This is a genomic window from Zoogloea sp. (assembly GCF_041904905.1).
In the GTDB taxonomy this organism is placed as follows: Bacteria; Pseudomonadota; Gammaproteobacteria; order Burkholderiales; family Rhodocyclaceae; genus Zoogloea.
This window is the reverse complement of record NZ_JAYRMI010000022.1, coordinates 1-55,022: the sequence shown is the minus strand read 5'-3', so window position 1 is coordinate 55,022 and position 55,022 is coordinate 1. Positions and strand designations below refer to the sequence as shown.

At 68.0% G+C, this 55,022-nt stretch carries 50 protein-coding genes and 1 tRNA gene; 17 read left to right on the top strand and 34 right to left on the bottom strand.

Annotation, left to right across the window (positions count from 1 at the left end):
* The 7 genes from dmpG to ACE3N6_RS08520 all read right to left on the bottom strand — a co-directional run.
* On the bottom strand, positions 1–878 hold an 878-nt coding region (gene dmpG, locus ACE3N6_RS08550; RefSeq protein ID WP_374244765.1), incomplete at its 3' end, for a 4-hydroxy-2-oxovalerate aldolase.
* Positions 879–1,011: 133 nt separating this feature from the next.
* Positions 1,012–1,926 (bottom strand): acetaldehyde dehydrogenase (acetylating), encoded by a 915-nt coding sequence (locus ACE3N6_RS08545; RefSeq protein ID WP_374244763.1) that lies wholly within the window; start codon positions 1,924–1,926, stop codon positions 1,012–1,014.
* Positions 1,927–1,954: 28 nt separating this feature from the next.
* Positions 1,955–2,746, bottom strand: a complete 792-nt coding sequence (mhpD, locus tag ACE3N6_RS08540; RefSeq protein ID WP_374244762.1) for a 2-keto-4-pentenoate hydratase — start codon at positions 2,744–2,746, stop codon at positions 1,955–1,957.
* A complete protein-coding gene (locus ACE3N6_RS08535) occupies positions 2,743–3,873 on the bottom strand; it encodes an ABC transporter substrate-binding protein (protein WP_374244761.1) in 1,131 nt (376 codons plus the stop codon). Before ACE3N6_RS08535 ends, mhpD begins: the two co-directional genes overlap by 4 nt.
* A gap of 41 nt (positions 3,874–3,914) precedes the next feature.
* On the bottom strand, positions 3,915–4,466 hold the full coding sequence (locus ACE3N6_RS08530) for a flavin reductase family protein (RefSeq protein WP_374244760.1): 552 nt from the start codon (positions 4,464–4,466) through the stop codon (positions 3,915–3,917).
* 10 nt (positions 4,467–4,476) lie between these two features.
* Positions 4,477–5,700: an acyl-CoA dehydrogenase gene (locus tag ACE3N6_RS08525; protein ID WP_374244759.1), complete on the bottom strand. Its 1,224-nt coding sequence runs from the start codon at positions 5,698–5,700 to the stop codon at positions 4,477–4,479.
* Between the two features lie 32 nt (positions 5,701–5,732).
* Positions 5,733–6,671 carry a 3-carboxyethylcatechol 2,3-dioxygenase gene (locus ACE3N6_RS08520; protein ID WP_374244758.1) on the bottom strand — a complete coding sequence of 313 codons (939 nt, stop codon included), beginning with the start codon at positions 6,669–6,671 and terminating at the stop codon, positions 5,733–5,735.
* Positions 6,672–6,922: 251 nt separating this feature from the next.
* Here ACE3N6_RS08520 and ACE3N6_RS08515 point away from each other — a divergent pair, with 251 nt between their 5' ends.
* The gene (locus tag ACE3N6_RS08515; RefSeq protein ID WP_374244757.1) at positions 6,923–7,744 is read left to right on the top strand and encodes a DNA-binding transcriptional regulator; all 822 of its coding nucleotides are present in this window, start codon (positions 6,923–6,925) and stop codon (positions 7,742–7,744) included.
* 102 nt (positions 7,745–7,846) lie between these two features.
* Here ACE3N6_RS08515 and ACE3N6_RS08510 read toward each other — a convergent pair whose 3' ends face one another.
* Positions 7,847–9,703: a phosphoenolpyruvate carboxykinase (GTP) gene (locus tag ACE3N6_RS08510; RefSeq protein ID WP_374244756.1), complete on the bottom strand. Its 1,857-nt coding sequence runs from the start codon at positions 9,701–9,703 to the stop codon at positions 7,847–7,849.
* Positions 9,704–10,014: 311 nt separating this feature from the next.
* Here ACE3N6_RS08510 and ACE3N6_RS08505 point away from each other — a divergent pair, with 311 nt between their 5' ends.
* From ACE3N6_RS08505 to pbpG, 3 genes are all read left to right on the top strand, one after another.
* On the top strand, positions 10,015–12,282 hold the full coding sequence (locus ACE3N6_RS08505; protein WP_374244755.1) for an NADP-dependent malic enzyme: 2,268 nt from the start codon (positions 10,015–10,017) through the stop codon (positions 12,280–12,282).
* A 72-nt stretch (positions 12,283–12,354) separates the two neighbouring features.
* On the top strand, positions 12,355–13,494 hold the full coding sequence (locus ACE3N6_RS08500; protein ID WP_374244754.1) for a patatin-like phospholipase family protein: 1,140 nt from the start codon (positions 12,355–12,357) through the stop codon (positions 13,492–13,494).
* 256 nt (positions 13,495–13,750) lie between these two features.
* Complete coding sequence (gene pbpG / locus ACE3N6_RS08495; RefSeq protein ID WP_374244753.1) at positions 13,751–14,851, top strand: D-alanyl-D-alanine endopeptidase; 1,101 nt, start codon at positions 13,751–13,753, stop codon at positions 14,849–14,851.
* A gap of 69 nt (positions 14,852–14,920) precedes the next feature.
* On the opposite strand, the gene ACE3N6_RS08490 is transcribed toward pbpG, so the two are convergent.
* The 7 genes from ACE3N6_RS08490 to pmbA all read right to left on the bottom strand — a co-directional run bounded on the left by ACE3N6_RS08490 (position 14,921) and on the right by pmbA (position 21,761).
* Positions 14,921–15,649, bottom strand: a complete 729-nt coding sequence (locus tag ACE3N6_RS08490) for an IclR family transcriptional regulator (RefSeq protein ID WP_374244764.1) — start codon at positions 15,647–15,649, stop codon at positions 14,921–14,923.
* 161 nt (positions 15,650–15,810) lie between these two features.
* Complete coding sequence (locus ACE3N6_RS08485) at positions 15,811–16,752, bottom strand: nucleoside recognition domain-containing protein (protein WP_374244752.1); 942 nt, start codon at positions 16,750–16,752, stop codon at positions 15,811–15,813.
* A gap of 88 nt (positions 16,753–16,840) precedes the next feature.
* Positions 16,841–17,578 carry an LrgB family protein gene (locus ACE3N6_RS08480; protein WP_374244751.1) on the bottom strand — a complete coding sequence of 246 codons (738 nt, stop codon included), beginning with the start codon at positions 17,576–17,578 and terminating at the stop codon, positions 16,841–16,843.
* Complete coding sequence (locus ACE3N6_RS08475) at positions 17,575–17,931, bottom strand: CidA/LrgA family protein (protein ID WP_374244750.1); 357 nt, start codon at positions 17,929–17,931, stop codon at positions 17,575–17,577. The genes ACE3N6_RS08480 and ACE3N6_RS08475 overlap by 4 nt, the downstream gene beginning before the upstream one ends.
* Before the next feature lie 87 nt (positions 17,932–18,018).
* Positions 18,019–19,125: a TRAP transporter substrate-binding protein gene (locus tag ACE3N6_RS08470; RefSeq protein WP_374244749.1), complete on the bottom strand. Its 1,107-nt coding sequence runs from the start codon at positions 19,123–19,125 to the stop codon at positions 18,019–18,021.
* A 138-nt stretch (positions 19,126–19,263) separates the two neighbouring features.
* Entirely contained in the window at positions 19,264–20,367 is a 1,104-nt protein-coding gene (locus ACE3N6_RS08465) for a TRAP transporter substrate-binding protein (protein WP_374244748.1), read from the bottom strand.
* Between the two features lie 53 nt (positions 20,368–20,420).
* A complete protein-coding gene (gene pmbA / locus ACE3N6_RS08460) occupies positions 20,421–21,761 on the bottom strand; it encodes a metalloprotease PmbA (RefSeq protein ID WP_374244747.1) in 1,341 nt (446 codons plus the stop codon).
* A gap of 68 nt (positions 21,762–21,829) precedes the next feature.
* Here pmbA and yjgA point away from each other — a divergent pair, with 68 nt between their 5' ends.
* Positions 21,830–22,384 (top strand): ribosome biogenesis factor YjgA, encoded by a 555-nt coding sequence (gene yjgA / locus ACE3N6_RS08455; RefSeq protein ID WP_374244746.1) that lies wholly within the window; start codon positions 21,830–21,832, stop codon positions 22,382–22,384.
* On the top strand, positions 22,381–22,968 hold the full coding sequence (mog, locus tag ACE3N6_RS08450) for a molybdopterin adenylyltransferase (protein WP_374244745.1): 588 nt from the start codon (positions 22,381–22,383) through the stop codon (positions 22,966–22,968). The genes yjgA and mog overlap by 4 nt, the downstream gene beginning before the upstream one ends.
* Positions 22,969–22,990: 22 nt before the next feature.
* Here mog and ACE3N6_RS08445 read toward each other — a convergent pair whose 3' ends face one another.
* Genes ACE3N6_RS08445 through msrP form a run of 3 tightly spaced genes read right to left on the bottom strand, consistent with a single transcriptional unit; the run spans position 22,991 to position 25,234 of the window.
* Positions 22,991–23,602: a DUF1294 domain-containing protein gene (locus ACE3N6_RS08445; protein ID WP_374244744.1), complete on the bottom strand. Its 612-nt coding sequence runs from the start codon at positions 23,600–23,602 to the stop codon at positions 22,991–22,993.
* A 24-nt stretch (positions 23,603–23,626) separates the two neighbouring features.
* On the bottom strand, positions 23,627–24,298 hold the full coding sequence (locus ACE3N6_RS08440; RefSeq protein WP_374244743.1) for a sulfite oxidase heme-binding subunit YedZ: 672 nt from the start codon (positions 24,296–24,298) through the stop codon (positions 23,627–23,629).
* A 12-nt stretch (positions 24,299–24,310) separates the two neighbouring features.
* On the bottom strand, positions 24,311–25,234 hold the full coding sequence (gene msrP / locus ACE3N6_RS08435; RefSeq protein ID WP_374244742.1) for a protein-methionine-sulfoxide reductase catalytic subunit MsrP: 924 nt from the start codon (positions 25,232–25,234) through the stop codon (positions 24,311–24,313).
* 303 nt (positions 25,235–25,537) lie between these two features.
* Here msrP and surE point away from each other — a divergent pair, with 303 nt between their 5' ends.
* From surE to arsC, 5 genes are all read left to right on the top strand, one after another.
* Positions 25,538–26,281: a 5'/3'-nucleotidase SurE gene (surE, locus tag ACE3N6_RS08430; RefSeq protein WP_374244741.1), complete on the top strand. Its 744-nt coding sequence runs from the start codon at positions 25,538–25,540 to the stop codon at positions 26,279–26,281.
* The gene (locus tag ACE3N6_RS08425; RefSeq protein WP_374244740.1) at positions 26,278–26,937 is read left to right on the top strand and encodes a protein-L-isoaspartate(D-aspartate) O-methyltransferase; all 660 of its coding nucleotides are present in this window, start codon (positions 26,278–26,280) and stop codon (positions 26,935–26,937) included. The genes surE and ACE3N6_RS08425 overlap by 4 nt, the downstream gene beginning before the upstream one ends.
* The gene (locus tag ACE3N6_RS08420) at positions 26,934–27,935 is read left to right on the top strand and encodes a peptidoglycan DD-metalloendopeptidase family protein (RefSeq protein ID WP_374244739.1); all 1,002 of its coding nucleotides are present in this window, start codon (positions 26,934–26,936) and stop codon (positions 27,933–27,935) included. Before ACE3N6_RS08425 ends, ACE3N6_RS08420 begins: the two co-directional genes overlap by 4 nt.
* A gap of 156 nt (positions 27,936–28,091) precedes the next feature.
* Positions 28,092–29,030 (top strand): RNA polymerase sigma factor RpoS, encoded by a 939-nt coding sequence (gene rpoS, locus ACE3N6_RS08415; RefSeq protein ID WP_374244738.1) that lies wholly within the window; start codon positions 28,092–28,094, stop codon positions 29,028–29,030.
* A gap of 31 nt (positions 29,031–29,061) precedes the next feature.
* Positions 29,062–29,415, top strand: a complete 354-nt coding sequence (gene arsC / locus ACE3N6_RS08410) for an arsenate reductase (glutaredoxin) (protein ID WP_374244737.1) — start codon at positions 29,062–29,064, stop codon at positions 29,413–29,415.
* A gap of 21 nt (positions 29,416–29,436) precedes the next feature.
* On the opposite strand, the gene mltB is transcribed toward arsC, so the two are convergent.
* Genes mltB through ACE3N6_RS08390 form a run of 4 tightly spaced genes read right to left on the bottom strand, consistent with a single transcriptional unit; the run spans position 29,437 to position 34,311 of the window.
* On the bottom strand, positions 29,437–30,471 hold the full coding sequence (mltB, locus tag ACE3N6_RS08405) for a lytic murein transglycosylase B (RefSeq protein ID WP_374244736.1): 1,035 nt from the start codon (positions 30,469–30,471) through the stop codon (positions 29,437–29,439).
* Positions 30,468–32,405: a DUF3488 and DUF4129 domain-containing transglutaminase family protein gene (locus tag ACE3N6_RS08400; RefSeq protein WP_374244735.1), complete on the bottom strand. Its 1,938-nt coding sequence runs from the start codon at positions 32,403–32,405 to the stop codon at positions 30,468–30,470. Before ACE3N6_RS08400 ends, mltB begins: the two co-directional genes overlap by 4 nt.
* Entirely contained in the window at positions 32,402–33,394 is a 993-nt protein-coding gene (locus ACE3N6_RS08395) for a DUF58 domain-containing protein (protein ID WP_374244734.1), read from the bottom strand. Before ACE3N6_RS08395 ends, ACE3N6_RS08400 begins: the two co-directional genes overlap by 4 nt.
* A complete protein-coding gene (locus tag ACE3N6_RS08390; RefSeq protein WP_374244733.1) occupies positions 33,394–34,311 on the bottom strand; it encodes an AAA family ATPase in 918 nt (305 codons plus the stop codon). Before ACE3N6_RS08390 ends, ACE3N6_RS08395 begins: the two co-directional genes overlap by 1 nt.
* A 134-nt stretch (positions 34,312–34,445) precedes the next feature.
* Between ACE3N6_RS08390 and ACE3N6_RS08385 the strand changes: the two genes are divergently transcribed.
* The 3 genes from ACE3N6_RS08385 to bamC all read left to right on the top strand — a co-directional run bounded on the left by ACE3N6_RS08385 (position 34,446) and on the right by bamC (position 37,622).
* On the top strand, positions 34,446–35,372 hold the full coding sequence (locus ACE3N6_RS08385; RefSeq protein ID WP_374244732.1) for a histone deacetylase family protein: 927 nt from the start codon (positions 34,446–34,448) through the stop codon (positions 35,370–35,372).
* 142 nt (positions 35,373–35,514) lie between these two features.
* Positions 35,515–36,393: a 4-hydroxy-tetrahydrodipicolinate synthase gene (gene dapA, locus ACE3N6_RS08380; protein ID WP_374244731.1), complete on the top strand. Its 879-nt coding sequence runs from the start codon at positions 35,515–35,517 to the stop codon at positions 36,391–36,393.
* 59 nt (positions 36,394–36,452) lie between these two features.
* The gene (gene bamC, locus ACE3N6_RS08375) at positions 36,453–37,622 is read left to right on the top strand and encodes an outer membrane protein assembly factor BamC (RefSeq protein ID WP_374244730.1); all 1,170 of its coding nucleotides are present in this window, start codon (positions 36,453–36,455) and stop codon (positions 37,620–37,622) included.
* Positions 37,623–38,239: 617 nt separating this feature from the next.
* Here the strand turns inward: bamC and ACE3N6_RS08370 are convergent.
* Positions 38,240–39,370: a JmjC domain-containing protein gene (locus ACE3N6_RS08370; protein ID WP_374244729.1), complete on the bottom strand. Its 1,131-nt coding sequence runs from the start codon at positions 39,368–39,370 to the stop codon at positions 38,240–38,242.
* 79 nt (positions 39,371–39,449) lie between these two features.
* On the opposite strand from ACE3N6_RS08370, the gene rlmD reads away from it, so the two are divergent.
* Entirely contained in the window at positions 39,450–40,763 is a 1,314-nt protein-coding gene (gene rlmD / locus ACE3N6_RS08365) for a 23S rRNA (uracil(1939)-C(5))-methyltransferase RlmD (RefSeq protein ID WP_374244728.1), read from the top strand.
* Between the two features lie 68 nt (positions 40,764–40,831).
* Here the strand turns inward: rlmD and ACE3N6_RS08360 are convergent, their stop codons facing one another.
* Positions 40,832–41,518: a Bax inhibitor-1/YccA family protein gene (locus ACE3N6_RS08360; protein WP_374244727.1), complete on the bottom strand. Its 687-nt coding sequence runs from the start codon at positions 41,516–41,518 to the stop codon at positions 40,832–40,834.
* A gap of 106 nt (positions 41,519–41,624) precedes the next feature.
* On the opposite strand from ACE3N6_RS08360, the gene ACE3N6_RS08355 reads away from it, so the two are divergent.
* A tRNA-Ser gene (locus ACE3N6_RS08355) sits at positions 41,625–41,712 on the top strand.
* A gap of 390 nt (positions 41,713–42,102) precedes the next feature.
* Here ACE3N6_RS08355 and ACE3N6_RS08350 read toward each other — a convergent pair.
* The 7 genes from ACE3N6_RS08350 to ACE3N6_RS08320 all read right to left on the bottom strand — a co-directional run bounded on the left by ACE3N6_RS08350 (position 42,103) and on the right by ACE3N6_RS08320 (position 48,416).
* Positions 42,103–42,939, bottom strand: coding sequence for a thiazole synthase (locus tag ACE3N6_RS08350; RefSeq protein WP_374244726.1), 837 nt, complete (start codon positions 42,937–42,939; stop codon positions 42,103–42,105).
* Positions 42,940–42,941: 2 nt separating this feature from the next.
* Positions 42,942–43,148, bottom strand: a complete 207-nt coding sequence (thiS, locus tag ACE3N6_RS08345) for a sulfur carrier protein ThiS (protein ID WP_374244725.1) — start codon at positions 43,146–43,148, stop codon at positions 42,942–42,944.
* On the bottom strand, positions 43,145–44,098 hold the full coding sequence (gene lipA / locus ACE3N6_RS08340; RefSeq protein WP_374244724.1) for a lipoyl synthase: 954 nt from the start codon (positions 44,096–44,098) through the stop codon (positions 43,145–43,147). Before lipA ends, thiS begins: the two co-directional genes overlap by 4 nt.
* Positions 44,099–44,152: 54 nt before the next feature.
* Positions 44,153–45,265 (bottom strand): acetoin dehydrogenase dihydrolipoyllysine-residue acetyltransferase subunit, encoded by a 1,113-nt coding sequence (locus ACE3N6_RS08335; protein WP_374244723.1) that lies wholly within the window; start codon positions 45,263–45,265, stop codon positions 44,153–44,155.
* Positions 45,265–46,275 carry an alpha-ketoacid dehydrogenase subunit beta gene (locus ACE3N6_RS08330; protein WP_374244722.1) on the bottom strand — a complete coding sequence of 337 codons (1,011 nt, stop codon included), beginning with the start codon at positions 46,273–46,275 and terminating at the stop codon, positions 45,265–45,267. The genes ACE3N6_RS08335 and ACE3N6_RS08330 overlap by 1 nt, the downstream gene beginning before the upstream one ends.
* Before the next feature lie 38 nt (positions 46,276–46,313).
* Positions 46,314–47,288 (bottom strand): thiamine pyrophosphate-dependent dehydrogenase E1 component subunit alpha, encoded by a 975-nt coding sequence (locus ACE3N6_RS08325; protein WP_374244721.1) that lies wholly within the window; start codon positions 47,286–47,288, stop codon positions 46,314–46,316.
* A gap of 69 nt (positions 47,289–47,357) precedes the next feature.
* A complete protein-coding gene (locus ACE3N6_RS08320; RefSeq protein WP_374244720.1) occupies positions 47,358–48,416 on the bottom strand; it encodes an NAD(+)/NADH kinase in 1,059 nt (352 codons plus the stop codon).
* 373 nt (positions 48,417–48,789) lie between these two features.
* Between ACE3N6_RS08320 and ACE3N6_RS08315 the strand changes: the two genes are divergently transcribed.
* A complete protein-coding gene (locus tag ACE3N6_RS08315; RefSeq protein WP_374244719.1) occupies positions 48,790–50,805 on the top strand; it encodes a sigma-54-dependent Fis family transcriptional regulator in 2,016 nt (671 codons plus the stop codon).
* Positions 50,806–50,874: 69 nt separating this feature from the next.
* Here ACE3N6_RS08315 and ACE3N6_RS08310 read toward each other — a convergent pair whose 3' ends face one another.
* From ACE3N6_RS08310 to ACE3N6_RS08300, 3 genes are all read right to left on the bottom strand, one after another.
* A complete protein-coding gene (locus tag ACE3N6_RS08310) occupies positions 50,875–51,552 on the bottom strand; it encodes a c-type cytochrome (RefSeq protein WP_374244718.1) in 678 nt (225 codons plus the stop codon).
* Positions 51,553–51,658: 106 nt separating this feature from the next.
* A complete protein-coding gene (locus ACE3N6_RS08305; RefSeq protein WP_374244717.1) occupies positions 51,659–53,323 on the bottom strand; it encodes a pyrroloquinoline quinone-dependent dehydrogenase in 1,665 nt (554 codons plus the stop codon).
* A 94-nt stretch (positions 53,324–53,417) separates the two neighbouring features.
* Entirely contained in the window at positions 53,418–54,554 is a 1,137-nt protein-coding gene (locus ACE3N6_RS08300; RefSeq protein WP_374244716.1) for a porin, read from the bottom strand.
* Between the last annotated feature and the right edge of the window lie 468 nt (positions 54,555–55,022).

Genomic DNA, 55,022 nt, shown 5'->3' with positions numbered 1-55,022 from the left:
CCGTACTTGGCGCTGGCGCGCTTGGCGAACAGCAGGAAGGAGCCGTACACGCCGGCGTAGCCCAGGGTCAGCGCGTCGCGGTCGATGCGGATCGGGAAATCCATGATCGGGATGACCAGGTCTTCGGCCACGTCGGTGATCTTGGCCACATTCACGCCGGTGTCGATGCCCATCAGGTCGCACACCGTGACGAGCACCTCCATCGGGGTGTTGCCGGCGCCGGCGCCCAGGCCCGCGGCGGCCGCGTCGATGCGGGTGGCGCCCACTTCGATGGCGGCAATGGAGTTGGCCACGCCCATGGCGAGGTTGTGGTGACCGTGGAAGCCCAGCTCGGTTTCGGGCTTGAGGGCATCGCGCACGGCGCTGAGGCGCGCCTTCACGCCGTCGGGCAGCAGGTGGCCGGCGGAGTCGGTCACGTAGATGCAGTTGGCGCCGTAGCCTTCCATCAGCTTGGCCTGCTTGACCAGCCCTTCGGGGCTGTTCATGTGGCTCATCATCAGGAAGCCGACGGTGTCCATCTCCAGCTTGCGGGCCAGGGTGATGTGCTGCTCCGAGACGTCGGCCTCGGTGCAGTGGGTGGCCACGCGGATGGTGGCAACGCCCAGCTCGCGGGCCATCTTGAGGTGGTCGACGGTGCCGATGCCCGGCAGCAGCAGCGCCGAAACCTTGGCCTGCTTCATCAGCGGAATCACCGTGGAGAGGTATTCCTCGTCGGTATGGGCCGGGAAGCCGTAGTTCACCGAGCTGCCGCCCAGGCCGTCGCCGTGGGTGACTTCGATCAGCGGGATGCCCGCTTCGTCGAGGCCGGTGGCGATCGACTTCATCTGCTCGAGGGACATGAGGTGGCGCTTGGGGTGCATGCCGTCGCGCAGGGTCATGTCGTGCAAGGTGACGGCCCCGCGTCCGCCGCGGGCGGCGGCCGATCCCCCGAGGGGATCGCGGCTGGCTTCGGACGGCCGGGCGCCATCCGCGTGGGTAATCTTCTTTCCTTTGAGATCCATGTCCGGCTCCTTACGCGGCAACGGGTTTCAGGGTCAGACGGCCGGCGAGCATCTCTTCGGCAAACATCTCGGCGGTGCGCGCGGCGGCGGCGGTCATGATGTCCAGGTTGCCGGCGTACTTGGGCAGGTAGTCGCCCAGGCCTTCGACTTCCAGGAAGACCGACACGCGCTTGCCGTCGAACACCGGGCCATTGACCAGGCGGTAGCCGGGCACGTACTTCTGCACTTCCCGGATCATCGCGGCGATGGATTCGCGGATCGCGTCCTGCTGGGGTTCGCCTTCGACCAGGCAGTGCACGGTGTCGCGCATCATCAGCGGGGGTTCGGCCGGGTTGATGATGATGATCGCCTTGCCCTTTTCGGCGCCGCCCACGCGTTCGACGGCGCCCGCGGTGGTGCGGGTGAATTCGTCGATGTTCTTGCGCGTGCCGGGGCCGGCGGATTTGGACGAGACGGTGGCGACGATCTCGCCATACGCCACCTTCTGCACGCGCGACACGGCGGCGACCATCGGGATGGTGGCCTGGCCACCGCAGGTGACCATGTTCACGTTCATCTCGCCCTTGCCCACGTGCTCGAGCAGGTTGACCGGCGGCACGCAGTAGGGGCCGATGGCGGCCGGGGTGAGGTCGATCATGAGCACGCCCAGCGCGTTGAGCTTGCGGCTGTTCTCGGCGTGCACGTAGGCGCTGGTGGCGTCGAAGGCGATCTGCACGCCGTCGGCCAGCACGTGGGGGAGCAGGCCGTCCACGCCCTCGGCGGTGGTCTTGATGCCCATCTCGCGGGCCCGCTTGAGGCCGTCCGATTCGGGGTCGATGCCGACCATCCACACCGGCTCGAGGACAGGGCTGCGCTGCAGCTTGGCCAGCAGGTCGGTGCCGATGTTGCCCGGTCCGATCAGGGCGCATTTGATCTTGTTGGTCATGAGAGTGTTCTCTGAATGGAGGGGTGGGTCAGTCGAAGACGGCGCTTACGCCGCCCAGGCCCTCGATGCTCACGTCGAAGCGGTCGCCGCTCTGCACGGCCACCATCGGGCCGAGGGCGCCGGTGAGCACGATGTCGCCGGCCAGGAGCGGGCGGCCGCGGCGGGCCATCGTGTCGGCGAGCCACACGGCGGCGTTCAGCGGGCTGCCCAGGCAGGCGCGGCCGTTGCCGCGGGAGACGACCGCGTCGCCGCGGCACATCTGCATGGCGCAGGCGGTGAGGTCCACGTCGGCAAGCCGGACGGGCCGGCCGCCCAGCACGAACAGGCCACTGGAGGCGTTGTCGGCCACGGTGTCGGCGAAGCGGATGTTCCAGCCGGCGATGCGGCTGTCGACGATCTCGATGGCGGGCAGCGCGTATTCGGTGGCGCGGAGGAGGTCGGCGTAGGTGTGGCGCTCGTGGGTGAGGTCGCGGCCCAGCACGAGGGCGACCTCGGCCTCGACCTTGGGCTGGATGAGCCGGCCGGCAGGCACCGGCTCGCCGTCGCCCACCGCCATGTCGGCGAACAGCATGCCGAAGTCGGGCTGGTCGACGCCCAGCTGGGCCTGCACCGCCAGCGAGGTGAGGCCGATCTTGCGGCCGACGAGGCGGCGCCCTTCGGCGAGCCAGGCGCGGGTGTTGAGTTCCTGGATCGCGTAGGCGGCGTCGGCGTCGGTGGCGGCCAGACGGTCGCGCAGCGGCGCGATGGCTTCGCCGCTGGCGTGGGCCGCCTTGAGCAGGGCCGCGGCGGCGGCCGGCGCGAGGGGGCTCGTCCCCGTCACTTGATGAGCTTCCAGTGGTTGTTCTCGACCTTGATGAGCACGATGGCGCTGGCGTCGTAGCCGGCGTGGTCGGTGGCGGACATGGTGTAGACGCCGTTGGTGCCGACGAGCTTGCTGGTCTTCTCGATGCCCTCGCGCACGGCGGCGCGGAACTCCGGCGTGCCGGGCCTGGCCTTGCTCTTGAGCGCGGCCTGGAGGCCGTTCTGGGCGAGCTGCCAGGCGTCCCACGAGGCGCCGGCGAAGGTGGAGCGGGAGTCGGGGCCGTTCCTGGCTTCCAGCTCCTTCACGAAGGCTTCGGCGTTCTTCTTGGTGGGGTGGCTGTCGGGCAGCTGTTCGGCCACCAGCACCGGGCCGACCGGGATCAGCGCGCCCTCGACGGCCTTGCCGCCCACGCGCAGGAACTCCTTGCTGGTGACGCCGTGGGATTGGTAGATCTTGCCCTTGTAGCCACGCTCGCGCAGGGTGATCTGGGGCATGGCGGCGGGGGTGCCGGAGGCGCCGACGAACACCACGTCGGGCTTGGCGGCGATCACCTTGAGCACCTGGGCCTGCACGCTGGGGTCGGCGCGGCCGTAGCGCTCGCTGGCGACGATCTGCAGCTTGCCGTCGGCGGCCTTGGTGAGCGCCTTCAGGAGCAGCTCGCCCCAGGAGTCGGAGAAGCCGATGAAGCCGACGGTCTTGGCGCCGCCGGCCACCATGTCGGCGACCACCTTGTTCACCATGAGGTCGGCCGAGGGTTCGCTGCGGAACACGAAGCCGCGCTTGTCGCCGCTCACGTCGAGGGGGGCGACGGAAACCATCGGGGTCTTTTCGGCGTTGGCCACGTCGGCCATGGCGATGGCGGTGCTGATGAGGTTGGGGCCGAGGATCGCGTCGACCTTGTTCTCGGAGATCAGCTTGCGCACGTTCTTGACGGCGTTGGTGGGGTCGGTGCCGTCGTCGAGGACGATGAAATTGACCTTCTCGCCGCCCACCGTCGTCGGGAACAGGGCGACCGCCTTCTTGGTTTCGGCGCCAAGGGCGGCGGCCGGGCCGGTGAGGGAGGCGACGACGCCGACGTTGATGTCGGCCAGCGCCGGGGCGGCGAGGGTGGCGAAGGTCAGGGCAAGCAGGGTCTTGGATTTCATTATGGTCTCCTCGGTGGGTGGCTGTCGGTACGGCCTTGGGCTTATTGGGGGAGGCGGCGGAAGCCGCCGTTCAGGTAGATCAGGGCCTCGCCGTCGTTGCGCTCGCAGGTGGCGAGCACTTCGCACAGGAAGGCGTGGTGGGTGCTTTCGTCGAAGACCTTGATGACCCGGCAGTCGAAGTTGGCGAGGGCGCCGTCGAGCGTGGGCGCGCCCGACACCATCTCGCGCCAGCCGCCGAAGCGGAAGCGCTCGTCGCCGTGGACGTCCTTGACCATGCCGGCGAAGGCCTTGGCGACTTCCTCCTGGTCGCCCGCCAGCACGTTCACGCACAGGGCGCCGCTGTTGAGCACGATGTCGCTGGCGACGACGTTCTTGTTCACGAACACCACCAGCCGCGGTGGGTCGGCGGTGACCGAGCACACCGCCGTGGCGGTGAGCCCGGCGCGGGTGTCGCCGTGGCGGGCGGTGATGATGGTGACGCCCACCGCAAAGTGGCGCATGCCGTAGCGGTGGTCGTCGGCCGAGACGGTGGGCAGCGCCGCGAGGCGGGCGTTGGGCTGCCAGTCGAGTTTCTGGTTGATCTGCTGGCTCATGGCGGCACTCTCACTGGTATTGGGCGGTGGCGGCCGGCTTGGCGCCGAAGGGGTTGGGCTGGGGCAGCGGGTTGCCGAGCAGGTGGCCGCCGAGCAGGTCGCCGATGTTGTCCTGGTTCTGGGTGATGTGGTTGGCGCCCACCAGGATGTCGCGCATCTGGCGCTGCATCGGGCAGTTGAGCCACACGCCGCGGGTGGAGGTTTTCTTGAAGATCATGTGGGCGGCGTCGAAGCACTCGCCGCCGGTGAACTGGTTGGTGGCGAAGTGGCGGATGCGCACTTCAAGGGGCACCAGCTTGCCCTGGGCGGCGTAGGCCCAGGCTTCGTCGGTGTTCTGCAGCACCCGCGAGGCGGCGCCGACGATTTTGGCGTAGGCCTCGCCCAGGCGGCTCTTGATGAACGGATCGTTCACCGCGGCACCGACGGCCTGGTTGATGTTCTGGCGCGGCACCATGTGCTCGATGTACAGATCCACCATGCCGCGGGCCATGCCGACGATCACCGACGACACGGCGGCGTAGAAGACGTAGAAGAAGGGCATCTTGTAGAGGTTCTCCACGTGGCCGTGGGAGTGCTCGTCGTAGGCGCCGATCACGTGGCTGCGGTAGTCGGGGACGAAGGCTTCCTTGATGACGAGCTTCTTCGACCCGGTGCCGGCGAGGCCCACCACGAACCAGTCGTCGACGATCTCGAAGTCGCTGCGCTGGATCCAGAACGAGCGGAACACCAGTTCGCCGTTCTCCTGCACGCGGCCGCCCACGAAGGCGCCGCCGGCGGCGTGGTCGCAGCCGCTGGAGGTGAGCCACTCACCGTTGAGCTTGTAGCCGCCTTCCACCTTGGCCACGGTGCCGAAGGGCGCGTAGGACGAGGAGACGAGCCGGGATTCGTCGTCGCCCCACAGCTCGTCGCCCACCCGGGCCGACAGCAGGCCCACCTCGAAGGGGTGCACGCCCAGCACCATCACGTTCCAGGCGCTGGACGGGCAGCCGCGGGCCAGCTCCATCAGCACCCGGTTGAGGACGTTGGGGTGCATCTCGTAGCCGCCCCAGCGCCGGGGCTGGAGGATCTTGAAGAAGCCGGCGTCCTGGAAATCCTGGATGGTCTCGGGGGAGACCATGCGGTTCTTCTCGCAGGCTTCGGCGCGGGCGCGCAGCACCGGGATCAGGTCGTGGGCGCGCTGGACGATCTCGTCGGCGCTGGGGATCTGCACGTGGGCGGTTTCGTTCTTGCTCATGGGGTGTTCCTCGTGTTCGGGGTGGGGGCGGGTCAGCGGGTGGCGGCGCTCAGCACGCCGTAGCCGGCGATCCATTCGTTGATCGGGCGGTAGTAATCCTTGCGGGCGGTGTAGCTGCCGCAGGCGGCGAGGGCGGCGAAGGCGGCGATCCAGGTACGCACTTCGTGGGTGGAGCGGCCCGCGGCGCGGGAGATGGATTCGATGTCGAAGCTGTCCACCTTGTGCAGCTGGCCTTCGATCAGGAGCTGCATGAAGCCTTCGTCCCACTCGGGGTTGAGCGGGGTGAGGGGGCAGTCGGGGGTGCCGAACACCTGGCCGGTGGCGACGGTGCGGGCCTGGCGGGCGGCGCGGGCTTCCGGCGTGGGGTTGCGGCCGGCGATCAGGAAGTTGGCGATCTCGTCGGGGGCGTCGGCCAGCAGCGGCACCGGCGGCTCGTGGGAGAGGCCACCCGTGCCCAGGATCAGCACGCGCTTGCCGAGCCCGGCGATGAAGCGGCCCACTGCGTCGCCCAGCTTGCGCACCCGGCGGTAGGGGCCGAAGGGGGGCGCCACCGAGTTGATGATGATGGGGATCACCGGATAGCGGGTGAGGCTGCCGGTCAGCTCCTCGAGCGTCTGGGTGCAGCCGTGGTCCACCTGCAGCCGGTGGGACAGGGCGATGTCCACGTCGCTGTCGAGGATGTGGCGGGCGAGATCGAGGGCCAGCGCCTTGGGGATCGACAGGGGGCCGGGCAGGGTGCCGTAGTCGGCCACCGATTCGGCGGCGGTGGCGATGACGAAGGGCGGCATCAGGTCGTAGAAGAGACCGTTGTAGTGGTCCGGCGCGAAGATCACGATCAGCTCGGGGTCGAAGGCCTCGACTTCGGCGCGGGCCCGGGCGAGCACGCCGTCGACCTCGGCGACGACCGCCGGTCCGGGGTCGTTGAGGCCGCGCAGCGGGGTGTGGGACAGGCATTTGAGTTGCACGCTCATGCAGGCTCCTTGAACGGTGACGAAAAGCCGGCGGGTGGGAATCGCCGGGACCGATGAGTCGGGAAGGAGCTCGCCGCTGCGCGCACGGCAAATCCGACGGGGTGCCCGTCGGGGTGTCATCTCCACGCCTCGTTATCGTTTTGTGGAAACGATTCTAGGAAAGGGCGTGGCGGGGAAGAAATTTGTTTGAGAATTGTGCACAATGTGCACAACATTGATTGCAATCAAGAAAACTAAAAAGGGCAAACCCCATGCGGCCATCCACCGGCGCCAACTACCGCCATGTTCAGGGGCTGAGCCGGGGGCTGGCGATCCTGCGCGCGATCAACCGCTCGCCCAACGGCTGGATCACCATCGCCGAGCTGGCTGCGCTCACCGGCCTGCATCGCACCACGGTGCGGCGCATGCTTGAAACCCTGCAGGCGGAGGGCTACGTGCGGCGCAGCGAGTCGGACGACAGCTATCGCCTGGCGCACAAGATCCGCCAGTTGAGCGACGGCTTCACCGACGACGAGTGGATCTCGGAGGTGGCCAACCCGGTGCTGGGCGAGCTGCTCCAGCAGCTTGTGTGGCCGTCGGACCTGTGCACCATCGACGGCGACGCGATGCTGGTGCGCGAGACGACCCACCGGTTCAGCCCGCTGTCGTTTCACCGGGCCATGATCCGCCAGCGTCTGCCACTGCTGCTGACGGCGGCGGGGCGGGCCTATCTGGCTTTCTGCGGTGGGGAGGAGCGCGAGCAGCTCCTGCAGTTGCTCGCGGCCGGCAGCGATGAGCAGGCGGCCTTTGCCCGCAACCGCGCGCTGGTTGACCTGCTGTGCGAGCGCATCTGCGCCCAGGGCTACGCGACGAACGACGGCGAGTGGAGTCTGCAGACCAAGATCGGCGCTCTGGCGGTGCCCATCCACCACGGCGGGCAGGTGCTGGCGACGATCAATCTGGTCTTCCTGCGCAAGGCGGTGAGCGTGCCCGAGGCGGCGCGGCGTTATCTGCCGGCGCTGCAGGGGGCGGTGGAGAAGATCGAGGCGCGCCTGGCCCGGCCCGACGGGCCGCTGGCTGGCGGAGGGGGATGAGCGACGCGCCGGCCGGGCGTGGGGCGCCCAGAAAACAAAAAGCGCCGGAACCCGGCGCTTTTTGCTGATGCGGCAGAGGCGGCCTGGCGGCCGCCCGGTGCTTTAGACCGACATGGCCAGCTCGAACAGCTCGCGCTTGAGGGCGAACTGCTTGGGCAGGCGATCCTGCAGCTTGTCGAACCACTCCTTGTGGCCGGCCAGCTCGGACTTCCAGGCTTCGGCGTCAATCTTGGTGAGGGCTTCGAACTCTTCCTTGGTGACGTCGGAGCCGGTCCAGTCGATGTCTTCGTACTGGGGCATCCAGCCGAGGGCGTTTTCCTTGGCGGCGACGCGGCCGCGGACGCGGTCGACGATCCACTTCAGGACGCGCATGTTCTCGCCGAAGCCCGGCCACATGAACTCACCCTTCTCGTTCATGCGGAACCAGTTGACGCAGAAGATGCCCGGGGCCTGATCGACGGTGTGACCCATCTTCAGCCAGTGGTTGAAGTAGTCGCCCATGTGGTAGCCGCAGAAGGGCAGCATGGCGAACGGATCGCGACGGACCACGCCCTGGGCGCCGAAGGCGGCAGCGGTGGTTTCGGAGCCGAGGGTGGCCGCCATGTAGACGCCGTAGTTCCAGTTGAAGGCCTGGTACACCAGCGGCACGGTGGTGGCACGACGGCCGCCGAAGATGAAGGCGGAAATCGGCACGCCGGCGGGATCTTCCCAGGCCGGGTCGATGGACGGGCACTGGCTGGCCGGGGCGGTGAAGCGGGAGTTCGGGTGCGCAGCCTTGCGGCCGGTTTCCTTGGCGATCTCCGGGGTCCAGTCCTTGCCTTGCCAGTCGATCAGGTGAGCCGGGGCTTCCTTGGTCAGGCCTTCCCACCACACGTCGCCATCGTCGGTCAGCGCGACGTTGGTGAAGATGATGTTTTCCTTGAGGGTGGCCAGGGCGTTGTAGTTGGTCTTCTCGGAGGTGCCGGGGGCGACGCCGAAGAAGCCCGCTTCCGGATTGATCGCGTAGAAGCGGGTGGTGCCGTCGGCTTCGGTGCGCGGCTTGATCCAGGCGATGTCGTCGCCGACGGTGGAGATCTTCCAGCCATCGAAGGACTTCGGCGGGATCAGCATCGCGAAGTTGGTCTTGCCGCAGGCGGACGGGAAGGCGGCGGCGACGTAGGTCTTCTCGCCGGTGGGGCTTTCCACGCCGAGGATCAGCATGTGTTCGGCCAGCCAGCCTTCGTCACGGGCCATGTTGGAGGCGATGCGCAGGGCGAAGCACTTCTTGCCCAGCAGCGCGTTACCGCCGTAACCGGAACCGTAGGACCAGATCTCACGGGTTTCGGGGTAGTGAACGATGTACTTGGTGGTGGGGTTGCACGGCCAGGACGAATCCTTCTCGCCGTGGCCCAGCGGGGCGCCAACGGTGTGGACGCAGGGCACGAACTCGCCATCGGTGCCGAGGACGTCATAGACGGCCTTGCCCATGCGGGTCATGGTGCGCATGTTGGTGACCACGTAGGGGCTGTCGGAGATCTCCACGCCGATGTGGGCGATGGGGGAGCCGAGCGGACCCATGGAGAACGGGATCACGTACATGGTGCGACCGTGCATGCAGCCCGTGAACAGTTCGTTCAGGGTCTTGCGCATCTTGGCCGGATCTTCCCAGTTGTTGGTGGGGCCGGCGTCGTCCTTGTTGACCGAGCAGATGTAGGTGCGGTCTTCGACACGGGCCACATCGGAGGGGTCGGAACAGGCGAGGTAGGAATTCTTGCGCTTTTCCGGGTTGAGCTTGATGAGCATCCCGGCTTCGACCATTTCGGCGCACAGACGGTCGTATTCTTCTTCGGAGCCGTCACACCAGATGACGCGGTCGGGCTGGGTGAGGGTGGCGATTTCGGCGACCCACTGCTTGAGTTTCTGGTTTTTGACGTAGTCGGGCGCGGCAGCGATGGCGGCTTCGGCAATGCTTTGAGACATCTGACGATTCTCCAGGACGTTACGGATTGCGTTGTTTCTCATGTGCCGGCTAGGGAGTCCGCCGGCTGGGCGATCGCGTCTTTTGGCCACCAGGGCACGGCGCGTATTATTGGCTCGATCGGGCTTGGCCCGGGGTGTCCGATCGGGATTTACCCCAGGGAAGCTAGCCTATAATTATGCCACGGTTCGTCGGGTAACGTCATTTGCACGTCACGACCAAGTGCTGTGGATGTCACGAATTGCTTCAACGAAGTTGTGCTCCCATCATGGGCGCACCCACCCATAAACACACCATCTGGAGAGACAGCAGCATGGATGAACGGATTCGTCAGGCCGCCCTGGAATATCACCGCCTTCCCCGCCCCGGCAAGATCTCGATTGCCCCCACCAAGGCCTTGACCAACCAGCAGGATCTGTCGCTGGCCTACTCTCCGGGCGTGGCCGCCGCGTGCGATGCCATCGTCGAGGACTCGGCCGAGGCCGCCAGCCTCACCGCGCGCAGCAACCTGATCGGCGTGGTCACCAACGGCACCGCGGTGCTGGGCCTGGGCAACATCGGCCCGCTGGCCGCCAAGCCGGTGATGGAAGGCAAGGGCGTGCTGTTCAAGAAGTTTGCCGGCATCGACGTGTTCGACCTGGAGATCGACGAGCCGGACGCCGACAAGCTGATCGACATGATCGCCGCGCTGGAGCCCACCTTCGGCGGCATCAACCTCGAGGACATCAAGGCCCCGGAGTGCTTCTACATCGAGAGCAAGCTGCGCGAGCGGATGAGGATTCCGGTCTTCCACGACGACCAGCACGGCACCGCCATCGTGGTGGGCGCGGCGCTGCTCAACGGCCTGCACCTGCTGGGCAAGGACCTCTCCAAGGTCAAGCTGGTCACCTCCGGCGCGGGCGCCGCGGCGCTGGCCTGCCTGGATCTGCTGGTGATGCTGGGCGTGCCGGTGTCCAACATCTGGGTGACCGACATCGAAGGCGTGGTCTTCGAGGGCCGCACCAAGCTGATGGACCCGATCAAGGCGCGCTACGCCAAGGTGACCGACGCCCGCACCCTGGGCGAGGTGATCGAGGGCGCGGACGTGTTCCTGGGCCTGTCGGCCGGCGGCGTGCTCAAGCCCGAGATGGTCGCCAAGATGGCCGCCAACCCGCTCATCATGGCCCTCGCCAACCCCACGCCGGAGATCCTGCCCGAGGAAGTGAAGAGGGTGCGCGGCGACGCCCTGATGGCCACCGGCCGTTCGGACTACCCGAACCAGGTGAACAACGTGCTGTGCTTCCCGTTCATCTTCCGGGGCGCGCTGGACGTGGGCGCCACCACCATCACCGACCAGATGAAGCTCGCCGCCGTGAAGGCCATCGCCGAGCTGGCCCGGGCCGAGGCGTCCGACATCGTGGCGGCCGCCTACGGCGAGAACGTCTCGGGCTTCGGCCCCGAGTACATCATCCCGAAGCCCTTCGACCCGCGCCTGATCGTCAAGATCGCCCCCGAGGTGGCCCGCGCGGCGATGGAGTCCGGCGTGGCCACCCGCCCGATCGCCGACTTCGACGCCTACCGCCAGCAGCTCAACAACTTCGTGTGGCAGTCCGGCCTGGTGATGAAGCCGGTGTTCCAGGCCGCCAAGCGGGCTCCCAAGCGGATCATTTTCTCGGAAGGCGAATCCGAGCGGGTGATGCGCGCGGTGCAGACGGTGGTGGACGAAGGCCTGTGCCGGCCCATCCTGATTGGCCGGCCGGACATCGTGATCGAGAACATCGACCGCTTTGGCCTGCGCCTGCGCCCCGAGCTGGATTTCGAGCTGGTCAACCCCGAGACCGACCCGCGCTACGATCAGCTGTGGTCCCACTACCATTCGCTGATGGAGCGCAAGGGCGTGTCGGTGGATTACGCCAAGCGCGAGGTGCGCCGCCGTCCCACCTTGCTCGGTTCGCTGCTGCTCAAGTTCGGCTACGCCGACGGGATGATCTGCGGCACCTATGGCATGCACGGCCTGCACCTGAAGTTCATCGAGACGGTGCTGGGCCGCCAGAAGGGCGTGCGCAACTTCTACACCATGAACCTGCTGGCGCTGCCGGGCCGCACGGTGTTCCTGTGCGACACCTACGTCAATTACGACCCGACCCCCGAGCAGGTGGTCGAGATGACCCGCCTGGCCGCCGACGAGGTGCGCCGCTTCGGCATCCAGCCGCGCATTGCGCTGCTCTCCCACTCCAGCTTCGGCACCGAGAACTCGCCCACCGCCGAGAAGATGCGCAAGGCGCTGGTGATGCTCCACGCCGAGCACGGCGACCTGGAAGTCGAGGGCGAGATGCACGGCGACGCGGCGCTGGATGCGGGCATCCGCCAGCAGATCTTCCCCAACGCCAAGATGAAGGAAGACGCCAACCTGCTGATCTTCCCCACCCTGGACGCCGCCAATATTGCCTTCAACCTGCTCAAGACGGCGGCGGGCGAGGGCATGACCATCGGCCCGATCCTGCTCGGGTCGGCCAAGCCGGTGCACATCCTCACCCCCACCGCCACCGTGCGGCGGATCGTCAACATGACGGCGCTCACCGTCGTCGAAGCCGGCCGTTGATCGACACGGGCCGTTCAGGCCCGGCCGCCGCGTGCCGTTAAGCTTCACAGCAACCGGGTGGAGGATGACGGCATGACGGACGGCAGGGCGGCGCTGGTGCTCACCGGCGGAGGCGCGCGGGCGGCCTATCAGGTGGGGGCGCTCATCGCCATCCGCGACGTGTGGGGCAGGCGCGCCGAGAACCCCTTTCCGATCATCTGCGGCACCTCCGCCGGCGCGGTGAATGCCGTCGCGCTGGCGGTGTTTTCGGCCAACTTCAACGAGGCCGTCAAGAAGCTGGCCTTCATCTGGCGCAACTTCCACGTCCATCACGTCTATCGGGCCGACACCCTGGCCATCGCCGAATCCGTCACCCGCTGGGGGTCGGCGATGTTCCTGGGCTGGCTGTTCCGCCAGTCGCCGCGCTCGCTGCTCGACAACCAGCCGCTGCGGGCGCTCCTCGAAGCCCAGCTGGATTTCGGCGCCATCGACCGGGCCATCGCCGACGGCCACCTGCAGGCGGTCTCGGTGACCGCCTCGGGCTACACCTCGGGCGAGAGCCTGTCGTTCTTCCAGGGGCGGGACGATCTCCAGCCCTGGCGACGGGCCCAACGCGTCGGCGTGCGCAGCGACATCAAGGTCGAGCACCTGCTCGCCTCCAGCGCGATCCCCTTCGTGTTTCCGGCGGTGCGCATCAACCGCGAGTACTTCGGCGACGGCTCGATGCGCCAGACCGCACCGATCAGCCCGGTGATCCACCTCGGCGCCGACCGCATCCTGGTGATCGCCGGCGGCCGCCGCTCGGAAGAGGCTCGTCAGCGCACGGACACCTATCCCTCGCCGGCCCAGGTGGCGGGGCACACCTTGTCGAGCATCTTTCTAGACGGTCTGTCGATGGATCTGGAGCGCCTGGAGCGCATCAACGGCACCGTCGGCGCCCTGACCCCGGCCCAGCGCGAGGCGGCCGGGATCGCCCTGCGGCCCATCGAAACATTCGTGATTGCGCCGTCCCAGCGTCTGGATTATCTTGCGGCCCGCCATCGCAACGCGCTGCCCCGGGCCCTGAGGCTCGTTTTGAGCGGTATTGGTGCAACGCGAAAGAATGGCTCGGTGTTACTCTCCTACCTCCTGTTCGAGCGCGGGTATACCCGCGCGCTGATGGAGCTGGGTTACCAGGACACGATGAGCCGCCGCGACGAGCTTGCCCGCTTCCTGCGGGTGCCGGAGCGCTGAGGGGAGGGCCTCCCCGCTTCCCCCGGAGCGGCCGTCAGTTACAAAAAAAGATTCACAAAAAACTTCAAAAATTTAGAATAACCCATTATTTTGAATAGAAGTCTGCCGTTAACGGTTTGCCGCCCCGAATGCGGCGCCACCCGCGGCAGGCTTTCGTCATCGGTGGATGGCTTTGCGCGCATGCGAGCTACATCGCGTCGGTTTTATTTCCGGCGGAGCGCCGACTCCGCCGCTGTATGGATCTGGTTTGAGAACGATGAAAATCCGTAATTCCCTGATAGCCCTGCTGGGGGTCTTTGCGCTTGGCGCAGCGGCGCCGGCGGATGTTTTTGCTGCGGTGCAGCGTGCGTCGGCCAAGAAGCTTGCCGCGCCGGCCAAGTCCGCCGCCAAGGTGGAGAAGACCGCCAAGGCCGACAAGCCTGCAAAGGGGGGCAGGCTGGTCGCGGCCGCGCCGGCCCGCAGTGGCGGCAGGCTCGCTGCCCGACATGAGCGTGGTCAGGCGCGCTTCGTTGCCGCGGCGCCGGTCGTCCAGCGCGCGGCCTTCGCGCCGTCCGGCCAGGATATCGACCAGGAAGGCAACCCGCTGCTGCACTCGGCGGCCTTCATGATCGCCGATCAGGCCACAGGCAACGTGCTGCTTGAAAAGAACTCCGACGCCGTGCTGCCCATCGCCTCGATCACCAAGCTGATGACCGCGATGGTGGTGCTGGATGCGCGCCTCAATCTGGGCGAGATCCTCACCATCGGCCAGGAGGACGTGGACACCCTGCGCGGCAGCAGCTCCCACGTGCCCGTCGGCACCGATCTGACCCGCGAGGACATGCTGCGTCTGGCGCTGATGTCGTCGGAGAACCGCGCCGCGTCGGCCCTGGCCCGCCACTACCCGGGCGGCCTGCCGGCCTTCGTGGCGGCCATGAACCGCAAGGCGGCGTCGCTGGGCCTGCGCGAGACCCGCTTCTCCGACAGCACCGGTCTCAACTCCGCCAACGTGTCGAGTGCACGCGATCTGGTGAAGATGGTGTCCGCCGCGTCGCGCTATCCGCTGATCCGCGAGTTCTCCACCACCGCCAACTACGTGGTGTCGCTCAATGGCCGTCAGCGCCAGTTCAACAACACCAACGCGCTGGTGAGCAGCCCGGACTGGCAGATCGGCGTTTCCAAGACCGGCTTCATCAACGAATCCGGCAAGTGCCTGGTGATGCAGGCGTGGCTGCTCAACAAGCCGATGATCATCGTGCTGCTGGATTCCTTCGGCCGCTTTACCCGGGTGGCCGACGCCCAGCGGGTCAAGCGCTGGCTCGAGAGCGCTGCCGTGCAGCAGAAGGTGGCGGCCAACGGCCGCGGCCCGGCAACCTGATAGGGCGATCGCTTCAAGCAAAACGGGCGCCAGATAGCGCCCGTTTTGTTTTGATCGACTGACTACGAATCAGCGGTTCGGCGGCATGTAGCCCAGCGCGCGGCTGATTTCGTCGGCAGTTTCGCGGATCAGCGGGGCGCGATCCGGATCGAAGCGCTCGGACGGCGTGGACAGCGACAGGCCGGCGACGAGTTCGCCGCTGTCGTCCCGGATGCCGGCGGCGATGCAGCGCACGCCGGTCTCCACCTCGTCCAGGTCGAAGGCCACGCCGTGACGGCGCACCTTGTCCAGCTCTTTCTCGAGGCCCTGCAGGGTGGTGATGGAGGTGGCGGTGGATGAGGGCAGGCCGGTGCGCCTGGCGTATTCCTTGACCTTCTGGGCGCCGTCTTCCACCAGGAACAGCTTGCCGGTGGCGGTGGTGTGCAGTGGCGCGCGGGCGCCGACGATGTGCACCACCCGCACGGCCGATTTGCCGCTGGAGGTGCGCTCGATGTAGACGATCTCGTCGCCGGCGCGGATACCCAGGTTGACGCTCTCGCCGGTGGCGGCGTGGAGCTTGAGCATCGCCGACATCGCGGTTTCGCGCAGGGAGATGCGGGATTTGACGAGGCTGCCCAGTTCGAGCAGGCGGATGCCGAGCCGGTAGACGCCGGCATCGCTGCGTTCGACGAAGCCGCTGCTGGTCATGGCGCCGAGAATGCGGTGGGCCGTGGAGGAGTGCAGGCCGGTTTCGAGGGCGAGCTGCTTGAGCGGCACCGGATCGGGATGCTCGGCGAGGACGTCGAGCAGCTTCATCATGCGCTCGATGACCTGGATGGGATTCTTCGCGGTTTCTGGCGTGGACAAGACGGTTTGTGCAAGGGTCGTCGGGGATTGCGAATGGTAGCGCAGTCGCGTTGATTTCGCCTAGTGAAATGCTGCGCTGCGCAAGCCAGCGCGCAGGCAGCCTTGGCGGGCCGTCAGCCGATCATCAGATGGCCGACGGCGCGTGCCAGGATGCCGACCGCGGCGCCCAGGGCGGCCGGCTTCCAGACGTCCGCCACCCGCCGGCCGGCGGAGACGAGCACCGCCACGCCGGGGATGTCCAGCGGGTGGATGAGCAGCCCGGCGCTGGCGCCGTTGAGGGTGGCGGCGGTGGCCGTGCCGGCGCGGAGCATCTCGTCCATCACCCCCATCATGGCGGTGCCGCCGGCGAGGAACTTGGTGAGGGTGGGCAGGATCAGGGCCGGGTCGGCGCTGATCGCCAGGAGCGCCGGCGACAGCCACAGGGTGAGCGCATCCAGCGCCCCCAGCCGGCGCAGGGCAAGCACCGCGGTGAGCGACAGCACCAGCATCGGGATGGCGCCCACGGCGATCTTGAAGGCTTCGGCGCCGGCCCGGTTGATCACGTCGAGGATGCCCTTGGCGCTGTCGGCCACCGGGTGGTGGAGGGTCTCGTCGAGGGTGTGCTCGGTGGCGGGCAGGCGTCGGCCGAACACGTAGTAGGTGGCTGCCGCAGCAACCAACCCGCCGACCATCGACCAGCCCAGCACGACGCCGAAGTGCAGGCCCATCGCGGCCAGGGGCATCGACACGTTGGCCTGGGCCATGGCCATCACCATCGCCAGGGTAGCGGCCAGGTGGCGGCTGGAGGTGCCGCGCTGGTCCATCATCGCGAGGGTGGCCACCGGCGCGGCGAAGCTGACGAAGTTGATCTGCACCGCGGCGAACACGCCCAGTCCGGTGAGGCCGAAGGGGCGCAGTAGCGGTGCAAGGCGCGCCACGGCCCAGTCGAGCACGCCGCGGGCTTCGAGCAGGCGCATCAGCGACAGCATGACCACCATCACCGGCAGCAGCACGAAGAACGACAGCTCGACCGCGGAGCGGCCGGCGCGCAGGATGACATCGATCAGCAGGTCCATGGTTGCAGTGCAGCAAAAAGGCCGGGAGGCCGATTATCGAGGGCGTCCGGCATGGCCGACAAGTCGGGCAGGCCTTTGGCGGACGGCATCAGGGCTTGAGCAGCCCGGCCACCAGCGGCAGCAGCCAGGGCAGGGTGAGGGCGGTGAACAGGCCGTTGAGCCCCATCGCCAGGGCCGCAAAGGCGCCGGTCTGCTCGCTGATCTGGAAGGCCCGGGCGGTGCCGATGCCGTGGGACGCGAGGCCCAGCGCGAAGCCCACGCTGGCGTCGTCCTTCACGCCCAGCCGGCGCAGGAGGCCGCCGGCGAAGATGGCGCCGAAGATGCCGGTGAGGATCACGAACACCGCGGTGAGCGAGGCGAGCCCGCCCAGGCGTTCGGCGACGCCCATGGCGATCGGGGTGGTGACCGACTTGGGCGCCAGCGACACCACTGTCGGCGTGCTGGCACCCATCAGCGCGCCAATGCCGTAGGCCGACAGGCCCGCCACCAGTGAGCCGACCACCAGGGCGATCAGCAGCGGGCCGCTCATCGCCAGCAGCCGCCGGAGCTGGCCGTGGAGAGGCACCGCGAGGGCCACGGTGGTGGGGCCGAGCAGGAAGTGAACGAACTGGGCGCCGTCGAAGTAGCGCTGGTAGGGCGTGCCGGTGGCGAGCAACAGGCTGACCAGCACCGCCACCGAGATGAGCACCGGATTGACCGCCGGATGCCCGCCCGCCTTGCGGTGGAGGAGGATCGCCAGCATGTACACCGCGAGGGTGAGGGTGAGCCACAGGAGCGGCTGGGCCGACAGGTAAACCCAGATCTCGGTCATGCTTTCGCTGTTCATTCGGCACCTCCGCCGGCGCGCCTGCGGGTCAGGACATGCAGGGTCAGCCCGGTGGCGGCGAGCCCCAGGACGGTGCTGGCGACCAGGGCGACGGCGATCGGCCAGGCTTCGTCGGCCAGCCGGCTGGCGTGGAGCATCACCCCGGGGCCGGCCGGCCCCCCCAACAGCGAGAGGGTCGGCAGCAGCCCCCCGGCGGTGGGGCGCCGGGCGGCGTCGGGGCCGCGGCGGGCCACCAGGTAGATCAGCAGCAGGGTCATACCCAGCACCGGGCCGGGCACCGGCAGGTGGAGGGCGACCCGCAGGGTTTCTCCGGCGAGCTGGAAGGCGAGGAGGAGGGCGAAGGCGGCGATCATGGGTGTGCTCGTCTGAGGGCCGGCCGGGGGAACCGAATGAAAAAGGGCCGCGGAGCGCGGCCCTTCGGTGCTACCGGTGCGGCAGGGTTACTTCTTGGCGGCCTTGGCGGATGCGCTGCGGGCAGCCTGCATGAAGTTGTCGAAGCGGTTCTCGGCTACCGCGAACCACTGGATCTGGTCGTCGCGGAATTTCTTCCAGGCGTCGTAGATCTTCTTGAACTTGGGGTTCTTGGCGGCGGTTTCCTCGTAGAGTTCGTTGGCGGCCTTGTAGGCGGCGGCCATGACCTCGTTGGGGAAGGGGCGCAACTGGGTGCCGGAGCCGACCAGTTGCTTGAGCGCCGTGGGGTTCTTGGCGTCGTAGCGGGCCTGCATTTCGGCGTGGGCGTACAGGCAGGCGTCTTCCAGGATGGTCTGGTATTCCTTCGGCAGGGCGGCCCACTGCTTCTGGTTGACGTAAAGGGCGATCTGCGGGCCGCCTTCCCAGAAACCCGGGTAGTAGTAGTACTTGGCGACCTTGTTGAAGCCGAGCTTCTGGTCGTCGTAGGGGCCGATCCATTCGGCGGCGTCGATGGTGCCCTTTTCGAGGGCCGGGTAGATGTCGCCACCGGGAATCTGCTGGGGCACCACGCCGAGCCTGGCGAGCACCTGACCGGCGAAGCCGCCGCAGCGGAACTTCAGGCCGTTGAGGTCTTCGACGCTCTTGATCTCCTTGCGGAACCAGCCGCCCATCTGGGCGCCGGTGTTGCCGCAGGGGATGTTGTAGATGTTGTAATCCTTGAAGAATTCGCGGAAGAGTTCCAGGCCGCCGCCGTCCATCATCCAGGCGGTCTGCTGGCGGCTGTTGAGGCCGAAGGGGACCGCAGTCTCGAAGGCGAAGGTGGGGTCCTTGCCGATGAAGTAGTAGGAGCAGGTGTGGCCGCATTCGACCGTGCCATCCTTGACCGCGTCGAGCACGCCCGGGCCCGGAACGATCTCGCCGGCGGCGAACACCTGGATCTGGAACTTGCCGCCGGTGGCCGCGGCAACCCGCTTGGCGACGACATCGGCACCGCCGAAGATGGTGTCGAGGCTCTTGGGGAAGCTGGAGGCGAGGCGCCACTTGATGGTCGGCAGATCGGCCGAGAGCGCGGGCGCTGCGACGGCACCGGCGGCGACGCCGACGCTGGCCTTCTTCAGAAATGAACGACGTTCCACGTTGTCTCCTTTTTTTGATTCGCTACAAGGGTGCTTCAAGCGTGCTTCGATTATTCATGAGCCCCCAGGGGCAAGACAGTAAGGAAAACCCTATGCTGCCCTGCCGCAACGCTGCGGGCTCGGGGCGGGGGCGGCGGCTTACTTCTTGCCCTTGAAGTTGCCGTAGCGGGCGGCCTGCATGAAGTTGTCGAAGCGGTTCTCGGCCACGGCAAACCACTGGAGCTGGTCGTCGCGGAAGCGCTTCCAGTGGTCGTAGATCTTCTTGAACTTGGGGTTCTTGGCGGCGGTTTCCTCGTAGAGTTCGCTGGTCACCTTGTAGGCGGCGGCCATTACGTCGTTGGGGAAGGGGCGCAGCTGGGTGCCCGCGGCGATGAGCTGCTTGAGCGCGTGAGGGTTGCGCGCGTCGTAGCGGGCCTGCATCTCGGCGTTGGCGAAGGCGCAGGCGTTCTCGAGGATGGCCTGGTACTCCTTGGGCAGCTCGGCAAACTTCTTGGCGTTGACGTAGAGCGACAGCTGGGCGCCGCCCTCCCAGAAGCCGGGGTAGTAGTAGTACTTGGCGACCTTGGCGAAACCGAGCTTGAGGTCGTCGTAGGGGGCCACCCATTCGGCGGCGTCGATGGTGCCCTTTTCGAGGGACGGGTAGATGTCGGCCGGCGGGATCTGCTGGGGTACCACGCCGAGCTTGGCGAGCACCTGGCCGGCAAAGCCGCCGATGCGGAACTTGAGCCCCTGGAGGTCTTCGATCGACTTGATCTCCTTGCGGAACCAGCCGCCCATCTGGGTGCCGGTGTTGCCGCAGGGGATCGGGTAGATGTTGTAGTCCTTGAAGAACTCCCGCAGCAGTTCGAGCCCGCCGCCTTCCTGCAGCCAGGCGTTCTGCTGGCGGCTGTTGAGGCCGAAGGGGATGGCGGTGTCGAAGGCCAGCGCAGGATCTTTGCCGATGTACCAGTACGACGCGGCGTGGCCCATCTCGACGGTGCCGTCCTTGACCGCGTCCAGCACGCCGGGGGTGGGAACGATCTCGCCGGCGGCGAAGAGGGAAATCTGGAATTTGCCGCCGGTGGCTGCAGCTACGTGTTTCGATACCGTTTCGGCCGCGCCGAAAATGGCGTCGACGGTCTTCGGGAAACCGGAGGCGAGGCGCCATTTGATGGCGGGCAGGTCTGCGGCGAGGGCTGGCGCGGCGGCTGCGCCGGCGGCGAGGCCGGCACCGGCCTGTTTAAGGAAGGCACGTCTTTCCATGGTGTTCTCCTTTTTCTTGTTTGGCGATCGGGCGAAAGAGGCGAGGGCAGGCGTCAGGCGCCGGCGACGGTCATGCGGTCGACGAGGATGGAGCCGCAGTGCTTGGAGCCGCGTACCAGCACGTCGGAGCCGATCTCGCGGATGCCCATCAGCATCTGCTTGAGGTTGCCGGCGATGGTGATCTCGTGCACCGGGTACTGGATCTTGCCGTTCTCGACCCAGAAGCCGGCGGCGCCGCGGGAGTAGTCGCCGGTGACGTAATTGACGCCGTGGCCAAGCAGCTCGGTGACGAGCAGGCCGCGGTCCATCTGCCTGACGAGGCCGTCGAGGTCGTACTGGCCGGGTTTGACCAGCAGGTTGTGGCTGCCGCCGGCGTTGCCGGTGGACTGCAGGCCCAGCTTGCGGGCCGAGTAGGTGCTGAGGAAGTAGCCCTGCAGCACGCCGTCGACGATGACCTCGCGGTCGCGGGTGGCCACGCCGTCGTCGTCGAAGGGGCTGCTGGCGAAGGCCTTGGCCAGGTGCGGACGTTCGGAGATCTGGATGTGGCTGGGGAAGACCTGCTTGCCCAGGCTGTCGAGGAGGAAGCTCGACTTGCGGTACAGCGCGCCGCCGCTCACGGCGTGCACGAAGGCGCCGATCAGCCCGGCGGCCAGCGGCGCCTCGAACAGCACCGGCACCTCGCAGGTGGGGATCTGGCGGGCGCCCAGGCGGGCCAGGGCGCGGCGGGCGGCGAAGGTGCCGATCTCGTCGGCGTCGGCCAGCTCGGCCGGGTCGCGCTTGGTGGTGTACCAGTCGTCCCGCTGCATGTCGTCGCCCTCGCCGGCGATCACCGAGCAGGACAGGAAATGCCGCGAGCTGGCGTAGCCGCCCATGAAGCCCAGGCTGTTGGCCGAAATGAAGTGGGATTCCTGCATCGACACGCTGGCGCCGTCGGAGTTGCGGATCTCGGGGCTCACCGCGAAGGCGGCGCGCTCGCAGCGGCGGGCTAGCTCGATGGCGTCTTCGGTGGAGAGCTTCCAGGGGTGGTACAGGTCGAAATCGGGGAAGTCCTTCGCCAGCAGCGCTTCGTCGGGCAGGCCGGCGGCGGGGTCGGGGGCGGTGAAGCGGGCGATGGAGACCGCCGCATCCACGGTGGCCTTGAGGGCGTCCTTCGAGAAATCGGAGGTGCTGGCGTAGCCGCGCTTCTGGCCGTCGTAGATGGTGACGCCGACGCCCTTGTCGCGGTTGTACTCGATGGTGTCCACCTCGTCGCGGCGGACGGTGACGGACTGGCCGAACCCTTCCGAGACATCCACCTCGCAGGCGCTCGCGCCGCGCTTGCGGGCGAACCGGAGAATGTCGTCGGCGATGGTCTTGAGGTTGTCCTGACTGAAGCTGAAACGGTTGTCGGCCATGGCTTTGCGGGTGGGGCTGGGGCTAAAGGCTATAATCTTACCCTTCCCGCGCCTTTTTCACCCCCCAGATGGCCAAGCACAAATACAACCCAGACGAAGAATTCGACGGCCCCAGCAAGTCGCAGCTCAAGCGCGACAGCGCCGCCCTGCAGGATCTCGGCCGCGAGCTGGCCGAACTCGGCAAGGAGCGCCTGGCCAAGGTGCCCATCGACGAAGACCTGCGCGACGCGGTCAAGGATTACCAGCGCTTCACTGCCCACGAGGCCAAGCGCCGTCAGCTGCAGTACATCGGCAAGCTGATGCGCAACGTCGACCCGGAGCCGATCCGCGCCGCGCTGGATGCCTTCAAGGGCGTGTCGGCGGTCGAGACCGCCAAGATGCACCGCCTCGAAAACCTGCGTACCAAGCTGCTCGAAGATGAGAAGACCCTTCACAGCATCGCCGAAGCCCATCCGGGTGTCGATCTGCAGCAGCTGCGCGTGCTGCGCCGCAATGCGATCAAGGAGAAGGAGCAGAACAAGCCGCCGCGGGCCTACCGGGAGCTCTTCCGGGTGCTGCGCGAGCTGGAGGAGGGCGGTGCAGATACCGCCGATGGCGACGAACAAGCCGGAGACGAGGTATGAGCGACAAGGTGAAGATCGGCCTGGTGTCCATCAGCGACCGGGCCTCGGGCGGCATCTACGAAGACAAGGGCATCCCGGCCCTGCAGGGCTGGCTGGACAAGGCCCTCGTTACCCCGTGGGCGCCGGTGACGCGCCTGATCGCCGACGACCAGCCCACCATCGAGGCAACCCTGATCGAGCTTTGCGATGTGGCCGGCTGCCATCTGGTGCTCACCACCGGCGGCACCGGCCCGGCCCTGCGCGATGTGACGCCGGAGGCCACCCTGGCGGTGGCCCACAAGGTGATGCCGGGCTTTGGCGAGCAGATGCGTCAGGTGAGCCTGGCCTTCGTGCCCACCGCGATCCTCTCGCGGCAGGTGGCGGTGATCCGCGGCAGCAGCCTCATCGTCAACCTGCCGGGCCAGCCCAAGGCGATCGCCGAGACCCTGGAGGGGCTGAAGGACGCCGACGGCAATCCGAAGGTGCATGGCATCTTTGCGTCGGTGCCGTATTGCGTCGATCTCATCGGCGGGCCCTACATCGAGACCCACGACGCGGTGGTGAAGGCCTTCCGGCCCAAGTCGGCGATCCGCCCGCAGCCCTGAGGGGGCTCCGCTGGCGGCCCGGCTAATCCGGCAGCCCCAGGAAGGGCAGGGCCGAGAGGCGGACGAGGTGGTGCACGGCGGCCAGGTTGAGCGCCACCGTCACCCAGAACACCAGCTGGAACCGGGGCTTTGCCGACTTGTGGCGAAGCAGGCGCTGGGCCAGCAGCGCGCCCGGCCAGCCGCCGATCAGCGCCAGTAGGTGCAGCATGCTCTCGGGCGTCCGCCATTCGCCGCGCCGGGCGGCGGCCTTGTCGTGGGCGTAGATCGGAAAAGTAATCGCGCTCGACGCCAGGTAGATGCCGGGCACGGCCACCGGTAGCCGCCCGAGCATCGTCGCGACGGCCAAGGCGAGCGCGAAACCGGCCACCGCCAGCAGCGCCACGGGGCTGCCGCCGGCCTTGTGCGGCGGCTGTGCCGCCAGGCGTGTGGCGACATGGGCCACATCGGCCGCCGCGGGCCTGCCCTGGGGGTCGGGCCGCAGCGCGTAGGTGAGCAGCGCGCCCTCCGTCGGCCGGGGCTGGTCGGCCTGGAACGCCTTGACGTGGACGAACACCTGCCGACCACCGCCGTTGGGGGCGATGAACCCGAAACCCTGGGCGTCGTTCCAGGTGGCGAGCCTGCCTTGATGGCGCATGGGGGGCGGGCTTGGCGCCGCGGCTTACTTCGCGAAGATCCGGATCACCTTGCCGGTGAGCCGCGGCGGCTGGGGCAGATAGCCCCCGGCCAGCTGCTTGCGGCGCTCCTGCTCCCGCCACCAGGCGCGCACGCCGAGCAGCGCGACGGCAATCGCCGAGTACACCAGCGGCTCGGTGATGTCCTTCTTCACCAGCCACCAGAAATGCACGCAGCCGAGGATCGCGATGGCGTAGATCGCGCGGTGCAGCGCCTGCCAGCGGCGCCCGCCCAGCTGGCGGATGGCGAAGTTGCTGGAGGTGAGGGCCAGGGGCGTCATCAACACCAGCGCCGCGAAGCCGACGGTGATGAAGGGCCGCTTGAGGATGTCGCGGGCGATGGCGTGCCAGTCGAAGAACTGATCGAGCCACAGATAGGTGACCAGGTGAGCGACGCCATACGCGAAGGCGAGCAGCCCGAGCGTGCGGCGCAGGCGTACCACCCAGTGCCAGCCGGTGAGCTTGCGCAGCGGCGTGACGGCGAGGGTGACGAGGAGCAGGCGCAGCGTCCAGTCGCCGGTGCTGCGGGTGAGCGTCTCGATGGGGTTGGCGCCCAGGGTGTCGAGCTCGAAACCCCGCCACAGCAGCAGGGCCGGCAAAAGGCAGGCGGCGAAGAGGGCGGTCTTGAGGGCGGAGAGTTGGGTGTTGCTGGGTGTCATGGTCGGTAGGGGTCAGAAGTTGCGGCGCAGGTCCAGGCCGCCATACAGCGACGCGACCTGTTCGGCGTAGCCGTTGAACATCAGCGTCCGGCGTTTGGTGAATTCGCCGATCCGGCGTTCGGTGGCCTGGCTCCAGCGCGGGTGGTCCACCTCGGGGTTCACGTTGGCGTAGAAGCCGTATTCCGACGGGCCGGCCTTCATCCAGGTGGTGACGGGTTGCTTCTCGACCAGGCGAATCGCCACGATCGACTTGCCGCCCTTGAAGCCGTACTTCCAGGGCACTACCAGCCGGATCGGGGCGCCATTCTGCACCGGCAGCACCTCGCCGAACAGGCCCACCGCCAGCAGGGTGAGGGGGTGGCGGGCCTCGTCGAGGCGCAGGCCCTCCAGGTACGGCCAGTCGAGCACGCCTCGGGTCATGGTGGCCTTGTCGTAGTGGCTCACGAACTCCACGTACTTGGCGCTGCCCTGGGGGTCGACCTGCCGGAGCAGGCTGGCGAGCGGAAACCCCACCCACGGGATCACCATCGACCAGCCCTCCACGCAGCGCATCCGGTAGATCCGCTCCTCCAGGGGGGCGAGCTTGAGGAGTTCCTCGATGGTGAAGCTGCGGGGCTTGTTCACCAGCCCCTCGACCCGCACCGTCCAGGGGGCGGGCCGGAGTCGGAAGGCGTTCTCGGCCGGATCGGCCTTGTCGGTGCCCAGCTCGTAAAAATTGTTGTAGCCGGTGACGGCCCGGCGGGACGTGGCGGGTTCGGCGGTGCTCAAGGGGCTTGCGGTCAGCGGGCCCAGGCTCGCAGGCGCGGCCCTGGCGGCGGGCAGCGCGGTGGCGAGGGCCAGCCCGCCGGCTTGGGTCATGAAGCGGCGGCGGGCGCGGTACACCGCCGGATCGGCGATCTCGGACGGCGGGATGTCGTCGGGGCGACGGATCAACATGGGGGCTCCCAGTCTTGGTCTGCCGGGGTGGACGCGGCCCGGCGGAAAAAATTGCAGTCGGCGCCAACAATATTTTCAACCCCGCGGGCAGCTGGCAGGCCGGCCCGGCGGGGCGCCGACGGCATCGATCCGCCATGGCGCCAGGCCCGGGTTTGCGCCTAGCAGGTGCGGAGCCGACTCTGCTAAACTCGACGACTATTCAAGGTGCGTCGCGTGCTGCCGTCTACCCGGGCTTCTTCCTGTTCGGGAGGTGGGTCCTGGCGAGCCAGCACCCATCCTGTCAAGCCTGACTCCGGTTCCTTCATGCGCATTCTGCTCAGTAACGACGACGGTTATTTCGCCCCTGGCCTGCAGGCCCTTGCCGCGGCCCTTGCCGAGGTCGGCAAGATCGATGTGGTGGCCCCGGAGCGCGACCGCAGCGGCGCCAGCAACTCCCTCACCCTCGACCGTCCGCTGTCCCTGCGCAAGGCCGCCAGCGGCTTTCACTACGTGAATGGCACGCCCACCGACTGCGTGCACCTGGCCGTCACCGGCATGCTCGACACGCTGCCGGACATGGTCGTGTCGGGCATCAACCACGGCGCCAACATGGGCGACGACACCATCTACTCGGGCACCGTCGCTGCCGCCACCGAAGGCTTCCTGCTCGGCGTGCCGGCCATCGCCATCTCGCTGGTGGCCAAGGGCGCATCGGATTTCAGCGCGGCGGGGCGCATCGCCCGCGAACTGGTGGAGCGCTTCCAGCGCGACCCGGTGCGCCAGCCCACGCTGCTCAACGTCAACGTGCCCGACCTGCCCTACGACCAGATCAAGGGCATCCGGGTGACGCGTCTCGGCAAACGCCACAAGGCCGAGCCAACCATCAAGTCGCTCACCCCCCGCAACGAGACCGTCTACTGGGTGGGTGCCGCCGGCAGCGCCCAGGACGCGGGCGAGGGCACCGATTTCCACGCGGTGGCCAACGGCTACGTCTCGGTCACGCCGCTGCAGATCGATCTCACCCATTACGGGCAGATCGACAGCGTCCGCGACTGGCTGGGCAAATGACCAGCGAGGTCCTCCGGACGGCGCTCCAGACCGCCCAGCGCGCCCGCGCGCGGATGGTCGAACGTCTGCGCGAGCAGGGCGTGCGCGACGAGAAGGTGCTCGCCGCGATGATGGCCGTGCCCCGTCACCTGTTCGTCGAGGAAGCCCTGGCCACCCGCGCCTACGAAGATACCGCGCTGCCCCTGGGCCTGCAGCAGACCATCTCCCAGCCCTTCGTGGTGGCGCGGATGATCGAGCTGCTGCGCGCCGGCCGCGAACTCGGCAAGACGCTCGAGGTCGGAACCGGCTGCGGCTATCAGGCCGCGGTGCTCTCCCAGGTGGCGACCGAGGTGTATTCGGTGGAGCGGCTGCGTCTGCTCCTCGACCGGGCGCGCAACAATCTGCGCCACCTGCGCCTGCCCAACGTCCGCCTGAAACATGCCGACGGTAGCGTCGGCCTGAAGGAAGCCGCGCCCTTCGACACGATCATCGTTGCCGCCGCCGCACCCAAGGTGCCGCCGGCCCTCACCGAGCAGCTGGCCGAGGGCGGCCGGCTGATCCTGCCGGTGGGCGCGGCCGACCAGACCCTCGTGCTCATCGAGCGCACGTCCCGCGGCCTCCGAGAAACACGCCTGAGCGCGGTACGCTTCGTGCCGCTGTTGCCGGGCACAGAATGACTGACCCCAACCGAATGATGTTGTCCCGTTTCAAGTTTGCCCGTGTTCCCGCTGCGCTTGCCGTCATCCTGACGATGGCTGGCTGCGCCTCCAAGGCGCCTGCGCCCGTCGCCGACCGCACCCGTCCGGGGGCTACGGCTTCCGCGCCGGCCGAGCAGCCGGCGCCGCCGCCGCGGGTTGCCCGCCCCGGTTTCTACATCGTCAAGCCTGGCGACACCCTGATCCGCATCGCCCTCGACCACGGCCAGAACTACCGCGACATCGCCGCCTGGAGCGGCCTTGAGAACCCCAACCTGATCGAGGTGGGGCAGGAACTGCGTGTCCGTCCGCCTGAATCCGGCGCGGTGACACGGCCGGTGTCCACCAGCTCGGGCGTCGAGGTGCGACCGGTGACGCCGGCGCCCAGCACAACCGCCGACGGCGTGCGCCGCGAGCCGAAGGGCGGCAAGGTGCCGTACTCCGAGCAGGCCTGGGCCCAGGCCCAGAAGCCCGAGGCGCCGGTCACTGTGGCGAAGGTCGAGCCCCGGCCCGAGCCGAAGCCCGAGGCCCGGCCGGAAATCAAACCCGAAGCAAAGCCGGAGGCGAAGCCCGAGCCCAAACCCGAAGCCAGGCCAGAGCCGGTTGCCGGCGAAAAAATTGACTGGGCATGGCCGAGTTCCGGCAAAATCATCTCCGGTTTCAATGAAACGTCCAGCAAGGGCGTGGATATCGCCGGCAAGCATGGCGATCCTGTCCTCGCCGCGGCGGGTGGCCGGGTGGTGTACGCCGGCACCGGTTTGCGCGGATACGGCAAACTGGTTATCGTAAAGCACGACAACAGCTTCCTCAGCGCCTACGCCCACAACCAGACCTTGCTGGTCAAGGAGGGGCAGGCGGTGACGAAGGGTCAGAAGATCGCCGAACTTGGCGATACCGATAGCGATCGGCCCAAGCTTCACTTCGAAATCCGCCGGCAGGGCAAGCCGGTCGATCCGGGTAAATATCTACCTCCCCGCTGATTCCGGCGGGTCTGGGGGGTGAAGCGGGGCAGGGCAGGATAAGTAAGACTATAGACGCCGGATTTCACCCTTGCCGGCTTTTGGGTGGATACCGGACGGTCGGCAGGCGCGATGGGGCCTGCCGGTGTTGCTCCCCCAAGAGACAGCGAGGGCGTCATGTTCGATTCGGCAGTGCCGGAGGAGATGGATAACACCGAGCCGGATCTCCCTCCGGAGGTAGAGGTCTTTCTCGAAGCGCCAGTCGCCTCGTCGCTCGATTCCGATTTCCTCGGCGACGTCACCCAGCTCTACCTCAACGAGATCGGCGTCAACCCGCTGCTCACCGCCGACGAGGAGCTGTCCCTGTCGCGGCAGGTCCGCGAGGGCAACTTCCTCGCTCGCCAGACGATGATCGAGCGCAACCTGCGCCTCGTCGTCAATATCGCCAAGCACTACCTCAACCGCGGCATCCCGCTGCTCGATCTGGTCGAAGAGGGCAACCTCGGGCTCATCCACGCCCTCGAGAAGTTCGATCCCGAGCGCGGCTTCCGCTTCTCCACCTACGCCACCTGGTGGATCCGCCAGAACATCGAGCGGGCGATCATGAACCAGTCGCGCACCATCCGGCTGCCGGTGCATGTGGTGAAGGAGCTGAATCAGGTGCTGCGCTGCCAGCGCCAGCTCGAAGCGGCCAGCAACGGTGACGCCACCGTCGAGGATGTGGCCCGGGAGCTGGCCCGTCCGGTGGACGACGTGCGGGCCATCCTCGCCCTCAACGAGCACACCGCTTCGCTGGATGCCCCCCTCGACATCGACCCGACCCTCTCGATCGGCGAATCGCTGGCCGACGAGGAGGCCGACACCCCCGACGTGCAGATCCACGATCTGGAGGTGGGGAGCCTGGTGCGGGACTGGATCAACCAGTTGAGCGAGAAGCAGCGGCTGGTGATCCGCCACCGCTACGGCATCGACGAGTGCGAGGTGCAGACCCTCGAAGAGCTGGCCGACAGCCTGGAACTCACCCGCGAGCGGGTGCGCCAGATCCAGCTCGAGGCCCTTGGCCAGCTGCGGCGCATCATCAAGCGTCGGGGCGTGTCGAAGGACGTCCTGCTCTAATCCCCCGCGATTTTCCCGGAAGCCAGCCCGTATGACCGAAACCGTGCGCGTGTATCACAACGCCCGCTGCAGCAAGAGCCGCGGCGCCTGCCAGCTGCTCGAAGAGCAGGGCGTGCCGCTGGAGGTGGTGGAATACCTCAAGCACCCGCCCAGCCGGGACGAGCTGGCGGCGTTGCTCAGAAAGCTTGGCCTGCCTGCCGAGGCCATCGTCCGCAAGGGCGAGGAGATCTACAAGTCCGAATACGAGGGGCGCAGCCTGAGCGAGGACGAATGGCTCGACGCGTTGGTGGCGCACCCGATCCTCATCGAGCGGCCCATCGCCGTGCGCGGCGAGCGAGCCGTGGTGGGCCGCCCGCCCGAGAAGGTGCTGGAACTCCTCGCCTGACTGCCCCGCCGGGCGCCGGCATCAGCGCCGGCTGCCGATCTGAGTCGCCGTCCGCGCGGCCTTCACCGCCTCGCCCAGCTGGAACACCGACATGGCGTAGAAGCTGCTGCGGTTGTAGCGGGTGATGACATAGAAATTCTGGTAGCCCAGCCAGTATTCGCTGTCTTCGCCCGGGGTCACCAGTTCGACGAAGGCGGCCTTGCCGGACGGCGCGCTGCCGTCGGCGGCCTTCACGCCGTGGCTGGCCAGGGTGGCGGCGTCGAAGGCCGGGTTGATGTCGTTGGCGATCAGCGGCGGCAGGTTGGCGCCGGCTTCGAGGCTGGCGCGTACCGCCACCGGCGCGCCGCTCTCCCAGCCGTGCATCTGCATGTAGCGGGCCACGCTGCCGATGGCGTCGGCCGGGCTGTTGAGCAGATCGATCTGGCCGTCGCCGTCGAAATCCACCGCGTAGTTGCGCACGCTGCTGGGCAGGAACTGGGGCAGGCCCAGGGCGCCGGCGTAGGAGCCCTGGTAGTCCAGCGGGTCGCGGTGCTGCTCGCGGGCCATCAGCAGCAGGGCTTCGAGTTCGCCGCGGAACAGCTCGGCCCGGCGGGGGTAGTCGAAGGCGAGGGTCGACAGGGCCGACAGGGCCTGGTAGTTGCCGGTGTTGCGCCCGTAGATCGTCTCGACGCCGATGATGCCGACGATGATCTCCTCGGGCACCCCGTATTTGTCGCTGGCGGCCTTGATGGTGGCCTCGTGGCGATTCCAGAAGGCGAGGCCGGCCTTGATGCGCACCGGCTCGATGAAGCGGCCGCGATAGCGCTGCCAGGAGCGCACGCCGGGGTCTTTGGGCGGCGAGATGTACTTGATGACCGAGGGCAGGTATTCGGCGCGGCGGAAGAGGTAGGTCAGCGCGTCCTTGTCGAAGCCGTGTTTCTGGCTCATCTCGTCGATGAACTGCCGGGCCTCGGGCCGGTCGGCGTAGCGTTCGGCGCGGGCGCCGGTGACGAAGAGGGAAAGCAGGCCCGCGAGCAGGAGTGGCACAAGGCCGGGGCGGGGCGTCGGGGTGTTCATCGGGGGCGGAAGCTTTTGGTGGCGTGGTGGAAACGTTTCAGGCGCTCCGGGTCGGCGGGGCCGGAGCCGTAGCGCAGGCGGGCGTAGTCGGTGGCGATGGCGGATACCCGGTCGGCCAGCTCGGGGTGTTCGCGGGCAAGGCGGGCGGCGTAATCGACGGGGCCTTCCCAGCTGTGGCGCGGCAGGCCGGCGCCGGCAAGCTGGCGACAGAAGCGCTGCCAGCTGCGGTCGATGGCGTCGGCCGAGGTGCGCCGGCGCAGGGCCCACAGGGTCAGCCCGCCCATCACCGCGGCACAGCCGCCGGCGAGCAGGGCCGCGAGGGTCTGCCAATCGGGGTTGCCAAAGCCGAGGCCGGACAGCAGGTCCCGCTGGCGGGCCGGATTGTACCCGAGAACCCATTGGTTCCAGCGGTTGTTCAGGGCGTCCAGGCGGTCGCGCAGGCCGTGCAGCCAGGCCAGGTCGGCGCGCACCAACAGGGGCAGCCGGGCGCTGTCGGGCAGGGCGGCGGCGAGGCCGTTCTCGATGCGCTGGGGGGCGGCGGCGGCGGTGGGGTCGATCCGCACCCAGCCCTGGCCGGGCAGCCACACTTCGGCCCAAGCGTGGGCGTCGGACTGGCGGACGACCAGGGTGCCATCGACCGGATTGATCTCGCCGCCCTGGTAGCCGGTGACGACCCGCGCGGGCACGCCGGCAGCCCGCATCACCACCACGAAGGCGGCCGAGAAGTGCTCGCAGAAGCCCTGGCGGGTGTCGAACAGGAAGCTGTCCACGTCGTCCCGCCCGAGGGGCGGCGGGTCGAGGGTGTAGCGCAGGCCGCTGTCGCGGAAATGGCGGATGGCGAGGTCGGGGATGGCGGCCGGGGTGGCGGCCCGGGCGCGCAGCTGGCGACCGAGTTCGACGCTGCGCGGGTTGGCGCGCGGGGGGAGGTCGAGGGCCTGACGCAGCACCAGATCCGATTCGTCCAGCCCGACCGGGGTGTGGGGGTGGGAGACGATCTCGACCCGGCGCCGGGCCTGGACGGGCTCGCGGGCGAGGAGCTGGAAATCGTTGGAGATGCGGGTGCCCGCCGCCACCGCCGGAAAGTCGAGGGCCAGCAGCCAGAGCTGGTTGTGGGGTTCGAGGGTGATCGCGTAGGCGTAGGCGGTGCCCTGGGGCGAGTAGGGCGGGCGGTCGGCCAGCTGCAGGACGCCCGCCCGCCAGGTGCGGCCGTCGAAGCGGGTGAGCACCGGGCCGCGCCAGTAGCGTTCGGCGGCGGGGGGCGGGTCGCCCTGGAAGTCGACCCGGAAGGCGATTTCGGCCGATTCGCCGAGGCGGGCCAGATCGCCCGGGGTCATGCTCTCGGAGAGCCCGCCGATGCGGCTGAAGGCGTCGGCCGGCAGCCCCCACAGGGGGCCCTGCACCCGCGGAAAGAGGAGGAACAGGATCAGCATCAGGGGTGCGGCCTGGACGAGCAGCCGGCCGGCCTCCAGTGCGCGGGCGCGGGGCGAGGCGGGAGCCCGGCTCTGCAGCGCGAGCAGGCTGGCCACCGCGGCGTGGGCGCCGAGCAGGGCCAGCGCGGCCACCGCCATGTCCTGCTCGTAGAGGAACTGGGTGAGCTGCAGGAACAGGCTGAGCAGCACCACCGAGCGCCCGTCGCGGATCTCGCGGGTTTCGAGGAGCTTGAGCCCGAGCAGGCCGGCGAGGAGGGCCACGCCGGGGTCCTTGCCGAAGAAGTGGCGGTATTCGGCGAGCACCGCGGCGACGATGGCCACGGCCAGCGCCGCCAGCACATGACGGTGGGGCAGACGGCGCCCGCCGGCGGCGATCAGGGCCCGCCAGCCCACGAGCAGGGCGGCCGCGGCGGCGATGAGGGGCGGCAGGTGCCCGAAATGGGGGGCGAGGGTGACCGTTGCCAGGGCCAGCAGCCAGCCGATCTGCTCGGGGCGCAGGCTCATGGGGCCACCTCCGGCGCGCCGGGGGGCAGGCCGAACAGGGCCAGCGCGGCGAGGCAGGCGTGACGGTGGGCCGGGCCGCGGGCGGGCGCGAAGCGGGTGCCGGGCAGGCTCAGGCCGTAGTCGATGCCGGCCGCGTCGGCCTCCAGCACCCAGCGGGCGAGGCGGGACAGGCGGGCTTCGGTGCCCAGGGCCGGCGGCAGGTGCTGCCAGTCGAGCCATACGGCCTGGCTGCCGGCGCCTTCGAACTCCTTGGTGCGCCACGGGCCGCCGCGGGCCACGCTCTTCCAGGCCACATGGCGGGGCGAATCGGCCGGCTGGTGATGGCGCAGGCCGGAGAAGTCGTCCCGGCCCCGGCGGCGCCCACCCTGGCCGGGGCGCGGGTCTTCGCCGTAGGGCAGGGGCGGGGCGTCGGCTTCCGGGGCCGGGTAGACCAGGCATTGCCGGTCTGGCTGGAGGAGGCTCCAGGCGCGGATCAGGCCGAGGGGGTGACGGGTTTCGAGGGTGAGCCGTGGCAGTTGCTGCCAGCCGCGCTGGTGGGTGGGGACGGCGACCTCGTGGGCGGCGCTCGCTTCGGCGGGAACGTTGAAGGGGGCGTCGTCGTTGGGGACGCCGGTGGGCCAGATCTTCAGGCCGATCCGCTGGCGCAGGGTGGGGTTGTGCAGCACGACGCCGAAGCGGGCCGGCGTGCCGCAGAAGACGGCGTCGCAGCGCCCGGGGGTCACGGTGAGGTCCACCAGGTTGCGGAAGGCGTGGTGGATGCTGATCCAGGCCACGCTGCCCACCAGGAAGGTGAGCGCGAAGCCCAGGCTGAGGCCGTAGTTGATGGACCCGAGCAGCATCGCCAGCAGGGTGGTGCCAAGGGCGAGGCCGAAGCGGGTGGGCAGCACGAAGATGCGCCGCTGGCCCAGGTGGATCGGCGCGGGCTCGGGGCCGCCGACCCGGAACAGCCAGCGCCGGAGGCGCTCGCGCAAACGGGGCAGGGGGGGCATCAGGGCAGCGGCACCGCTTCGATCAGGCGCCGCACCAGCGCGTCGGGGGGCAGGGGAGCATCGTCGGCGGCGCGCAGGCGGTGGCCGGCGACGGCGGGCAGCACCGCCTGCACGTCTTCCGGCAGCACGTGGTCGCGGCCGGCCAGCAGCGCCCAGGCCCGGGCGGCGGCCAGCAGCCCCAGCCCGGCGCGGGGTGACATGCCGAGGGCGAAGCCGGCGCCGTCGCGGCTTTCGGCGAGCAGGGCCTGGACGTAGTCGAGCAGCCGCGGCCCGGCGTGGATGGCCCGGGCGGCGGCGAACAGGCTGTCTAGCTCGCCGGGGGCGAGTTCGGCCGGCAGGTGGGCGATCAGCTCCCGGCGGTCCTCGCCGGCCAGCAGGGCGCGCTCGGCGGCCCGATCGGGGTAGCCCAGCGACAGGCGCATCAGGAAGCGGTCGAGCTGGCTCTCGGGCAGCGGGAAGGTGCCGATCTGCTCGGCCGGGTTCTGGGTGGCGATCACGAAGAAGGGCAGGGGCAGCGGCCAGGTCTGGCCTTCGGCGCTGATCTGGCGTTCCTCCATGGCCTCGAGCAGCGCGCTCTGGGCCTTGGGGGTGGCGCGGTTGATCTCGTCGGCCAGCACCAGCTGGGCGAACACCGGCCCCGGGTGGAAGCGGAAGGCGGCGTCCCGCTGGTCGTAGATCGACACCCCGACGATGTCGGCCGGGAGCATGTCGCTGGTGAACTGGATGCGCTGAAACTGCAGGCCCAGCAGGCGCGCCAGCACGTGGGCGAGGGTCGTCTTGCCAACCCCGGGGATGTCCTCGATCAGCAGGTGGCCGCGGGCGAGCACGCAGGCCAGGGCGAGCCGCAGGGCATGATCCTTGCCGAGGATGATGCGGCTGGCGGATTCGAGGAGACGTCGGACGATGTGAATCGGCATGGCGGAGGCTTTTTTCGGGGACGGGTTAAGTGGATAATGATTCCACAACAGCGGGCAGGCTGTGCGGCCTTGCCAACGCGGTCTGCTACAACAATCAACGCGCTTCTGCGAGGTTTCGCGAGGGGAGGGTTTCAATGACGAGTACTGCATTCATCACACACCGCGACTGCTGGCTTCATAACATGGGTGAGCATCACCCGGAGTCGCCCGAGCGGCTGGCCGCCATCAACGACCGCCTGATCGCCGCGGGTCTCGACATGTACCTTTCCTTCCACGACGCGCCGATGGCGAGCGTGGACCAGATCTCCCGCGCCCACCCGCGCCCCCATGTCGAGGAACTCCTGGCCAGCGTGCCCGAGCACGGCATCCGCCACCTCGACCCGGACACCGCGGTGTGCCCCAACACCATGAAAGCCGCGCTGCGCTCCGCAGGTGCCGGCATCCTCGCCACCGATCTGGTGATCTCCGGCGAAGTCGAGAACGCCTTCTGCGCCATCCGCCCGCCCGGCCACCACGCCGAGGCCGACAAGGCGATGGGCTTCTGCTTCTTCAACAACGTGGCCGTGGCTGCCCGCCACGCCCTTGAAGAACACGGCCTGAAGCGCGTCGCCATCATCGACTTCGACGTGCACCACGGCAACGGCACCGAGAACATCTTCAAGGACGACCCCCGCGTGCTGATGGTCAGCATCTTCCAGCACCCGTTCTACCCCTACAGCGGCGCCGACAACCCGGCGCCCAACATGGTCAACGTGCCGGTCAAGGCTGGCTCTCGGGGCGATGTGTTCCGCGAGATCGTCTCCGACATCTGGGTGCCGGCCCTGCGCAACCACGCTCCCGAGATGATCTTCATCTCCGCCGGTTTCGATGCCCACTACGAGGACGACATGGGCTCCCTGGGGCTCGTCGAGGCGGATTACATCTGGGCCACCGAGCAGCTCAAGAAGGTCGCCGCCGAGACCGCCGGGCGTCGCATCGTGTCGATGCTCGAAGGTGGCTACTCCCTGTCGTCGCTGGCCCGCAGCGTCGTCGCCCACATCAAATCCCTCGCCGATCTCTGATCCGGCCGCGCGGCGAGGCGTCTGCTTCGCCGCGCTTTTCCCGGCTACCTCCCCCCTGTTTTGGTAACAGCAATTTGCGCCCGTCTATCCTTCCGGAAGTGATTGGGTACAATATTCAACTTTCCCTCTCTCCCGATAGCCCATGATTACCGGTTCGATTGTCGCCATCGTCACGCCGATGCTCGAGGATGGCAGCCTGGATCTGCCCCGTTTCCGCAGCCTGATCGACTTCCACATCAAGGAAGGCACCGATGCGATCGTCGTCGTCGGCACCACCGGCGAATCGCCGACGGTGAACGTCGAAGAACACTGCGAACTCATCCGCGTGGCCGTCGAACACTCCGCGGGCCGCATCCCGGTCATCGCCGGCACCGGCGCCAACTCCACCCGCGAAGCCATCGAACTCACCGAGTTCTCCCGCAAGGCGGGCGCGGTGGCCGGCCTGTCGGTCGTGCCCTACTACAACCGTCCGACCCAGGAAGGCATGTACCGGCACTTCCGCGCCATCGCCGAAGCCAGCCCGCTGCCGATGATCCTCTACAACGTGCCGGGCCGCACCGTTGCCGATCTCGCCAACGACACCACCCTGCGCCTGGCCGAGATCCCCAACATCATCGGCATCAAGGACGCCACCGGCAGCATCGACCGCGCCTGCGACCTCATCGCCCGCGCCCCCAAGGATTTCGCGCTGTACACCGGCGACGACATGACCGCGATGGCCTTCATCATGCTTGGCGGTCACGGCACCATCTCGGTCACCGCCAACGTGGCGCCGCGCCTGATGCACGAGATGTGCGCCGCGGCCATCGCCTGCGACGGCCCGCGCGCCCGCGATCTCAACGCCAGGCTGGTCAAGCTGCATCGCGACCTCTTCTGCGAAGCCAACCCGATCCCGGTGAAGTGGGCGGTGGCGCAGATGGGGCTGATCGGCGACGCCATCCGCCTCCCCCTGACCCCGCTGTCCGAGTCCTTCCATGGCCGCGTCCGCGAGGCCATGCGTCAGGCCGGCATCGAAGTCTGAAGCGCTCGCATCTGAGCGTGTCAAACCAGGACTGGTTTTCCCAACCCCGAGGGTTACGAATGCAAAGCCGAAAGTTGGCTTCCGGTGCGACGGTGATCGTCGCGTTCGCGCTTGCCGGATGCTCCGGTTCCTTGCTGGAATCGAAAAAGATCGACTACAAGAGCGCTGCGGCCACCGCCAAGCGTCCCACGCTCGAGGTGCCGCCCGATCTTACCGCCCCCACTGCGGACGATCGCTATGCCGTCCCCGACGTGAATCCGAAGGGTATCGCCACGTACTCCGCCTACAGCGCCGAGCGTTCGGGGCAGGCCGGGGCCACGGGCGCGACGGCTGCGGGCGCCGTCGCGGTGGCGCCCCAGTCCATCGACAAGATGCGGGTGGAGCGCTCCGGCTCCCAGCGCTGGCTGGTGGTTCCCGGTTCGGCCGACAAGCTGTGGCCGCAGGTGCGCGAGTTCTGGCAGGAGAACGGTTTCATCCTCAACGTCGACAGCCCCGAGATCGGTGTGATGGAGACCGACTGGGCCGAGAACCGGGCCAAGATCCAGGATGACATCATCCGCCGCACCCTTGGCAAGGTCATCGATGGCGTCTACTCCACCCCGGAGCGGGATAAATACCGCACCCGGCTGGAGGCCGGCAACGAGCCGGGTACCGTCGAGATCTACATCAGCCACCGGGGCATGATGGAAATCTACCCGAACGAGGCGAAGACCCAGACCATCTGGCAGCCTCGCCCGGCCGATCCCGAACTCGAAGCCGAGTTTCTGCAGCGGCTGATGGTCCGCCTCGGTGCGGACGAGACGCGCGCGAAGGCGCAGATCGCTGCCGTGCCCAAGGCCGAGAAGGCCAGCCTGCAGAACGTGGAAGGCGGCGCTGCGGTGCTGGAGGTGCAGGAAGGCTTCGATCGCGCGTGGCGTCGGGTCGGTCTGGCCCTTGACCGGGTCGGCTTTACCGTCGAAGACCGGGATCGTGCCCAGGGGCTGTATTACGTGCGCTATGTCGATCCGGAGATCGACGTCAAGTCGAAGAAGGATGAGGGCATCCTGTCCAAGCTCGCCTTCTGGCGTGGCGACAGCAAGCCGCAAGTCCAGTCTGGCAACCAGTACCGGATTTACGTGAAGGGTGGGGATGCCTCGTCGTCCATCAAGGTGCTGACCCGGGAGGGCGGCACGGATACGTCGGAATCGGCCCGGAAGATCCTGGCGCTGCTCCACGCACAGCTGAAGTAGGCATCGCGTTAGCGGCAAGACAAAGCGCCGGCAGTGTCCGGCGCTTTGCTTTTGTGCTGCCCGTTGCTCAAGCCAGCTTTGCGGCCGGACGCTGGGCGTAAAAAAAGCCAACCCGCAGGTTGGCTTTTTTCAACAGCGAAAAGATTACTTCTTCTCGGTGTTGGCAGCAGCGGCAGCGGCAGCGTTTTCGGCGGTGGAGCCAGCAGCAGCGGGAGCGGCGGCGGGAGCAGCAGCTTCAGCGGGCTTGGCGTCAGCAGCCGGGGCAGCGGCAGCCGGAGCGGCCTCAGCGGGCTTGGCGTCGGCGGCGGGGGCAGCAGCCGGAGCGGCCGGGGCAGCAGCGGCGGGAGCAGCAGCCGGAGCTTCAGCGGGCTTCGGCTCTTCCTTCTTGCCGCAAGCGGTAACAGCGAGTGCAACGAGAGCAGCAACCAGGAGAGATTGTTTCATTGTTGGTTTCCCTTATCGATAAATGAAGTACAACAAGCTTAAATCAGGAGCAATCAGGTGGGGGACCCGATCTGGCCCGTATGCTACCACGGAGGAAGTGCTTGAATAAAGGCATTGTTGCGTTGCCGCAACAGGCCTGCGGCGGTGTCGGGCAGGCCTGTCAAGCTGGGGGGCTATTCCATCAGATTTTTTGATGGGTGCGCGAAACCGCAGCAATACCAATCGTACAGCAGGGCGATGCCTTCTTCCGACAGGCCGACGATTGTGTCTACCCGCCGCTCGTCGGCCAGCTGCTGAAGAAGGGGCTGATCGGAGGTTTCGACCGGAACCGGTTCGCCGTTGAGGAAGAAGTGGCCGTCGGCGAAGAGCAGCAGGCTGCGGGCATCGAGGCGGTAGCCGGCGTCGGCGCAGGCGTCGACGAACTCGTCGTGCTCAAGCGGCTCGTCGGGCGAATCGAAGAAGATGTGGGCCTTGGGCTCGGTGAGGTAGGCGCCGAGAAAGCCGCGTACGTCGTCCCGGGTCCAGGTGATGCGCTGGAGGGTTTCGGCGACCCGGTCGATCATCTGGTCGCTGATCTCGGCCGAATGGGCCTGCCGCTTCAGATCGGGGTCGGCGTAGATGCCGTCGAGCTGGAGGGTGTCCTGGAGGTAGCTGAGGAACTGCTGGGCGAGTTCCTGGGCGGTGGGCGAGCGGAAGCCGATGGAGTAGGTGGTGCACTCGCCGATGGCGATGCCGTTGTGGGCCCAGTGGGGAGGCAGGTAAAGCATGTCGCCCGGCTCGAGCACCCAGTCGTAAACCGGGCGGAAATCCTGCAGGATCTTGAGGGGGGCGTCTTCGATGAGGGTGCGGTCGTCCTGGTCGCTGATGAGCCAGCGGCGCTTGCCGATGCCCTGGAGCAGGAAGACGTCGTAGTTGTCGAAGTGGGGGCCGACGCCGCCGTTATCGACGGCGTAGCTCACCATCAGGTCGTCGAGACGGGCCTGGGGGATGAAGTCGAAGCGGTGGAGGAGTTCGTCGCCATCGGGGCAGAAGAGGTTGAGCCCCTGGATGAGCACCGTCCAGGGTTGCTTCTTGCGCTTGAGATCCGACGCCTTCTGGGGGCCGTGAATGACTTCCCAGGTGCCGCCGCCGTGGGTGACGTAACGGGATTCCACGTCCGGGTCGCGGGCGAGTTCGAAGAGTTCGTCCTTCGTCACGACGCCGGTGAAGCCGGGAACCGCCTGGCGAACGAGGAGCGGTTTCTTTTGCCAGTATTCGGTGAGGAAGGTCTCGACCGACAGGCCGCCAAGAAGTGTGTTTGTCATCCCGTAATTATAGCGCGTCGGATTGCATCGGCCCGCCCCGCCGCTAAAATGGCGCCCTTCCTGTCCGGACCGTATCGCCATGCACGCTGCCACCCTTCGCGAAGCCGTTGTCGAATCCCTCGATCACGAGGGGCGCGGCGTCACCCACGTCGATGGCAAGACGATCTTCATCGAGGGGGCGCTGCCGGGCGAGCGGGTCCAGTTCACGCCTTACAAGATCAAGCCGAACTACGAGGTGGCGGACGTGGCGCGGGTGATCGTCCCGAGCGCCCAGCGGGTTGAGCCTCGCTGCCCCCATTTCGGGGTGTGCGGCGGTTGCAGCATGCAGCACCTGGAGGCGGGCGCCCAGGTGGCGGCCAAGCAGCGGGTGCTGGAGAACGCCTTGTGGCACATCGGCCGGGCGCGGCCGGATGTGCTTTATCCACCCATCGTCGGGCCAGCCTGGGGGTATCGCTACCGGGCGCGGCTGTCGGTGCGGATGGTGCCGAGCAAGGGCGGCGTGCTGATCGGCTTTCACGAGCGCCGCAGCAGCTACGTGGCGCCGATGGAAAGCTGCGCGATCCTGCCGCCTCATGTTTCGGCGATGGTGCCGCGGCTGCGGGAGCTGGTGGCGGGCCTGTCGGCGCCGGATCGCCTGCCGCAGATCGAGATCGCGGTGGGCGAGGGGATCACGGTGATGGTGTTCCGGCATCTGGTGCCCTTCAGCGCAGCCGATACGGCGCGGCTGACCGCGTTCGCCCACGCGGAGTCGGTCCAGGTGTGGGTGCAGCCGAGCGGCCCGGATTCGGCACGCCGGCTGGCGCCGGAGGCGGCGCCGGGGCTGGCGTACACGCTGCCCGAGTTCGGGGTGTCGATGGCCTTCCGGCCCACCGATTTCACTCAGGTGAACATGGGCATCAACCGTGTGCTGATGCGCCGGACGATGCAGCTCCTCGACCCGCAGCCCGGCGAGCGGATCGCCGACCTGTTCTGCGGCCTGGGCAACTTCAGCCTGCCGATTGCCCGCCTGGGTGCCTACGTGGTGGGGGTGGAGGGCAGCGACGCGCTGGTCCGCCGGGCGGGCCAGAACGCCGTCGACAACGGCCTGGGCGAGCGCTGCGAGTTCCACGCGGCCAATCTGTTCGAGGCCACCGAAGACAGCCTCGCGGCGCTCGGGCCCCTGGACAAGCTGCTGATCGACCCGCCCCGGGAGGGGGCGATTGCGGTGGTGAAGGCGCTGGGCGTGTGTTTGCCCCGGCGCATCGTCTATGTCTCGTGCAACCCGGCCACGTTGGCGCGGGATACGGCTGTGCTGACCAACGAGAAGGGCTATCGGCTGAAGGGGGCAGGTATCGCCAACATGTTCCCGCAGACCTCCCACGTGGAGTCGGTCGCGCTCTTCGAGCGGATTTGAGTTTGTGCTGCTCCTATGAAAAAGGCGACCCGAAGGTCGCCTTTTTTTGCTGACGAAGCGGGCGGATGTCAGTCGCGTTCGCCGCCAAAGGCCATGATGAGGTTGAGCAGGCTCACGAACACGTTATAGACGTCGAGGTAAACCGCCAGGGTGGCCGTCACGTAGTTGGTCTCTCCGCCCTGCACGATGTTGCTGATGTCGTACAGGATGTAGCCCGAGAACAGCAGCACCACCGCCGCCGAGATGGCCAGGTGCAGCACCGGCATCTGGAGGAAGATGTTGGCAACCATTGCTAGCAGCACCACCACCAGCCCAACGGTGAGGAACTTGCCCATGTTGGTGAAGTCGCGCTTCGAGACGCTGGCGATGCCTGCCAGGGTGACGAAGATTGCGCCGGTGCCACCCGCCGCCAGCGCGATCATCGAGCCGCCGTTGGAGAAGCCCAGGGCAACCTGAAGGATGCGCGACAGCATCAGGCCCATGAAGAAGGTGAAACCCAGCAGCAGGGCGACGCCCAGGCCGTTGTTCTTGTTCTTCTCGATGCCGTAGAAGAAGGCGAACGAGATGCCCAGGAACAGCGCGAAGGCGATGAACGGGCTGCCTGCCAGGAACGAGAACTGCATCTTCACGCCGAGTAGTGCGCCGGCAACGGTCGGCACCATCGAGAGCGCGAGCAGCATGTAGGTGTTGCGCAGAACGCGGTTCGCGCCTTGCGACAAAACCTGCGTTTGCTGACCGTAAGTGTCGAGTTGCATGGAATTCCTCCGAGTTGATGTAAAGCAGATGGCCTGCACGGGCTGAGAGTAGCGGACCCCCCTGAAAGTTTCAACCGCGTCCGGCGTGCTAGAATGCGCACCCCGCGGAGGTGTGGCAGAGTGGTCGATTGCACCGGTCTTGAAAACCGGCAACGGGAAACCGTTCGTGAGTTCGAATCTCACCGCCTCCGCCAAGTACCCTGCAAGAACGCTCCTTCCGGAGCGTTTTTCTTTGGGCGGTGCCCGGCCCGGGGCATGAGCCTTTCGGTGGTGGTCAGGTGCGTCTTGCCGCCGCCGAAGCGGCGTGTGTGGGCGTGAATCGGCTTGATGGTGCCACGCGAGACACTGCCGCCGACGTGAATCGTCGTCACTGCGCCGTGAAACTGACTTGCCCTCCGGTGAAACTGAGTTTCCGCGCCTGAAACTGCGTTGCGCGAGTGGGAAAGACGGTTTCAGCGCCCGAAACTGCGTTGCAGCGGGGCGGAATGACTGTTTCAGCGGCGGCAACTGTCTTTCCGGCTCGGTAAACTTCGATTCGTGGCGTGAATCGAGGTTTCGGGCGCTGAAACGGTTCTTGCCGCCGGTCAAGCCGGGTTGCGGCCGATCACGCCTTCGAGCGGCGAGCTGGGGCTGGCCTGGTATTCGCGGCGGGGCATGCGGCCGGCCAGAAACGCGTGGCGGCCGGCGCTCACCCCCTGCCGCATCGCCAGGGCCATGCGTACCGGGTCGCCGGCGGCGGCGATGGCGGTGTTCATCAGCACGCCGTCGCAGCCCAGCTCCATGGCGATGGCGGCATCCGACGCGGTGCCGACGCCGGCATCCACGATCACCGGCACGCGGGATTCGTCGATGACGATGCGCAGGTTCCACGGGTTGAGGATGCCCATGCCCGAGCCGATCAGGCTGGCCAGCGGCATGATTGCGATACAGCCGATGGCTTCGAGCATCCGCGCCTGTATCGGATCGTCCGAGCAATACACCATCACCCGAAAGCCGTCGCGCACCAGGGTTTCGGCGGCGCGCAGGGTTTCGGGCATGTTGGGGAAGAGGGTCTCGGGGCTGCCCAGCACTTCCAGCTTGACCAGGTCGTGGCCGTCGAGCAGTTCGCGGGCGAGGCGCAGGGTGCGCACGGCATCCTCGGCGGTGTAGCAGCCGGCGCTGTTGGGCAGCAGGGTGTGGCGCTCGGGGTCGAGGGCGTCGAGCAGGTTGGGGGCTGACGGGTCCTGGCCGATGTTCACCCGGCGGATGGCCACGGTAACGATCTCGGCGCCGCTGGCGTCGATGGCGTCGCGGGTCTGCACGAAATCCCGGTACTTGCCGGTGCCCACCAGCAGGCGCGAGCGGAAGACCTGCCCGCCAAGGGTGAAGGGGGTGTCGAGCGGCCCGGGGGCGGTGCCGACGTTCGGTTCGATGTTGCCCATGACTAGCCTCCTCCCACGGCCACGACGATCTCGACCCGGTCCTGGCCTGAGAGCCCGGTCTCGGCGTAGCGCCCCTTGGGGACGATCTGCCCGTTCACTTCCACGGCGATCCGCTTGCCGGCGTAGCCGAGCGAATCCACCAGATCGGTTACCTTCCAGCCGGGTGGCACTTCCGACGGTTGCCCATTCACGCAGATGTGCGTCGTCATGTTGCCTCCCGCGGGTGGGGGGCGAGCTGGTCGGCCCGGTAGGACGAGCGCACCAGCGGGCCGGCGGCGACTTCGGTAAAGCCCATGTCCAGCGCGATGCGGCGCCACGCGTCGAAGGATTCCGGCGTCACGTAGCGATCCACCGGCAGGTGGGCGGGCGATGGCCGCAGGTATTGGCCCAGGGTGAGGATGTCGCAGCCGTGGGCGCGCAGGTCGCGCAGGGTGGCGAGGATCTCGTCGTCCGTCTCGCCCAGGCCCAGCATCAGGCCGGACTTGGTGGGCAACGTCGGCAGCAGGCGCTTGACCCGCGCGATGAGGGCCAGCGAGCCGGGGTAGTCGGCGCCGGGGCGCACGGCGCGGTAGAGGCGCGCGACGGTTTCGATGTTGTGGTTGAAGACGTCCGGCGGGGTGGCGGCCAGATGGTCGAGGGCGAGCGCCTCGCGGCCGCGGAAGTCGGGGGTCAGCACTTCGACGCGGATGCCCGGCACGGCGCTGCGCACCGCGGCGATGCAGGCGGCGAAGTGGGCGCCGCCGCCGTCGCGCAGGTCGTCGCGATCGACCGAGGTGATGACTACGTAGCGCAGGCGCATCTCGCGCACGGCGTCGGCGAGGCGGCGGGGCTCGTCGGCATCGAGCGGGGCCGGGCGGCCGTGGGCCACGTCGCAGTAGGGGCAGCGCCGGGTGCAGATGCCGCCCATCACCATGAAGGTGGCGGTGCCGCGGGTGAAGCATTCGCCGATGTTGGGGCAGTCGGCCTCTTCGCAGACGGTGTGCAGGGTGTGGCTGCGCAGGCGCTGGCGCAGGGCGCTCACCACCGCGGTGCCGGGGTCGCGGGCGCGTAGCCAGGGCGGCTTGGGGGGCGAGGCGCGGGCGCTGTCCACCTTCACCGGGATGCGGGCGAGCTTGTCGGCGCCGCGCAGGCCGGCGGGCGTATCGATGACGTGGGGCATGGATGAAATCTCCGCTGGGCGCGGGGCCGTGAAGCCCCGCGCGGGTTGGGGCGATCAGCCGACGAAGCGGGCGATGGCCCGGTTGACCTCGTTGGCGGCCTCCATCTGCACCATGTGGCCGCGGTTGGGCAGCACCTCCACCGGGTAGCGGCCGGACAGCGCGTGGGCGTGGGCGACCGGGATGATCCGGTCTTCCTCGCCCCACACCAGCAGCACCGGCTTGGCGATCTCGGGCAGCGCGTCGGCCAGCACCACGGCCTGCTTGCCGCCGGCGAAGAGCTTGCCGGAGAGCGTGGTGAGCGCACTGCCGACGCCTTCGAGGCGCTTGTACTTGAGGAGATCGTCCACCAGCTGGCGGGTGACGAGGCCGCTGTCGGCGAAGAGGTCGGCCAGCACGGGCTTGAGGGCGTTGCGGCTGCCGGCGGCGACGAAGCCGTCGATGTAGCCGCTGTTGATCTCGCTGCCCAGGCCCGCCGAACACACCAGCGAGAGCGAACGAACCCGCTCCGGGTGGCGCCGGGCGACCATCAGCGACACCGCGCCGCCCATCGAGTGGCCGACCAGGTGGGCGGCATCCACACCCACCGCCTCCATGAAGGCCGCCACGGTGTCGGCGAGGCTTTCCAGGGTGCCTTCGCCCACGTCCTTGGTGGATTCGCCGTGGCCGGGCAGGTCGAGGGCGTATACCTCCCGGTCGGCGGCGAGGGCCTCATGGTTGAACAGCCAGTTGTTGAGATCGCCGCCAAAGCCGTGGATCAGCAGCATCGGCTCGCCGCCTTCGCCGCGCTTGAGGTAGCGCAGGCGGTGGCCATTCACGTCGATCTTCTGGGGCGTGGGGCCCTGATCCTCGGCGTCGCCGTCGGCGGGCTTGAAGTTGGACTGGTAGTCGGCCACGAAGGCGTCGATGTCGGCATCCGACACGCTCGCGTCGGCGATCACGCCCAGCAGGCCGCCCACCGGCAGCACGTCCTCGTCGGCGGCGAGGGTGCGGCGCAGCACGCCGCTCTCGGCCGCCTCGACGGCGCCGGCGATCTTCTCGCTCTCGACCTCGACGATCTCCTGGCCCTTCTCGATGGCATCACCCACCTGCTTGAGCCAGCCGTTGACCTTGCCCTCCTGCATGGAAAGGCCCCACTTGGGCATGGTGACGGGATGGATGGCGGACATCAGCGGTACTCCTTGAGGGCTTTGGCGGCGGCGACGATCTTGGCGGCGCTGGGGATGTAGAGTTCTTCGAGCGAATCGCTGAAGGGCACGGGGGCGTGGGGGCCGGTGATCTGGCGGATCGGCGCCTTGAGGCTGTCGAAGGCGTTCTCGGCCACCAGACCGGCGATGTCGGAGGCCATGCTGCAGCGGGGATGGGATTCATCCACCACGATCAGGCGGCCGGTCTTCTCGACGCTCTCGAGGATGGTGTCGGTGTCCAGCGGCGAGGTGGTGCGCGGGTCGATGATCTCGCAATGCACGCCGGCCTTCTGCAGCTCGGCGGCGGCCTCCTGGGCCTTGTGCACCATGCGGCCGATGGCGACGATGGTCACGTCGTGGCCTTCGCGCACCACCGCGGCTTCGCCGAAGGGCACGGTGTAGAGTTCCTCCGGCACCTCGCCTTCCATCGTGTAAAGCGCCTTGTGCTCGAGGAAGATCACCGGGTCGTTGTCGCGGATCGACTGGATCAGCAGGCCCTTGGCGTCGTAGGGGTTGGACGGCACCACCACCTTCAGGCCCGGGATGTGGGTGAAGATGTTGTAGAGGCACTGGGAGTGCTGGGCCGCGGCGCGGAAGCCGGCGCCGTACATGGCGCGGATGACCACCGGCGTCTCGGCCTTGCCGCCGAACATGTAGCGGAACTTGGCGGCCTGGTTGAAGATCTGGTCGAAGCACACGCCGAGGAAATCCACGAACATCAGCTCGGCCACCGGGCGCATGCCGCAGCAGGCCGCGCCCACCGCCGCGCCCACGTAGCCGGATTCGGAGATCGGGGTGTCGATCACCCGGCCCGGGTGCTTGTGGTAGAGGCCGCGGGTGACGCCCAGCACGCCGCCCCAGGCGTCCTGCTCGCCGGGGGAGCCGGCGCCGCCAGCCACGTCCTCGCCCATGACGATCACGTTCTGGTCGCGGCTCATTTCCTGGTCGAGGGCCTCGTTGATGGCCTGCTGGTAGGTGATTTTTCTTGCCATGATGGGTTTGTCTCCTTTGAATTCCTTGGGGTGGCGGCTCAGTAGCTCACGTACACGTCGGTGAGCAGGTCGGCTTCGCCGGGCTTGGGATCGGACTTGGCCTTGACCACCGAGTCGTCGATGAGGGCCTTCACTTCGGCATCGATGGCGTCGAGATCGGCCTGGGTGAGGGCGCCGCTCTGGGTGACGCGGCGGGCGAACTGCATCAGGCAGTCCTTGTTGTCGCGCAGGGCCTGCACCTCGCCCGGGGCGCGGTAGGTCTGCTGGTCGCCCTCGAAGTGGCCGTAGTAGCGCGAGAGCTTCACCTCCACCAGCGACGGGCCGCCGCCGTTCCGGGCGCGCTCGATGGCCTCGCCGGCGGCCTCGTACACCGCGAAGAAGTCGAAGCCATCCACGGTCACGCCGGGCATGCCGAAGGCGGAGGCGCGGTCGGCGATGTTCTCGCAGGCCACCGAGAACTTGGACGAGGTGGCTTCGGCGTAGCCGTTGTTCTCGGCCAGGAAGATCACCGGCAGGTTCCACACCGAGGCGAGGTTCATCGCCTCGAAGATCGTGCCCTGATTGGACGCGCCGTCGCCGAAGAAGCACACGCTCACGTAGGGCTGGCCGCGCAGCTTGGCGGCGAGCGCGGTGCCGCACACCAGCGGGCCGCCGCCGCCGACGATGCCGTTGGCGCCCAGCATGCCCACCGACAGGTCGGCGATGTGCATCGAGCCACCCTTGCCCTTGCAGGTGCCGGTGGTGCGGCCCCAGATCTCGGCCATCATCCCCACCGGGTCGACGCCCTTGGCGATGCAGTGGCCGTGGCCCCGGTGGGTGCTGGCGATGTGGTCTTCGGCGGTGAGGTTCATGCACACGCCGGTGGCCGACGCCTCCTCGCCGGCGTAAAGGTGCACGAAGCCCGGGATCTCGCCAGTGGCGAAATCGGTGTGCAGGCGCTCTTCGAACTCACGGATGGTGCGCATGGTGCGATAGGCCTTGAGCAGGTCTTCGCGTTCGAGTTTCTTGGTCACGGTTGTCTCCAGTTTGTTGGAAGTGTTGAGGGCACCCGGCGGCGGCCGTGGGTTGTCCGCCGCCCGGATTCAGGCCGGGGCGATCGTGCGATCGGCGCCCGTTGGCCCCGGTGCGGCGGGCGGGCCGTCGCGCGGGGCGGGTTCTTGGGGGGCGGTCACCGCGAGGGCGTCCGCCGCGTGGGCGGCGGCCAGGGTGGCCGCCACGTCGAGGGTGATCGGGCCGTCGAGGGCGAGCCGCACGCAGGCGGGGCCGCGGCCGTCCAGGACGATCTCGGGCTCGCCGTCGAGGGCCAGGATGGCGGGCCGGGTGCCAAGCGCGAAGGCTTCCCCCGGCTGCATCGGCCCGCTGGCGGCCACGGCCACGGCCTGCACCAGCCCCGGCGACGTCGCCGCGAGGCGGGCCGTGCCGGCGCCCAGCCGAACCCAGCGTCCGACGGGCGCGCTCCGGCTGACCGGGCCGCAGGCGGCGGCGATGGCGGACAGGCCGATGGCGTCGGGCTGGGCGAAGGCGGCGAAGACGGTCTCGACGGCATCGGCGGTGCACACGGCGCGGGCGCCGATGTGCTCGGCCGGCATCACGCCCACATCCACCAGGGCCATGGCCTCGCCGCTGGGGTGCGTCACGCGCAGGCACTTGTTGCGGACCAGCGCCGGCTGGATGCGGCCGGTTGCGGCGAGCCCGGCGGCCAGGCCGACGACGGTCGCCTCGCCGAGCGCCGGGAAGGCGTTGTTGGTGCCGGTGGAGAGGGTGGCCAGCGGAACGTCGCCCGACGCCAGCGCCACCGCCCGGTGGGTGCCGTCGCCCCCGAGCACGACGATCATCGCCACTCCGGCGGCGCGCATCTCGCACACCGCCCGGACGGTGTCGCGGGCGTCTTCGAGCACCGGCATGTCGATGAAATCCACCTGCGGCCAGCGCACGCCGGGCCGGCGGCGGTTGAGGTCGGCCGCCTTGCGGAGCCTGACGGCGATACCGGCCCGGTCGGGCATCGTCAGCACCCGCGGCACCCCGGTCGCCCCGAGGGCGCCGAGCAGGCGCTCGACACAATTGACCTTGTCGGCGGCGGAATAAACCGAGGCCCCGCTGGTCAATCGCCGGATATCGTGCCCGGAGGCCGGATTGGCCACGATGCCAATCAAGGGCGGGGCATTCGATACATTTCTCACAATCGCTCCGCAATTCAGTATCAGGTCCGGTTGAATTAGCAGGTCGCATGCCAGCAATTGATTTTTATTTTTTTATTGCAGTGCGGTTTCGGCTGACTTCAGGCGGTGCGCGGAATTGGATTTATCCGCGTTGTCTGGATGTTGCGGCGCGGCAATGAAACCCCGGTCGCCGGTTGATACAGGCGACCGGGAATAATCAGGAAAATGAGACACCTGTCTCAATTTCTCGGCCGGGTCGCGGCATTGATTTAACTGACGTAACGGAATACGCTTCGCGCTACCAAAGGAAGCAATACCTATAAATCCCTGCCTATTAATAAACAAAGGGGAAAAAATGATTCGGGGTCATGGAGAGATCGCCCGCCACGTGGCGCGGGTGGTCGATGTGGTGGAGCGCGGCTGCGTGGCGAGCCGCCAGCCGGTGCACGACAGGCTGGCGCGTTCGTGGGAGCGCTCCCTCAGCAACTATCGGGTCGATCCGGGGCAGGCGAGCCTGCCCCAGGTGGTCACGGCGCGGGAATTGCGCGAACACCGGGAGCGGCTCGACACGTTCATGCGCATCGCGCGGGAAGGCGTCGATCGCCTCTACGATTCGCTGCGGCCGGCCAACTACTGCGTGCTGCTCACCGATGCTGCCGGCGTCACCGTCGACCTGCGCACGGTGCCCGAACTGGAGCGGGAGTTCCGCGCCGAGGGCTTTCGCGACGGCACCCGCTGGTCCGAGATGGAGGAGGGCACCTGCGGCGTGGGCACCAGCCTCGTGGATCGCCAGCCGATCCTGGTGCATCGGGGCGAGCACTTCCGCTCCCACAACATCGCCTTCACCTGCAGTTCGGCGCCGATCTTCGGCATCGACGACGAGCCGCTGGCGGTGCTCGATGCGTCGGCCCTCAATTCACCGGAGCACCGCGAGAGCCAGGTGCTGGTCTTCCAGATGGTGGTGGAGAAGGCGCGCCTGATCGAGGACGCCTTCGCCTTTCACAGCCTGCGCGGCTACTGGGTGCTGCAGCTGGGGCGAAGCCCCGAGCTGATGCACGTGCACACCGATTATCTGGTGGCCTTCGACGACGGGGGGCGGATCGTCGGCGGCAACCGGCGCGCCCGGCAGGAGCTGCTGCAGCGCCGCGGTCCGGCGCCGGAGCAGATCGGCGATCTGTTCGAGTGCTCGGCGTCCGACCTGCTCGCGGCGGCGCACGCCCGGCCGGGCCAGGCGATTCCGCTGCGCATCCAGGGCAGCGGGACGCGCATCTTCGGCCTGCTGCGGGCGCCCGACGCGAGGCCGCGCAGCGGCATTGCGCAGGTGGGCGAAGCCGTCGGCAACGACGCGGCCGGCGTCGCCGAGACTCGGGGCTTCGGCCATCTGGCCACCGACGATCCGCGGGTGAGCAACAACGTGCAGCGGGCGTTGAAGGTGGCCAACCGCGACATCCCGGTGATGCTGCTGGGCGAGACGGGCACCGGCAAGGAAGCCTTCGCCAAGGCGCTCCACGACGCGAGCGACCGCTACAAGCAGCCCTTCGTGGCGCTCAGCTGTGCGGCCATCCCCGAAAGCCTGATCGAGAGCGAACTCTTCGGCTACCGGGACGGCGCCTTCACCGGCGCCCGCAGCAAGGGCGCGCGGGGCAAGATCATCCAGTCGGACGGCGGCACGCTGTTCCTCGACGAGATCGGCGACATGCCGCTGGTGCTGCAGAGCCGCCTGCTGCGGGTGCTGGCCGAGGGCGAGGTGCTGCCCCTGGGCGCCGAGAAGCCGACGCCGGTGCGCCTGCACATCGTGTGCGCCACCCACCAGGATCTGCCGCGTCTGGTGGCGGAGGGGCGCTTCCGGGAGGATCTTTACTACCGCCTCAACGGCGCGGTGTTCATGCTGCCGCCGCTGCGGGAGCGAGAGGACATCGGTGCGGTGATCGATCGGGTGCTGCACGAGGAGGCGCGGGCCATGGGCCGGGAGCTTCACCTGGCCGACGAGACCCGCGATGCCCTGATGCGCCACCCGTGGCCGGGCAACATCCGCCAGCTGCGCCACGCGATGCGCTACGCCTGCGCGATCAGCGACGGGCCGCTGCTGATGCCCCAGTCCTTCCCGCCGGATCTGTTCTCCGCGGCGCCGTCCGGCCTGATGCGGGGGGCGGTGCAGCCGGCGCTGCCGGTGCTCGTGGCGCCGGCCGACGTGCCGCCGCCGGCCCTCAAGCCCAAGGATCTGGCGCTGCGCGAGCGGATGCTCGAGACCCTGCGCCGCAACCAGTGGCAGGTGACGGTGTCGGCCCGGGAGCTGGGGCTGTCGCGGGCCACCTTCTACCGCAAGCTCGCCAAGCTGCAGATCGTGGCGCCGAATCGTCAGGCGTGGTGACGGCCGCCGCCGCCAACGCAGAAGGGGCCTCGCGGCCCCTTTGCTTTTTCTGGCAGAGGGCGTGGCCGGCTAGGGCTGCTGGCGCCCCAGGTGCATGAGGTAGGCCACCAGCTCCCAGATCTGCTCGGGCGTGAAGGCGGCGCCCCAGGGCGGCATGACCTCGGCGCCCTGGCGGCCCTTGCTGATGGTTTCAAAAGCCAGCTCGGGCGGCAGGTCGTCGCCGCGGCCCTTGAAGTCCGGCGCCCGTCCGCCGGTGCCCTCGTGGCCGTGGCAGTAGCCGGCGCAGGTCTTGGCGAAGCGGCGGCGGCCGGCGTCGACGCGGGCCGGGTCGTTCAGGTCGAAGGGGGCAAGCGCGAGGTGGGTGGCGGCCTTGGGCTGGGTGGCGGCGATCAGCTTGACGTAAGCGGTGAGCTGGTCGATCGCTTCGGCGTCGAGCACGGTGCCCCAGGGGGGCATGGCCTTGTCGCCGTGCTTGCCGTGCACGATGCGTTCGTGGATCAGCGTGGGGTCGAGATCGGCGCGTCCGGCGAGGCGCGGGCCGTAGCTGCGGCTGCCGTCTGCGGGGGCGACGCCGGTGCCGGCGGCGCCGTGGCAGCTCACGCACAGGGCGTCGAAGCGGTGCTTGCCGGCGGCCACGCGGGCCTTGGCGTCGTCGGCGGGGGGCGCCACGGCAAAGGCGGCGGTGGCCATGAAGAGGAGGGTGGCCCCGCGCTGCAGCGCCAGGCGAAGACGGATCGGAGATTTCATTGTTGTGCTCATCCCAAAAAGATGGGGTGCGGCGAGGGGAGGTCTCGACACCGCACCCCGGAACAGCGCGGCCGCCGCGTCCGGCGTGGCCGTGCTGCGGAGCCGCTTACTCGAGGGTGAAGGCGATCAGGGCTGCGCCGCCGGGCAGATCCTTGATCTGCGGGAAGGCGCCGGCCAGGAAGCCCGGCGCGTGGGAGCCGAGGCCGGTGGGGATCACGATGTACTGCTTGCCCTTGACGGCGTAGCTGACCGGGCCGCCGCGGGCGCCGGAGCCGGCGTTGAAGCGCCACAGCTCCTTGCCGTTGTCGGCGTCGTAGGCGAACAGGTGGCCTTCCATGTCGCCGGTGAAGACCAGCCCACCGGCGGTGGTGAGCACGCTGGAGAGCGGGGGCAGCGGGTAACGGATGCTCCACTTGATCTTGCCGGTGAGCGGATCGCGGGCATCCAGGCGGCCGTCGGGCTTCTTGCCGGAGGGCGGCGGCACCAGCTTGATCTCGTCGATGCCCAGCGACAGGGCCGAGATGGCGGTGAGGTTGGCCGGGTCGTCCTTGCCGGCGACGACCTCGTTGCACACCTCCATGGCGTGGGTGTACCACAGGCCGGTGCCCGGGTTGTAGGCGCCGTGGTTCCAGCTGCGGGCGCCGAGCAGGTTGGGGCACAGCAGCTCACGCTTGCCCGGCTGGGGGCGGCGGGGCTCGATGAGGGCGCCGGTCTTGGGGTCGATGCCCTTGGCCCAGTTCATGTTTTCGGCAAACTGCCAGACGTTCTCCAGGCTGCCGTCCTGCTTGTCCATCACGAACACGAAGCCGCTCTTGTTGAGGTGGACGATCACGTCCTTGCCGCCCTTCTTGACCACCAGCGCCTCGTAGGCGGCATCGAAATCCCAGCTGTCGTGGGGGATTTCCTGGCGGTGCCACTTGAGCGTGCCGGTCTTGGGATCGATGGCCAGCAGGGTGGAGGTGTACTTGTTATCGCCCTCGCGCCCCGGGGTGTAGTAATCCGGCGCGGCGTTGGAGGTGCCGATGTAGAGGGTGTCGGAGGCCTCGTCGTAGGTGCCGGGCATCCACGCCGAGCCGCCGCCCACCTTGCCGCTGTCGCCCGGCCAGCTGGCCGGGTCGTTCTTGATGATGTCGAAGGTCCAGGCCGGCTTGCCGGTGTCGGCATTCACCGCGTAGATCTTGCCGGCGATGGGCTGGTCGCCGCCGGTGGTGCCGCCGAAGAGCACGTCGCCGGCCAGCTGGGGCGGGGATGAGAAGAGCGCGCCGTACTGGGTCTTGGGGTCGGTGAGCTGGGTGGACCACAGCTCCTTGCCGGTCTTCTGGTCGAGGGCCAGGAAGCGCCCGTCGAGGGTGCCCACGAAGACCTTGCCGCGGCCGACGGTCACGCCGCGGCTGGCCGAGGCGTAGAAGGCCTGTTTGGCGATGGGGTTGAGCTTGGCGGTGTAGCGCCAGATCGTCTTGCCGGTGGCGGCATCCACGGCCCACACGTTGTTGTCGGCCGAGATGTAGTAGAGCACGCCGTCCAGCACGATGGGCGTGGCCTGCAGGCCGTGGGCGATGTTGCCGGGCTGGTGCACCCAGGCCACCTTCAGCTTCTTCACGTTCTGCTTGTTGATCTGGGTGAGCGGGCTGAAGCGCCAGGCGTTGGAGGAGCGGTGGTACTGCGGCCAGTTGTCGGGGTCGGCGAAACCGGGCTTGGCGTCGGCGGCCATGCCGGCGCTGGCGGTGAGCAGGGAGACGGCGGCGAAGATCGGAGTCAGGGCGCGTTTCATGGTGAGAGTCCTCAAGCAGGGAGCGGGCTGGCCAACCGGTGAGGGCAGCGAGGGGGGCAAGGCCCGCCCTCCGGCTGCCAGCCGGCAGGCGGTGTCAGAAAGTGAAGTTGATGCCGGCGTTGACCAGCGTGGTGCGGTGGCCCACGCTCGGAATGCCCGCCGCGACGATGCTGGTCTTGATCGTTGCCGCCGAATCCGCATCGACGAAGGCGGTCTGGACGTACAGCGTCGTGTCCTTGCGCAGCGCGAAGTCGTTGGAGATCACGACGTTGCGGGTGTGGTCGCCCGAGTTGAGGCGATCCTTGTTGTCGTAGTAGGCGAGCGTCGCGGTGTTGTCGGGGCGCCACTTCCAGTCGACGCCCACGCCGATGGCGTTCACGTTCGACACGTTCTGGCCATTGGCGTGGTTGTTCCGGGCATTGAGGTAATTGGCCTTGAAGGTGAAGTCGCCAAAGGGCACCGCAATGCCCAGGCCGCCGTGGCGCACGTTGTCGTTGGCGGTCTGCTCGTCCTTGATGACCTGATACGAGGCCGACAGGATCACCGGGCCGGTATAGGTGCCACCCAGGGCCCAGGCGCTGTTCTTCTGGGTGCTGCCCGATTGCCCGCCGGCCGACCACAGCACGCCGAAGCTGAAAGGCCCCACGGTATTGCGATACTGGATCGCATTGCTGAAGAAGATCCCCACATCGTTATTGGTATTGCGGTCGGTGCCCACGGCGCCGGCGGTGGCCTGGTATTGGTTATAGGCCCAGGCGTAAAGGTTGGAGAATTGCTCCTTGAAGGCGCGGGGCTCGGTGCCGATATGGGCGAGCAGCGCCGGGCCATATTGGCGGCCCAGGGTCACGCTGCCCCAGTCGCCCTTCAGGCCAAGGTTGGCCTGACGCCGGAAGAACGGGGTGCCGGTGCCCTCTGCGTCGCCCGAGCCGTGAAAGCGGCCGTTGTTGGTGTCGTAGTGGATCTCCAGATTGAAGAAGCCTTCGAGCCCGCGCCCCAGGTCGCGGTCGCCCTTGAAGCCCAGGATCGACTGGCGCAGGCCGCTGGTTTCCATCGAGGTCTTGCTCTTGCCGTTCGGGTCCGTGCGGCTCTGGTAGAGCAGGCCCGCATCGATGATCCCGTAGATCTCGACATTGGTTTCGGCGAACGCCGGAAAGGCAAGTGCGGGTAGAACGACGGCGGCAGCAAGGCGGCCGTCGATTCGACCGCGGCGGGTGGGCGTAATCGGTTTCATGATTGTCTCCTCTTTTAATTGGCGGCCCCGGCCTACCTCACCGGAGCAACGAGTGCCTTTTCCCCTGAGCGGGCCTGGCAGCGGAGACAGATTGCAATTTCTTTGCCAGCGGATGAATTTCGCGCCGTTCGGTCAATTCCCTTCAATTCGTGGGCAAATAAGGAGACAACTGTCTCAATTCTCCTTTCGAAATGGAGACGCCTGTTCGTCAAATGAGACAGGTGCCCCAGCCAATTGCGGTTCTGGCGGTGGGGTGGGCGTGGTCTGATATTTGCTGGTCGTCTTGGCCCCCACAAGGCCGGCGGTTCGCTTTCCCGACCGCTCAACACCCACGGAGACCCTCATGAACGCCACCGACAAATTCCTCGCTGCGTCCGCCCACGTGGACGAAGCGGCCGTTGCGCCGCTGCCCAACTCCCGCAAGATCTACGTCGAAGGCTCCCGGCCCGACATCCGCGTGCCGATGCG

What these genes read in the sequence shown, in the direction of transcription:
- ACE3N6_RS08360 (WP_374244727.1), bottom strand. Translation starts at nt 41,518, where the DNA reads ATGCAACTCGACACTTACGGTCAGCAAACGCAGGTTTTGTCGCAAGGC.
- ACE3N6_RS08395 (WP_374244734.1), bottom strand. Translation starts at nt 33,394, where the DNA reads ATGCCCCCCCTGCCCCGTTTGCGCGAGCGCCTCCGGCGCTGGCTGTTC.
- ACE3N6_RS08385 (WP_374244732.1), top strand. Translation starts at nt 34,446, where the DNA reads ATGACGAGTACTGCATTCATCACACACCGCGACTGCTGGCTTCATAAC.
- arsC (WP_374244737.1), top strand. Translation starts at nt 29,062, where the DNA reads ATGACCGAAACCGTGCGCGTGTATCACAACGCCCGCTGCAGCAAGAGC.
- ACE3N6_RS08485 (WP_374244752.1), bottom strand. Translation starts at nt 16,752, where the DNA reads ATGGACCTGCTGATCGATGTCATCCTGCGCGCCGGCCGCTCCGCGGTC.
- ACE3N6_RS08315 (WP_374244719.1), top strand. Translation starts at nt 48,790, where the DNA reads ATGATTCGGGGTCATGGAGAGATCGCCCGCCACGTGGCGCGGGTGGTC.
- ACE3N6_RS08545 (WP_374244763.1), bottom strand. Translation starts at nt 1,926, where the DNA reads ATGACCAACAAGATCAAATGCGCCCTGATCGGACCGGGCAACATCGGC.
- pbpG (WP_374244753.1), top strand. Translation starts at nt 13,751, where the DNA reads ATGAAAATCCGTAATTCCCTGATAGCCCTGCTGGGGGTCTTTGCGCTT.
- ACE3N6_RS08335 (WP_374244723.1), bottom strand. Translation starts at nt 45,265, where the DNA reads ATGTCCGCCATCCATCCCGTCACCATGCCCAAGTGGGGCCTTTCCATG.
- rlmD (WP_374244728.1), top strand. Translation starts at nt 39,450, where the DNA reads ATGCACGCTGCCACCCTTCGCGAAGCCGTTGTCGAATCCCTCGATCAC.
- ACE3N6_RS08425 (WP_374244740.1), top strand. Translation starts at nt 26,278, where the DNA reads ATGACCAGCGAGGTCCTCCGGACGGCGCTCCAGACCGCCCAGCGCGCC.
- ACE3N6_RS08310 (WP_374244718.1), bottom strand. Translation starts at nt 51,552, where the DNA reads ATGAAATCTCCGATCCGTCTTCGCCTGGCGCTGCAGCGCGGGGCCACC.
- ACE3N6_RS08390 (WP_374244733.1), bottom strand. Translation starts at nt 34,311, where the DNA reads ATGCCGATTCACATCGTCCGACGTCTCCTCGAATCCGCCAGCCGCATC.
- ACE3N6_RS08515 (WP_374244757.1), top strand. Translation starts at nt 6,923, where the DNA reads ATGCGGCCATCCACCGGCGCCAACTACCGCCATGTTCAGGGGCTGAGC.
- mltB (WP_374244736.1), bottom strand. Translation starts at nt 30,471, where the DNA reads ATGAACACCCCGACGCCCCGCCCCGGCCTTGTGCCACTCCTGCTCGCG.
- ACE3N6_RS08305 (WP_374244717.1), bottom strand. Translation starts at nt 53,323, where the DNA reads ATGAAACGCGCCCTGACTCCGATCTTCGCCGCCGTCTCCCTGCTCACC.
- ACE3N6_RS08350 (WP_374244726.1), bottom strand. Translation starts at nt 42,939, where the DNA reads ATGGGCAACATCGAACCGAACGTCGGCACCGCCCCCGGGCCGCTCGAC.
- ACE3N6_RS08480 (WP_374244751.1), bottom strand. Translation starts at nt 17,578, where the DNA reads ATGAACAGCGAAAGCATGACCGAGATCTGGGTTTACCTGTCGGCCCAG.
- bamC (WP_374244730.1), top strand. Translation starts at nt 36,453, where the DNA reads ATGCAAAGCCGAAAGTTGGCTTCCGGTGCGACGGTGATCGTCGCGTTC.
- ACE3N6_RS08400 (WP_374244735.1), bottom strand. Translation starts at nt 32,405, where the DNA reads ATGAGCCTGCGCCCCGAGCAGATCGGCTGGCTGCTGGCCCTGGCAACG.
- thiS (WP_374244725.1), bottom strand. Translation starts at nt 43,148, where the DNA reads ATGACGACGCACATCTGCGTGAATGGGCAACCGTCGGAAGTGCCACCC.
- ACE3N6_RS08490 (WP_374244764.1), bottom strand. Translation starts at nt 15,649, where the DNA reads ATGATGAAGCTGCTCGACGTCCTCGCCGAGCATCCCGATCCGGTGCCG.
- mog (WP_374244745.1), top strand. Translation starts at nt 22,381, where the DNA reads ATGAGCGACAAGGTGAAGATCGGCCTGGTGTCCATCAGCGACCGGGCC.
- ACE3N6_RS08525 (WP_374244759.1), bottom strand. Translation starts at nt 5,700, where the DNA reads ATGAGCAAGAACGAAACCGCCCACGTGCAGATCCCCAGCGCCGACGAG.
- ACE3N6_RS08445 (WP_374244744.1), bottom strand. Translation starts at nt 23,602, where the DNA reads ATGCGCCATCAAGGCAGGCTCGCCACCTGGAACGACGCCCAGGGTTTC.
- ACE3N6_RS08475 (WP_374244750.1), bottom strand. Translation starts at nt 17,931, where the DNA reads ATGATCGCCGCCTTCGCCCTCCTCCTCGCCTTCCAGCTCGCCGGAGAA.
- ACE3N6_RS08330 (WP_374244722.1), bottom strand. Translation starts at nt 46,275, where the DNA reads ATGGCAAGAAAAATCACCTACCAGCAGGCCATCAACGAGGCCCTCGAC.
- ACE3N6_RS08510 (WP_374244756.1), bottom strand. Translation starts at nt 9,703, where the DNA reads ATGTCTCAAAGCATTGCCGAAGCCGCCATCGCTGCCGCGCCCGACTAC.
- ACE3N6_RS08420 (WP_374244739.1), top strand. Translation starts at nt 26,934, where the DNA reads ATGACTGACCCCAACCGAATGATGTTGTCCCGTTTCAAGTTTGCCCGT.
- dapA (WP_374244731.1), top strand. Translation starts at nt 35,515, where the DNA reads ATGATTACCGGTTCGATTGTCGCCATCGTCACGCCGATGCTCGAGGAT.
- ACE3N6_RS08535 (WP_374244761.1), bottom strand. Translation starts at nt 3,873, where the DNA reads ATGAAATCCAAGACCCTGCTTGCCCTGACCTTCGCCACCCTCGCCGCC.
- pmbA (WP_374244747.1), bottom strand. Translation starts at nt 21,761, where the DNA reads ATGGCCGACAACCGTTTCAGCTTCAGTCAGGACAACCTCAAGACCATC.
- yjgA (WP_374244746.1), top strand. Translation starts at nt 21,830, where the DNA reads ATGGCCAAGCACAAATACAACCCAGACGAAGAATTCGACGGCCCCAGC.
- ACE3N6_RS08505 (WP_374244755.1), top strand. Translation starts at nt 10,015, where the DNA reads ATGGATGAACGGATTCGTCAGGCCGCCCTGGAATATCACCGCCTTCCC.
- surE (WP_374244741.1), top strand. Translation starts at nt 25,538, where the DNA reads ATGCGCATTCTGCTCAGTAACGACGACGGTTATTTCGCCCCTGGCCTG.
- ACE3N6_RS08500 (WP_374244754.1), top strand. Translation starts at nt 12,355, where the DNA reads ATGACGGACGGCAGGGCGGCGCTGGTGCTCACCGGCGGAGGCGCGCGG.
- lipA (WP_374244724.1), bottom strand. Translation starts at nt 44,098, where the DNA reads ATGCCCCACGTCATCGATACGCCCGCCGGCCTGCGCGGCGCCGACAAG.
- ACE3N6_RS08530 (WP_374244760.1), bottom strand. Translation starts at nt 4,466, where the DNA reads ATGAGCCAGCAGATCAACCAGAAACTCGACTGGCAGCCCAACGCCCGC.
- ACE3N6_RS08465 (WP_374244748.1), bottom strand. Translation starts at nt 20,367, where the DNA reads ATGGAAAGACGTGCCTTCCTTAAACAGGCCGGTGCCGGCCTCGCCGCC.
- ACE3N6_RS08370 (WP_374244729.1), bottom strand. Translation starts at nt 39,370, where the DNA reads ATGACAAACACACTTCTTGGCGGCCTGTCGGTCGAGACCTTCCTCACC.
- ACE3N6_RS08440 (WP_374244743.1), bottom strand. Translation starts at nt 24,298, where the DNA reads ATGACACCCAGCAACACCCAACTCTCCGCCCTCAAGACCGCCCTCTTC.
- msrP (WP_374244742.1), bottom strand. Translation starts at nt 25,234, where the DNA reads ATGTTGATCCGTCGCCCCGACGACATCCCGCCGTCCGAGATCGCCGAT.
- ACE3N6_RS08300 (WP_374244716.1), bottom strand. Translation starts at nt 54,554, where the DNA reads ATGAAACCGATTACGCCCACCCGCCGCGGTCGAATCGACGGCCGCCTT.
- ACE3N6_RS08520 (WP_374244758.1), bottom strand. Translation starts at nt 6,671, where the DNA reads ATGAGCGTGCAACTCAAATGCCTGTCCCACACCCCGCTGCGCGGCCTC.
- rpoS (WP_374244738.1), top strand. Translation starts at nt 28,092, where the DNA reads ATGTTCGATTCGGCAGTGCCGGAGGAGATGGATAACACCGAGCCGGAT.